At 60.5% G+C, this 42,407-nt stretch carries 47 protein-coding genes and 1 pseudogene (1 of these 48 cut by a window edge); 25 read left to right on the top strand and 23 right to left on the bottom strand.

The annotated features are described in order from the left end of the window. The 12 genes from ACOQFT_RS23115 to ACOQFT_RS23060 all read left to right on the top strand — a co-directional run. Window positions 1–1,172: strawberry notch C-terminal domain-containing protein (locus tag ACOQFT_RS23115; RefSeq protein ID WP_421600114.1), on the top strand; the 1,172-nt coding region annotated here is incomplete at its 5' end. Between the two features lie 14 nt (window positions 1,173–1,186). Further along, window positions 1,187–1,492, top strand: coding sequence for a hypothetical protein (locus tag ACOQFT_RS23110; RefSeq protein WP_055688068.1), 306 nt, complete (start codon window positions 1,187–1,189; stop codon window positions 1,490–1,492). Window positions 1,493–1,616: 124 nt separating this feature from the next. Next, window positions 1,617–2,345: a DUF736 family protein gene (locus ACOQFT_RS23105; protein ID WP_093362910.1), complete on the top strand. Its 729-nt coding sequence runs from the start codon at window positions 1,617–1,619 to the stop codon at window positions 2,343–2,345. 156 nt (window positions 2,346–2,501) lie between these two features. Next, window positions 2,502–3,038, top strand: coding sequence for a hypothetical protein (locus tag ACOQFT_RS23100; RefSeq protein ID WP_223228169.1), 537 nt, complete (start codon window positions 2,502–2,504; stop codon window positions 3,036–3,038). A 148-nt stretch (window positions 3,039–3,186) separates the two neighbouring features. Further along, window positions 3,187–3,768 carry a rhomboid family intramembrane serine protease gene (locus ACOQFT_RS23095; protein WP_058239131.1) on the top strand — a complete coding sequence of 194 codons (582 nt, stop codon included), beginning with the start codon at window positions 3,187–3,189 and terminating at the stop codon, window positions 3,766–3,768. 398 nt (window positions 3,769–4,166) lie between these two features. After that, window positions 4,167–6,620, top strand: coding sequence for an AAA family ATPase (locus tag ACOQFT_RS23090; protein WP_058239113.1), 2,454 nt, complete (start codon window positions 4,167–4,169; stop codon window positions 6,618–6,620). Window positions 6,621–7,339: 719 nt separating this feature from the next. Then, window positions 7,340–8,269 (top strand): DUF2493 domain-containing protein, encoded by a 930-nt coding sequence (locus ACOQFT_RS23085; RefSeq protein ID WP_421600113.1) that lies wholly within the window; start codon window positions 7,340–7,342, stop codon window positions 8,267–8,269. 133 nt (window positions 8,270–8,402) lie between these two features. Beyond that, a complete protein-coding gene (locus ACOQFT_RS23080; protein WP_421600112.1) occupies window positions 8,403–9,419 on the top strand; it encodes a GSU2403 family nucleotidyltransferase fold protein in 1,017 nt (338 codons plus the stop codon). A 541-nt stretch (window positions 9,420–9,960) separates the two neighbouring features. After that, window positions 9,961–10,167: a hypothetical protein gene (locus tag ACOQFT_RS23075; protein WP_007120662.1), complete on the top strand. Its 207-nt coding sequence runs from the start codon at window positions 9,961–9,963 to the stop codon at window positions 10,165–10,167. Window positions 10,168–10,728: 561 nt separating this feature from the next. Then, window positions 10,729–11,322 (top strand): transposase, encoded by a 594-nt coding sequence (locus ACOQFT_RS23070; protein WP_421600111.1) that lies wholly within the window; start codon window positions 10,729–10,731, stop codon window positions 11,320–11,322. Further along, window positions 11,309–13,642, top strand: coding sequence for a relaxase/mobilization nuclease domain-containing protein (locus ACOQFT_RS23065; RefSeq protein ID WP_421600110.1), 2,334 nt, complete (start codon window positions 11,309–11,311; stop codon window positions 13,640–13,642). Before ACOQFT_RS23070 ends, ACOQFT_RS23065 begins: the two co-directional genes overlap by 14 nt. Window positions 13,643–13,650: 8 nt before the next feature. Beyond that, window positions 13,651–15,651, top strand: a complete 2,001-nt coding sequence (locus tag ACOQFT_RS23060; protein ID WP_421600116.1) for a type IV secretory system conjugative DNA transfer family protein — start codon at window positions 13,651–13,653, stop codon at window positions 15,649–15,651. A gap of 106 nt (window positions 15,652–15,757) precedes the next feature. Here the strand turns inward: ACOQFT_RS23060 and ACOQFT_RS23055 are convergent, their stop codons facing one another. From ACOQFT_RS23055 to ACOQFT_RS22975, 17 genes are all read right to left on the bottom strand, one after another. Beyond that, window positions 15,758–16,291 (bottom strand): hypothetical protein, encoded by a 534-nt coding sequence (locus ACOQFT_RS23055; RefSeq protein WP_348393622.1) that lies wholly within the window; start codon window positions 16,289–16,291, stop codon window positions 15,758–15,760. 1 nt (window position 16,292) lies between these two features. Next, a complete protein-coding gene (locus ACOQFT_RS23050; protein WP_348393623.1) occupies window positions 16,293–17,228 on the bottom strand; it encodes a hypothetical protein in 936 nt (311 codons plus the stop codon). Between the two features lie 251 nt (window positions 17,229–17,479). Continuing rightward, a complete protein-coding gene (locus ACOQFT_RS23045) occupies window positions 17,480–18,556 on the bottom strand; it encodes a type IV secretion system protein (protein WP_379559943.1) in 1,077 nt (358 codons plus the stop codon). 12 nt (window positions 18,557–18,568) lie between these two features. Further along, entirely contained in the window at window positions 18,569–18,838 is a 270-nt protein-coding gene (locus ACOQFT_RS23040) for a hypothetical protein (protein WP_421600109.1), read from the bottom strand. Window positions 18,839–18,978: 140 nt separating this feature from the next. Then, entirely contained in the window at window positions 18,979–19,173 is a 195-nt protein-coding gene (locus ACOQFT_RS23035) for a DUF4177 domain-containing protein (RefSeq protein WP_085818105.1), read from the bottom strand. Beyond that, window positions 19,170–20,156: an ATPase, T2SS/T4P/T4SS family gene (locus tag ACOQFT_RS23030; RefSeq protein WP_379559939.1), complete on the bottom strand. Its 987-nt coding sequence runs from the start codon at window positions 20,154–20,156 to the stop codon at window positions 19,170–19,172. The genes ACOQFT_RS23035 and ACOQFT_RS23030 overlap by 4 nt, the downstream gene beginning before the upstream one ends. Window positions 20,157–20,160: 4 nt before the next feature. Then, entirely contained in the window at window positions 20,161–21,540 is a 1,380-nt protein-coding gene (locus ACOQFT_RS23025; RefSeq protein WP_110281121.1) for a TrbI/VirB10 family protein, read from the bottom strand. After that, entirely contained in the window at window positions 21,537–22,223 is a 687-nt protein-coding gene (locus ACOQFT_RS23020) for a TrbG/VirB9 family P-type conjugative transfer protein (protein ID WP_181417252.1), read from the bottom strand. Before ACOQFT_RS23020 ends, ACOQFT_RS23025 begins: the two co-directional genes overlap by 4 nt. Before the next feature lie 11 nt (window positions 22,224–22,234). Then, window positions 22,235–22,888: a virB8 family protein gene (locus ACOQFT_RS23015; RefSeq protein ID WP_043755065.1), complete on the bottom strand. Its 654-nt coding sequence runs from the start codon at window positions 22,886–22,888 to the stop codon at window positions 22,235–22,237. A 15-nt stretch (window positions 22,889–22,903) separates the two neighbouring features. Continuing rightward, on the bottom strand, window positions 22,904–23,713 hold the full coding sequence (locus ACOQFT_RS23010) for a type IV secretion system protein (protein ID WP_040884167.1): 810 nt from the start codon (window positions 23,711–23,713) through the stop codon (window positions 22,904–22,906). Continuing rightward, window positions 23,713–24,867, bottom strand: a complete 1,155-nt coding sequence (locus tag ACOQFT_RS23005; RefSeq protein ID WP_173585991.1) for a lytic transglycosylase domain-containing protein — start codon at window positions 24,865–24,867, stop codon at window positions 23,713–23,715. The genes ACOQFT_RS23010 and ACOQFT_RS23005 overlap by 1 nt, the downstream gene beginning before the upstream one ends. Further along, window positions 24,857–25,024, bottom strand: coding sequence for a hypothetical protein (locus ACOQFT_RS23000; protein ID WP_008327378.1), 168 nt, complete (start codon window positions 25,022–25,024; stop codon window positions 24,857–24,859). The genes ACOQFT_RS23005 and ACOQFT_RS23000 overlap by 11 nt, the downstream gene beginning before the upstream one ends. Then, window positions 25,021–27,396 carry a type IV secretion system DNA-binding domain-containing protein gene (locus ACOQFT_RS22995; protein ID WP_197922769.1) on the bottom strand — a complete coding sequence of 792 codons (2,376 nt, stop codon included), beginning with the start codon at window positions 27,394–27,396 and terminating at the stop codon, window positions 25,021–25,023. Before ACOQFT_RS22995 ends, ACOQFT_RS23000 begins: the two co-directional genes overlap by 4 nt. After that, window positions 27,386–27,664 carry a type IV secretion system protein VirB3 gene (locus tag ACOQFT_RS22990; RefSeq protein ID WP_008282962.1) on the bottom strand — a complete coding sequence of 93 codons (279 nt, stop codon included), beginning with the start codon at window positions 27,662–27,664 and terminating at the stop codon, window positions 27,386–27,388. The genes ACOQFT_RS22995 and ACOQFT_RS22990 overlap by 11 nt, the downstream gene beginning before the upstream one ends. Then, window positions 27,657–27,950: a TrbC/VirB2 family protein gene (locus ACOQFT_RS22985; RefSeq protein ID WP_009503803.1), complete on the bottom strand. Its 294-nt coding sequence runs from the start codon at window positions 27,948–27,950 to the stop codon at window positions 27,657–27,659. Before ACOQFT_RS22985 ends, ACOQFT_RS22990 begins: the two co-directional genes overlap by 8 nt. Continuing rightward, window positions 27,947–28,561: a lytic transglycosylase domain-containing protein gene (locus ACOQFT_RS22980; RefSeq protein ID WP_017469729.1), complete on the bottom strand. Its 615-nt coding sequence runs from the start codon at window positions 28,559–28,561 to the stop codon at window positions 27,947–27,949. The genes ACOQFT_RS22985 and ACOQFT_RS22980 overlap by 4 nt, the downstream gene beginning before the upstream one ends. A gap of 43 nt (window positions 28,562–28,604) precedes the next feature. Then, window positions 28,605–28,973, bottom strand: coding sequence for a hypothetical protein (locus ACOQFT_RS22975; RefSeq protein ID WP_008327368.1), 369 nt, complete (start codon window positions 28,971–28,973; stop codon window positions 28,605–28,607). A gap of 210 nt (window positions 28,974–29,183) precedes the next feature. On the opposite strand from ACOQFT_RS22975, the gene ACOQFT_RS22970 reads away from it, so the two are divergent. The 3 genes from ACOQFT_RS22970 (at window position 29,184) to ACOQFT_RS22960 (ending at window position 30,214) form a co-directional block, all read left to right on the top strand. Beyond that, the gene (locus tag ACOQFT_RS22970) at window positions 29,184–29,435 is read left to right on the top strand and encodes a hypothetical protein (RefSeq protein WP_008327366.1); all 252 of its coding nucleotides are present in this window, start codon (window positions 29,184–29,186) and stop codon (window positions 29,433–29,435) included. A gap of 124 nt (window positions 29,436–29,559) precedes the next feature. Beyond that, window positions 29,560–29,817 (top strand): helix-turn-helix domain-containing protein, encoded by a 258-nt coding sequence (locus tag ACOQFT_RS22965; RefSeq protein ID WP_017470289.1) that lies wholly within the window; start codon window positions 29,560–29,562, stop codon window positions 29,815–29,817. A gap of 169 nt (window positions 29,818–29,986) precedes the next feature. Next, complete coding sequence (locus tag ACOQFT_RS22960) at window positions 29,987–30,214, top strand: hypothetical protein (RefSeq protein ID WP_027238601.1); 228 nt, start codon at window positions 29,987–29,989, stop codon at window positions 30,212–30,214. Between the two features lie 63 nt (window positions 30,215–30,277). Here ACOQFT_RS22960 and ACOQFT_RS22955 read toward each other — a convergent pair whose 3' ends face one another. Beyond that, entirely contained in the window at window positions 30,278–30,865 is a 588-nt protein-coding gene (locus tag ACOQFT_RS22955; protein ID WP_054540554.1) for a recombinase family protein, read from the bottom strand. Window positions 30,866–31,028: 163 nt separating this feature from the next. On the opposite strand from ACOQFT_RS22955, the gene ACOQFT_RS22950 reads away from it, so the two are divergent. Next, complete coding sequence (locus ACOQFT_RS22950; RefSeq protein WP_421600108.1) at window positions 31,029–33,911, top strand: Tn3 family transposase; 2,883 nt, start codon at window positions 31,029–31,031, stop codon at window positions 33,909–33,911. 47 nt (window positions 33,912–33,958) lie between these two features. Here the strand turns inward: ACOQFT_RS22950 and ACOQFT_RS22945 are convergent. The 5 genes and pseudogenes from ACOQFT_RS22945 to ACOQFT_RS22925 all read right to left on the bottom strand — a co-directional run. Next, window positions 33,959–34,837, bottom strand: a pseudogene (locus ACOQFT_RS22945) (type IV secretion system protein B4); the annotation flags it as partial. Further along, on the bottom strand, window positions 34,827–35,105 hold the full coding sequence (locus ACOQFT_RS22940) for a type IV secretion system protein VirB3 (RefSeq protein WP_008327373.1): 279 nt from the start codon (window positions 35,103–35,105) through the stop codon (window positions 34,827–34,829). The pseudogene ACOQFT_RS22945 and the gene ACOQFT_RS22940, both read right to left, overlap by 11 nt. Next, a complete protein-coding gene (locus ACOQFT_RS22935) occupies window positions 35,098–35,391 on the bottom strand; it encodes a TrbC/VirB2 family protein (protein WP_421600107.1) in 294 nt (97 codons plus the stop codon). The genes ACOQFT_RS22940 and ACOQFT_RS22935 overlap by 8 nt, the downstream gene beginning before the upstream one ends. After that, complete coding sequence (locus ACOQFT_RS22930) at window positions 35,388–36,008, bottom strand: lytic transglycosylase domain-containing protein (RefSeq protein WP_421600106.1); 621 nt, start codon at window positions 36,006–36,008, stop codon at window positions 35,388–35,390. Before ACOQFT_RS22930 ends, ACOQFT_RS22935 begins: the two co-directional genes overlap by 4 nt. A 43-nt stretch (window positions 36,009–36,051) precedes the next feature. Continuing rightward, window positions 36,052–36,405 carry a hypothetical protein gene (locus ACOQFT_RS22925; protein ID WP_025054201.1) on the bottom strand — a complete coding sequence of 118 codons (354 nt, stop codon included), beginning with the start codon at window positions 36,403–36,405 and terminating at the stop codon, window positions 36,052–36,054. Between the two features lie 225 nt (window positions 36,406–36,630). On the opposite strand from ACOQFT_RS22925, the gene ACOQFT_RS22920 reads away from it, so the two are divergent. The 9 genes from ACOQFT_RS22920 to ACOQFT_RS22880 all read left to right on the top strand — a co-directional run. Beyond that, complete coding sequence (locus tag ACOQFT_RS22920; RefSeq protein WP_174416544.1) at window positions 36,631–36,870, top strand: hypothetical protein; 240 nt, start codon at window positions 36,631–36,633, stop codon at window positions 36,868–36,870. A 124-nt stretch (window positions 36,871–36,994) separates the two neighbouring features. Further along, window positions 36,995–37,252, top strand: a complete 258-nt coding sequence (locus ACOQFT_RS22915) for a helix-turn-helix domain-containing protein (protein WP_025054199.1) — start codon at window positions 36,995–36,997, stop codon at window positions 37,250–37,252. Between the two features lie 167 nt (window positions 37,253–37,419). After that, on the top strand, window positions 37,420–37,647 hold the full coding sequence (locus ACOQFT_RS22910) for a hypothetical protein (RefSeq protein WP_025054198.1): 228 nt from the start codon (window positions 37,420–37,422) through the stop codon (window positions 37,645–37,647). A gap of 399 nt (window positions 37,648–38,046) precedes the next feature. Beyond that, window positions 38,047–38,679 (top strand): tyrosine-type recombinase/integrase, encoded by a 633-nt coding sequence (locus tag ACOQFT_RS22905; protein WP_067547908.1) that lies wholly within the window; start codon window positions 38,047–38,049, stop codon window positions 38,677–38,679. A gap of 368 nt (window positions 38,680–39,047) precedes the next feature. Then, entirely contained in the window at window positions 39,048–39,926 is an 879-nt protein-coding gene (locus ACOQFT_RS22900) for a MurR/RpiR family transcriptional regulator (RefSeq protein ID WP_421600105.1), read from the top strand. Between the two features lie 31 nt (window positions 39,927–39,957). Further along, window positions 39,958–40,743 (top strand): ABC transporter substrate-binding protein, encoded by a 786-nt coding sequence (locus ACOQFT_RS22895; protein WP_421600104.1) that lies wholly within the window; start codon window positions 39,958–39,960, stop codon window positions 40,741–40,743. Window positions 40,744–40,776: 33 nt separating this feature from the next. Then, window positions 40,777–41,487 carry an ABC transporter permease gene (locus ACOQFT_RS22890; RefSeq protein WP_072704670.1) on the top strand — a complete coding sequence of 237 codons (711 nt, stop codon included), beginning with the start codon at window positions 40,777–40,779 and terminating at the stop codon, window positions 41,485–41,487. Then, window positions 41,487–42,221 (top strand): ABC transporter permease, encoded by a 735-nt coding sequence (locus ACOQFT_RS22885; protein WP_072704673.1) that lies wholly within the window; start codon window positions 41,487–41,489, stop codon window positions 42,219–42,221. Before ACOQFT_RS22890 ends, ACOQFT_RS22885 begins: the two co-directional genes overlap by 1 nt. After that, window positions 42,218–42,407, top strand: the 5' portion of a protein-coding gene (locus ACOQFT_RS22880) for an ABC transporter ATP-binding protein (RefSeq protein ID WP_067547897.1). 569 nt of this gene lie beyond the right edge of the window; the window shows 190 of its 759 coding nt (coding positions 1–190); the start codon lies at window positions 42,218–42,220; its stop codon lies off the right edge, out of view. Before ACOQFT_RS22885 ends, ACOQFT_RS22880 begins: the two co-directional genes overlap by 4 nt.

The following is a 42,407-nucleotide window of genomic DNA, read 5'->3' as shown; positions in this document are numbered from 1 at the left end:
GCTCGCAAGGCATGTTCCGCGAGGAGGACAATCTCGAAAGCCCGATCGCACGGGCGGCTCTGCGTGGGTATTTCGCCGATCTTGCCGCCGGGCGCGCTGAGGCGATGAGCTACGAGAGCTTCACCGACTGGACGGCCCTGCGGCTGATCGACAAGGATGGGGTGATCCTTGAGGAGCTTCCCCCGATCCAGCGGTTTCTCAACCGGGTGCTTGCCCTGCCCATCCACATGCAGAACGCACTCTTTGCCGAGTTCATGCGCCGGATTGCTGATCAGACGGAACGTGCGCGCGCGGCGGGCACGCTCGATCTCGGCGTGGAAACCCTGCGCGGCGAAAAGATCGAACAGGTCTCCACAGAGGATCTCTGGACCTGCCCGAAATCCGGCGCCGTGACGCGGATCATCGGGCTGGAGGTGACCGACCCGGTCCACGTCCTTGGGGCCGAAGAGGCCATGTCGCGCAATCCCGACAAGCTGCCGATGGTCAACCGAGCGTCTGGCCGCGCGGCGCTCATCTCGGCGCGGCCCATGCAGATGTATGACGAGGATATCGTCACGCTCATGCGCAAGGCGGTGCGGCCCAATGGCTCCAGCTACCTCGAAGAGACGCGCTTCGAGTCCTCGGCCTGGGAAGACATCGGAAGGCCCGAGTTTGCAGGACTTTGGGATGCCGAGGCCGCATCCCTGCCCAAGACCACCACGACCAAGCTCTACCTGTTGACAGGACTGCTGTTGCCGATCTGGAAGGACATCCCGACCACCAATGAACGCATCTACAGGGTCACGCCGGACGGGGCGACAGCGATGATCGGGCGCACGCTGAGCGAAGAAGGGGCGGCCGCGCTGCGCGCCCGCTTCCTCGTCTCAAACCCGCAAACACCGCAGGAGATGTTGACCGCTGCGCTCGGCACCACGGCGCCGGTCGATCTGGGCCAGGGTCTCACCCTGACCCGTCGCCGGGTCGCAGGCGAGATGCGTCTCGAGCTGGGCGGTGCGGATCGGGGCATGATTGAAGGTCTCAAGGCCATGGGGTGTTTCACGGAGATCATCGCCTTCCAGTTGCGGGTGTTCCTGCCGCATGGGGATGGGATCGACACATTGGGCATCCTCTCCCGGATTGTTGGAACCGGACCAGACGCCACGCGGGACGTAACTTCAGTGGCAGCAGAATAGGCGAGGGGACGATCATGACACTCGAAGAGATCAAAGCCGCCATCGATGCCGGTCGGACCGTGCATTGGGCCAACACCGGCTACCGCGTGCACAAGGACAGCCTCGGCCAATACCTGATTACGTTTGAGCCGAACGGCAGCACCATCGGGCTGACCGACCGGAGCGGGCAGCGGTTGAACGGGGAGGAAGCAGAGTTCTTTATCGCTGGACCGGAGGGTGGCGACGAGAAGAGCCAGGACAGCCAACTGAGAGCAGACGGGCAGGGGAGGGGCGTCGTACCCGGCGGGGAGGTGGCACAATCTCTCAGGCGACAGCGCTGAACTGAAGGTTGGGAAGAAAGGAAAGCGAGCTTTCTGGTTTGTGATCCCAGGAGGGGTCGAAAAAGCAATCCCGGATGCGCTGGCAAGGACGTCAGGCACCGGCCAATCCAAAAGGAAACATCCCATGTTCGCAGGAACCCTCACCCGCAATGTCGAGACCGCAGCCGCTCAGTACACCGGCATGATCCACTCGACGCGCTTTGACATCGCCATCCAGTTGGAGGCGCGGGCCAAGATGTCCGAACGCAGCCCGGATTTTGACGTGACGGCAGTCAACAAATCAGGCCGCAAGGTGCGCATCGGCACGGCCTGGAACGAGACCGGCAACACCAGCGGCAACCCCTACATCTCGATGCAGATCGATGTCGGCTTGGGCCCCTTCCGGGTCAACGCGGTGCAGACGAAAGAGGCGCGCGCGGCCCAAAGCGGCGAATTCGAGATCATCCCTCTGGTCTCGAACGGCCTGATGAAATCCGGCTCGATCTCGGGGGAGCTCACCGCCATGGACGCCGACAACGCCTTCACCGGCTACATCGCCAACATGATGTTCGATCTGGAGTTCATGCTGATCGAGAACAGCTACAAATCCGAGGAAACCCACCCCGATTACCGTATCGAGGTCAGCTCGCCCCGGGGCACACCGATCCGCGTCGGCTCGGCCTGGATGGCGAAAAGCAGCCGCACGGGCAATGACTACCTGTCGCTGCTGATCAACACGCCCGATGGCGACCTGCGCGTGAACGCCGTGCAGAACGAAGAGCAGCGCGGCGGTCAGGCCTTCTCCATCATCCCGTTCATCGACAGCGGTGAGCAGCCGCAGGACGCAGGCACGGGGCTGTCGTTGGTCGCCTAATTGGCACGCGAGGGCGAGACGATCTGAACCCAAAGGGGAGCCGTGGGATCACGGTTCCCCTTTTTCCATGTTTGGCTGCATGATGGGCACCATCTACTTGCGATCTGCTGAATATGATATACGATAATATATTATCGAATGGACGAAGGTAGGCGCATGGTGGCGAGACTGGGAAAAGCTCCGTGGTTCGAGAGCTTTGATGTAGAAGCAGAGGTTGCAGAGCTTCTTGCTCATATCGAGCGTTGCACCGGATTTGCGCTGCTTGACCGCAAGCGTGATGTCATCATGATCCATGCAAGGGCAAAGCTCGACAGGACAAGGCAGGCATTTCTGGAGGCCAAGGCGGCGGGAAAGCCGGTGTCCACATCGCGGCGTGCGTATCTGACCGAAGTTCAGGACACGATCTTCATGGCGATCCCGGAGGAGAACCTCGCGCGGATGCCGCTGCGCGAGCAGGTTCTCAACGACCCGTCATTTTACGCGGATGCCATGCACCGCGCCGCTGCGATTAGCGAGGATGAGCTTTTCATGGCGCTGTCCTCTTCGCTGAAAGACATGACAGTCCAAGACGCCCGGGCCTTCGTCTCGAAGCTTTGGCACAACACGATCGATGACAATGCGAGCAAATACGCCGAAGCCCTGAAGCGTCCCGAGCGTGAACCGCAGCCCTTTCGTCCGGGAAACACCGTGTAAGATCCGAGCCATTCTCTTGGCTTGAGCCGTACCGAGGTTGGCCGCCTCAAACCCCCTTTCCTGGAGGTGGCACCCTGTGCAGCGTGCGAAAGCCGTTGAAGGTGCTGTGGGGACGTCTACTGTCGCCAACATGATGAACCGGGATCACATGCGCGCCTTCTTCCGGCGCGCCGCGGCGCTTGTCGCTTTTGTCGCACTGCTCTGGGCGATTCACCTCCTCAATTGGATCATCGGTTACGGCTTGAACCCGGCCTTCGGCCTGATCCCCCGGCACGTCAGCGGATTGGATGGCGTCATCGCCATGCCCCTCCTGCATGGAAGTTTCGCACACCTGATGGCCAATACGCCGCCGCTCCTGGTGATGGGTGGGCTGCTGGTGGCCACGACCACGAGGGCCTTGCTGCCGGTGAACGCAGTGGTGATCGGCCTCGGCGGCGGACTCGTCTGGCTGTTCGGAAGCTCCGCCATCCATATCGGTGCGTCAGGGTTGGTCTTCGGCTGGTTTGGCTTCCTCGTCGCGCGCGGCTTCGTGGATCGCTCATTGATCACGCTGGGCGCGGCACTGGTGGTCGGTGTCCTCTATGGCTCAATTCTCTGGGGCGTTCTTCCGGGCCAACCCGGCGTCTCGTGGGAGGCGCATCTCTTCAGCGCCATCGCGGGCGCGGCCGCTGCAGCCCTTGTCCGGACGCATGTCCATGTGCCGCGCCTCGGCGGTGTCGATCTGGACTGAAGCCGTACGCCCGACGTGGTCGACCCGGTGCTGTCATTCGTAAACGCCGAGATGCTGCAGTGCAGTTTCCTCAAAGCGGCCATTGCATATGTCCCAGCTCCTAACCCCCAAAAATCGGCGCTGGTTGAACCTTCGGCAGTAATCCCTCACCTTCCTGCAAGAGACCTCTTTCCGCAGGGCGGTGCTCAGCCTAAAGTGGAACCAGTTATTTAGATATGGTGCAAAATGGCGTCGCTTCAGGATTCAGTCGCAAACAAATTCCTCGAGACACTTTCGAATGATGAAAATTTTGATGCATCCAAAACACAAAAGCTTGAAGCGCTCTTGAAAGAAGGTCGGAAAATTAAGGCCGACGATCTAGCCGAGATTTTCACTCTTCCAGACGGAGGGGAAGTTCTGTGATCAAGATCATTTCAGCGCACATCGAGGAATTTCGTGGAATTCGTAAGTTGGACATCAACTTGGCTGAGAAGACCTTCGCGATATCCGGTCCGAACGGCTCGGGAAAAAGTGGGGTCATTGACGCCATCGAATTTGCACTAACTGGTCAAATTGGCAGATTGACCGGAACCGGAACCAAAGGGCTCTCACTAGCAGATCATGGTCCACATGTAGATCACATCAAATTCCCAGATGCCGCATTTGTAGAGCTGGAAGTATCCTTCCCGACGCTTGGCAAAAAAGCCAAGCTCACTCGCAAAGTCTCTGCCCCCAAGAAGCCAAGTATCGAACCGAACGATCCGGACATCGTGGAGATTCTGGACGAAGTTTCTCAGCATCCCGAAATCACTTTGGCGAGAAGAGAAATTCTGAAATTCATCTTGGTCGAACCAACGAAGCGATCTGCACAGATTCAAGAGATTCTAAAGATCGATGAGTTGGGTCAGACCCGTTCGGCACTGAACACAGCATACGGCAAGCTCAACCGGGCAGCGATTGCGGCGGAAAAGGATACGCAGGACAAAAGAAATACACTGTTGCAGCACCTAGGCATCACGTCGTTGTCTGCAGCTGAGATGCTCAAAGCCGTCAATGCAAAGCGCCAGCTGCTAGGACTAGAAATCCACGACACCATAACAGCTGATACAATCATCGACAAAGGCTTGGCAGAGCCTGCTGGTGAACAATCGCTCAATAAATCCGCAGCACTGATCGAACTGGACAAGCTTAACAAAAAGCTCGTCGAGCTTGGACAATCTCCGTCGCCGGATGCAGAAGCTCTTGTCGATCAGATAGAGCAACTTGAAAACGACGCACAGCTCCTTGTTTCGTTGCAACAACGCGATTTGGTGGAAAGTGGATTAAAGCTGGTGGACGGCCCGTCATGTCCGATGTGCGATCATGAATGGCCGGATGAAGCACATCTTCTTTCGCATTTACACGCCAAGCAGCGGAAATCGCAAGCGGCAGGAGAGCTCAAGCAAAAGCTCGTTGAACATGCATCATCGCTTTCGAATGAAGTGGGGAACTTGAAGGCGCTGCTGCTCGAAACTCACCGTATTGCCAAGATTGAGAACGCAGTTGAAATGCTGTCCAGCGTCGTCGCATGGGGCAAAGACTTGGCGTTTTTTCAGGAACAACTAAAGTCTTTCGCAACAATCTTGGAGTTGAAGGATCGCTTGGCCAATGGATGGCCAGCCATACCGGAAGGCTTTCGGGCCAAACTGGCGGACTTTGTGAGCGCTATTCGCGCGAAGCCTGATCAATCAGCTTCGTTGGCCGCACAGAGCTATCTGATCAATGCTGAACAGCGGTTCAAGGACTACAAAGCAGCACGTCTTACCGAGACAGCTTCCCAAAAGGCACGAGACGCCAGCAAAGTCGCATATGACGCTTGGTGCGCAGCGATGGAGTCGGAACTTGACGAGCTTTACGAGGCCGTCGAAGATGATTTCAGCAAGTTTTATCGGCTTTTAAATGACGGCGATGAGCAAAAATTTGTCGCGCGCTTTAAAGCAACTGAAGGGCGTCTCGATTTTGATGTGAATTTCTACGAGCGGGGACTTTTCCCACCAGGTGCTTTTCATAGCGAAGGTCATCAAGATGGCATGGGTGTATGCCTATACCTAGCATTGATGAAGCGGCTATTGGGTGACCGTTTTACCGTTGCGCTGCTCGATGATGTTGTGATGTCTGTCGATGCAGACCATCGCTACCAATTTTGCAAACTTTTGATGGCAGAATTCCCAAACACGCAGTTCGTAATTGCCACCCATGACAAAGTTTGGGCAGAGCAGATGCGTTCGGCAAATCTAGTGACCCGAAAAACATCTATGGCTTTTGATAGTTGGTCTGTGGACACTGGTCCGTTGGTGGAATCAAATCCAGAGATTTGGGCAGAAATTGATGCAGCTTTGACTAAGGGTAAGGTCGAAGTTGCGGCTCCGATTTTGCGGCGTCACATGGAGTTTGTAGCGCGACTACTTGCGGATCAACTGGGGGCGCAAACGGTCTTCAGGGCGGATAACAGCTACGATCTAGGGGGGCTATTACCGAGCGCCTTTTCTAGATTGTCAGATCTCCTAGGAAAAGCCGTCGACTCGGCGCAATCCTGGGGCAACGAGGACCAAAAGTCCAAAGCGCAGGCTCGCAGGCAACGTCTCAAGGAAGCCAATACTCACAAGGGCGAAGAAGACTGGACCGTCAATAAGGCCGTACATTTCAACGAGTGGGCCAATTTTAGTCCCAACGACTTTATGCCTATTGTAAATGCGTTTAAGGATTTGCTGGCATGCGCACAATGCGATGACTGTGGATCATGGCTGTACATTACTCCCAAAGGCACTTCTCCCGAAGGACTTCGGTGTTCATGCAATTCTGTGAACCTAAACCTCAAGAAAAAGCCTAAGTAGCCGCATTTGGGACTTTTATCTCGTTAGCGCGGTGAAGCGAGGTCTGCTTAAGAGGAAACTACCAAGTCATCTGGCACTTGGAGCAAAAGCCCGCGTTCCGCCCATCACGTCGAATGCTGGAGTAGATACTTTGTATAGCTGGCGGCGTGGTCGCCTGCACGTCAACCTTGGGCTAGGCCTTGCGGCCTCCCCTGCTCGGCTTCGCGTGTCGCAGGGGAGAACGGCCCTTCGGTCCGTCGCGCATTCGGCCATGCGGCCTCACCGCGGCGTCGCGCCTGGCATCCCGGTTTGCCCGCCTCGCGAGCACGTCCCTCTCCGGCCGCTCCGCCGGATTGCGCTCTGGTCTGTTTTGGCCCGAGGCCAAAACGATCCCGCCGCTCCATCCGTCTTTCGCGTCCGGTCGGGCCGTTTGCCTGCTCGGGTCGGGCAAACCTACCGTCAAAACACACACACATGAGTGCGGAAGCATATCCTCCGGATGGCCCCCAAATCAGCCCGCGTCAAGGATCGCAAAACTTTTCGGCGAGGGCGGGGCCGGTGGCTTGGGGTGAACCCGTGCGTGAGCGCGCGCATGTGTCGGGTGCCGCGCGCAGAAAACTTTTGCGCCCGGCAAGCCGGCGGCTGCGCCGTCCCTGACCCGGGCAGATTCGGAAACCAGGCATTCGGCCATGCCCCCACACTCACGTGGTGGCCTTGGAACCGAACACTGGAGACCAGACATGGCTTACGACACCGCAAACACCTACGAGACCATCGAGCTTTTCGGGCTGACCGAGAAGGACGCGCAGCTGCCGATCCCGGAAGATCACATCCTGACCGACCGCATCATCCGCGAGAGTTTCGAGGCATTGCTCGGTCCGCTGCGCGGGACCGGCCTTGAGGCAGAAATCGAATCGCTGGCCCATGGGCTCGCGACGATCCTGCAGCGGCGCAAAGTGGCACTTGGCAAGGAGATCGACCGCACCGCCGACAAAATCGGCGCGCTGGCAAAATCCCACGACGGATCGGAAATCGCCGAGACTGCGCTCGAGGAGGCGCAGGCGCGCTTTCTGCAGCTGCGCGAGATCGTCGGCGCCATCGAGGTGATGAGCGAGGCGGCGGCGGAATGCTACGAGATCGAGACCGGCCACGCCTTCATCCCGGCAGCCGGGTCGCGCGCAAGCGTCCGGGCGCAAGAGACCGGGGCGGTCTTCGAGGCGCGGCAGCTGCTGGAGCAGCACGACCGGGAGACAGCCGCGAAGTCGAAAGTCGAGGGAGTTCCCCTGATCGTCTCCGGCGCCACTGACTGGACCGATATCGACGTCATCTTCAACACGCTCGACAAGGTTCGGGAACGCATCAAGCAGAACCGCAATCAGGAGATCTTCCTCTGCCACAAGGGCGGCAAGCACGGAGCCGAGATGATCGCGGCCCGGTGGGCCCGGGCACGCGGGGTCGCGCAGGCGCGCTTCGATCCGCGCTGGTCCGCGCACGGGCGGGCGGCACCGTTCAAGTGCAACGACGAGATGCTGGACGACAAGTTCGCGGCGACGGGAGTTGTGCTCTTCGGCGGCAACGGGGTCGCGCTGAACCTCGGGCAGAAAGCGGAAGCGAAAGGCCTGACGGTCATGCGGGTTGCGGACCCGGCGAAGAAGGCGTCGCAGGATTGAAGAGAGAGGGTCGCCTTCGGGCGGCCCTTTCGTCGTTTCTCAGCGATGTGTAGGTGCCCTCAGTTTCTTTTGCCTAGCAATTTTATGTTTTGATAGGTATATGCGTGCCAAGCAAAACTTGGAAATGATAGGCATGACCCCCCTCAGCAGCATCGCGATGAGCGCCTATACCGACCTGGTGCGTCTTCTGAAGGACGACGCCTTGTCCGGTGTCGAAGGCAAGCCCACGCTCAAGGAGCGTGGGGATAAGGCCTATTGGTATGCCGCGCGCCGTGTCGGGACGGAGATGCGGTTCATCTATATCGGCGAAGACAGCGACGAGACACGTGCGCGCATCGACCGGATCGAAGAGCTGCGCGCGACCGCCAAGGAGCGGCAGGCAGAGCGGTCGCGGCTCGTTCGACTTCTGCGGGCCGAAGGCATGACACCGACCGACCGGGCGACCGGTTCCATCCTGTCGGCCATGGCCGCAGCCGGAACCTTCCGGTTGGGTGGCACCATCGTCGGAACCAATGCATTTCGCCTCTATGAAGGCGAGCTTGGTGTTCGCCTTCCGCTAGGCGGGATGGCCAATACCGGCGACATCGACATCGCGCAGTTCGAGAAGCTCAGCGTTGCGTTGCAGGATCAGGTCGACCCGGGTCTTGCCGAGACGTTCTCGGCGCTCAAATTCGATCCTCTGCCATCTCTTGACCAAGGTCGGACATGGCGATGGGCCCAGGGTGGCAGCGGCCAGTTGGTCGAGTTTCTCACACCGGCGTTCGGAGATGAGACCATCCGTGATCTGCCAGCATTGGGCGTGAACGCCCAAGGTTTGAACTATCTCAACTTCCTGATCGCTGAGCCGATCCACGCGGCGGCGATCTATAGATCCGGCGTTCTGGTGCAGGTGCCCCGCCCGGAGCGTTATGCAGTCCACAAACTGATCATTGCCGACCGGCGCCGCGATGGGGCAGGGAGCCTGAAATCCGCGAAGGACCGCGAGCAGGCGGCTTTCCTTATCGAAGCGATGGCCGAGGACCGGCCCGATGATCTGGCTCGGGCCTATGCCACCGCAATGGAGGTTGGGCCGCGCTGGCGGGAACACATCGGCAACTCGCTGAAGCGAATGCCTGATACCAGGGGGATGCTCGACAGCTTGGGCGCGTGATGGCCATAACCGGGTCGCCTTCGGGCGGTCCTTTCGTCATATCTCATGGCGCGTGCGATCGGTCACACTTGATCTGCATCTCACGGCGTCCAGCACCGTCATCCCTCTACCCAGTCCGTCAGAGTTCGGCCCATCCGCATCGGTACGGGCTGGGGATGGTGCGCACCTAGCACATCGTCAGCAGCGCAAGACGCGAGGGGTCGAGACGTCGCACTTGAGGCTGAAGCCCTGCTCGACCCTCGGGTGGTGTCGCGGAACATCGCATCCACGCGGGCGGGCGTCATCAGCACCCCGGCCAGGTTCGGCAGGACGTGGACGCGGATGGTGGCGACTGCGTGATGGCACAGGTCAATCGGGTCCCTCCTTTTTGGCTCATGCATGTGGATCGCACGGGGTCGGCCCGTTCGTGCCCTCAGCTCACGCTTCGGCAAGCACAAATACGGCTTCCACGGCGGGGCCGCGGACCCTCCGCATTTGCGCTTGCGACCGGTCCTCTTGCCCCCGTGCTGGGTGATCCTCATCGCAATAAGGAGTAACCCAAATGACCAACCACTACGTCGCCACCGTTCCCGTCAAGTTCACCGATACCGATGGCCAGGAGCGCACCCGATTCCAACGCGTGGGCGCCATGTTCCGCAACACCCGCAACGGGGACGGCTCGGAGTTCTTCAGCCTCAAGCTCGACTTCCCGGTCGCGGTCTCGGAGCTGGTGATGTTCCCACCGAGCGCGAAAGATCCCCAGGACTAAATCCTCTGGCGAGGATGGGCCGCCCCAGGACGATCTTGGGGCGGCCCGATCCCTGTTCCAGGGATGCCGTGTCCGGCGGTCAGTTCGCCCGAGGTGACCTCCTCTTGGTGCCGGTCGCTGCGCGCGCAACGGACGATCGCCGCTCGGAATGATCAGGCCGCGACAGACCGGCCAGTCAGCCTCAAGGGGGCCATCCACAAAAACCTATCGGCCAAGGCCTCCCGGTTTTTGCGGCAGAGATTTGGCGGAGCCAAATCTGGCCCTCCTTGACCCTGCCTGTCCGCCCTGTCGGTGGGGTTTGCGCCCGCCCGCGGTTCCGTCCGAACACTTGGTGTTCGGCCAGACCTGCGGGCGGTGCTGGGGAAGGGGGCCTATTGGACAGGTGGGTCGCCCGGTGGCGAGGGGGCAGGCCCGCGTCCCTGCGGTCTGCGGGGGAAGCGGACACCAAGGCTGCCTGAGCCCGAATGCAACGTAAGTATATAATTGACAGCGCGGTATATTATCGTAAGGTGGGGGCAGCCTTGGTGGAAGGTGGCAGGAAATAGGGGGTCTTTCTTCCGCATGTCCCGAACAAAACGCCTGACAGAGATCGAGAAGATGCAGATCGTCCGCGAGGCCGCGGAGGGTGTGTCGACGTCCGAGCTGGCTGAGCGTTTCGAGGTCACATCGCGGGCCGTGCGCTACGTTCTGAAAGCCGATGCCGAGCGCCAGACGGATGCCGCAATTCCGGTCTCCGCTGTCAGTGTGAAGGTGACGACCGCGGAGCTGGCAGCCCTCGACGCGGTGCTGGCCGCGGCCGGGATCGAGAGCCGGGCCGAGGGTCTGCGGCGGCTCATTCAGGCGGCAGGCGGGGTGTTCGTTCCGGACGCGCAGATGGCGGCCGAAATGGCGCGTTACCGCGCCTCTCTGCACGAGGTCGGCAATGGGGTCGCGCAGATCGCCAAGCAGATGACGCGTGCCAACCGGATGGGGCAGGGGGCCGTGGGGGACGCGAGTGCCGAGTTCACCGAATTGCGCCTCGCGCAGATACGCGGGCTGGCGCGGTTCATTCTGGATTCCGCTGACGAGATCGACCTGCTCCTGCGGCGCCGTCGGGACGCGATGCAGCTCGAGGCCACGGCCGCGCTGAGGGAGTTTGCCCATGCGGCTGAATGATGCTGTCGATGCGGTCACGGGCGAGGTCTTCCGGGACGGCTGGAGCCGCATCCGGGGCTCGATGCAGGGGCTGCACGTGGCCAAGCAGAGCCAGCTTGTGCGCGCGGCAGCTGGGCACCGCCCGGCGGTCTTCAAGGCGATCCGGGGCGGGGGGACGCACAACAAATCGCAGCTGATGAACCAGCTCGATTACCTCACCACCAAGTCCACCCATATCGTCGACTCGAGCGGGTTCCTGGATGGCAAGTCCAAGCTCGAGGCGGGTGACATCAAGGATCTGACCGCGCGCTTTGCCAAGCGGTGGGATGCGGGCTTCAAGCCTAAGCTGGGCCAGACGACCCATATGCTCATGTCCTTCCCCATCGGCACGCGGGGAGAGGATGTGCGCGACATCGCGACGGATGTGGCCGAGCGGTTCTTCCAGACCGATGCGGGGCATTTCGACTACATCATCGCGGTGCATGAGGACCGCGATCACCCGCATGCGCATCTGGTGCTGAACCGCCGCTCGCAGGAAGGCGAGTTCTTCTTTCTGGGGCGCAACCATCGCTTCAACTATGACGACTTCCGCCTCGCCATGGTCGAAGAGGCGGAGAAGTATGGTGTGCGCCTGGAGGCCACACGGCGGGTGGAGCGCGGCGTCGTGCATTACCCAGCCCGCACCAGCGAGGTTTATGCGGCGAAAGAAGAGGGCCGCGCGCCCCGCGAGCGCGAACGCGTGGGGCAGGACCTGACCCGGACGCTCGCGGAGATCGCCAATACCAGAACCGTCTATCACTCGCTTGCCGCAGAGGCCTCGCGGGAGGCCCGGGAAGACATCGCCGCAGCGCTCTTCCGCGCTGGCGAGGTGCTGGCGCGCGGCGGGCAGGTGGATCGAACAGGAGATGTCTATATGGCCGAGGATCAAAGCTTCGAGGATCTGAGAAGCCTCTATGCGGAGAAGCTGGCGCGGGTGCAGGGCATGATCGCCGAGAAGTCCGATACGGAACGTCCCATGCTGGAAAAACGCCTTATCGAGATCCAGACGCATGTCCAGCACATGCAACCTCTCGGATTGCGATCATCCACGCTGTCAGAGACCCCCTCGGAGGGCGGGATCTATTCTGAGGCCAATATCGACGCGAGCCGGCTGGACCGTCTGGCCGAGCCGGACTTGCGGTCGCGCATAGACACCGCGCTGCGCGGAACCGGGATCAGCACATCGGAAGTGGTGGCCCGGATCGAGACCGGTGCTTCGAACGCCGCGCTGGAGCATCAATGGATCGCCGATGATCTCTCCAAGGTGGCCGAGGCGCGCGATCTGAACCTCGAGCGCCGTGCCGATCTGGAACAGGCGCGCGACATCCTGAACGATGTGCATGTCGCGCTTGGCACGCTTCTGGAACGGGAAAACGTGCTGCGCCGGGATGGTGTCATGGAAGCGGAAGCGGTGAGCGAGCGGTTCCATTATCACCGGGACGCGGTTCGGGCGATGGAAGGGACAATCCGTCAGGAGATGCGCGCAGACGGCCTGACAGCGCAGCAGATCGAGGACCGGGATTGGCAGGTCGTCTCGCGGGCGGAGCGCCGGATCGCGGCGGAGCAACGCGCGTATCTCGAGGCACATCCGGAGCTGCTCGCATGCCCAGCCGATGTGATCGACCGGTCTGAGCCCTACAGGGAGACCATCACCGATGCGGCCCGCGCCAGCGAGATCACCCGCGAAGTCGATCGGATCATGGCGGGACGCGATGTCCGCACGCCTGTTGCAGATGCTGTCACGGATGACGTCTCGGAGCGCTATCCGGATATGCCCTCCCACCTCGCCTGCGGGCTCGGCGCGACCTATGCAGCCGTCGTCGAGATACGCGACACGGAGGCCATCAATCAGGTTCGCCGCGACAACGAGTTGCGCGAGGGGCTTGGGGTTGGCACGCGCGGCCAACCTCTCGAAACGCGCGATGAAACTGCTCCGCAGTCTGACCGTACCGACCGTGTCGCGGACGAGATTGCGCGTGTCCTGGAACATGAACGGGCAGGGGAGCTGTCCGCGCCCTTCGAGAGCGAGGCGGAGCGGGACGCCTTCCGGGCGGAGATCGCGCGGGTGCTGGATGACCGCCAATTGGGCCGCCTCACATCAGGCGATGCCGATGCACTGGACAAGGTTCTCGAGGACCGCCTCGACCGGCTCTATGTCGCCAAGGTCTACCTGCAATCGGATGCCGCGACGGCCAACACGGAAGCCTTGCGCCAGGTGGTCGATGAACTCGCCGACGCCGAATATGAAAAACACCGCGCCGCGGACGTGGATGGCGAGACCGAGAGGGGTCAGGTCCATTGAGCGCCGCCATGGGAAAGACGCGGATCGCGACCGGTGTGCTTCTCGTCACGTTGGTGACTGCCGCCATGGGCTATACCATTGCCTCGGCGGTGCTGACCTACCAGGATCTCGGCTTCGGGGCCGAGATCGACTTTGCCTATATCGCGCAGAACTATCTGGCGATCCTCGATCGCCGCCCGGAGGATGCGCAACTCATCCACCTGATCATCGGCAGCTTCGCCGCTGCCGGCCTCATGCTGAGCCTCGCCCTGTCGGGGTCCGCCCTGACACGCTTTGGCCAGACCCATTGGCAGACCGCGCGCGAGATGAAGGCCAATGGGTTTTTCGGAGCACCCGGGACCGGGTTCATCCTCGGCAAGCTCGGGCCGCCGGGCTCCCGCGCCAATTACATTTGCTCGAAAGTCTTCCCGCACGCGCTGATCGTGGCGCCCACGGGCCGCGGCAAGACCACGGGCTTTGTCATTCCGAACTTGCTGACCTGGCAAGGCTCTGCCGTGACACTCGATGTGAAGGGCGAGTGTTTCGAGGCCACGGCCCGCCACCGCGCGGCCCAGGGCGACAAGGTCTATCGCTTTGCCCCCACCGATTGGGAGGGCAGGCGCACGCATCGCTACAACCCGCTCCTGCGCATCTTTGAACTGAAAGACCCCGCGCGCCAGCAAATGGAATTGCAGCTTCTGGCGACGCTCTTCCTGCAAAGCGACAATGACCGGGTGCAGGGCCTACTCAAGGGCGGGATTGATCTCTTTGTGGCGGCCGGGCTTTTGGCGTTCCAGCGCAAACGTCCGACCCTGGGCGAGATCTATCGCATCGCCGCCTCGGGCGGGAACAAGCAGAAGGAATACTTCGCGCGCGGCCACGAGGTCGACAACAGGGCCGCCAAGCTGATCTTCACCCGGCTGGCCTCGACCAATAATGACACGCTGACCTCTTACGTCTCGCTCCTGATGACCTCGGGGCTGGACCAGTGGCAGAACCCGGCGATTGATGAGGCGACTGCGGTCTCGGATTTTGATTTCCGGACGATCCGGAGAAAGCCCTTTTCGGTCTACCTCGTGGTCCAGCCGCTGATGGTGAAGCCGCTTGCGCCGCTGATCCGCCTCTTCTTCTCCGATCTTCTCTCGGCCATGCAGGAAAAGGACCCCGGACCGGATGAACCTTGGCCCGTGATGATCATGCTCGATGAATTCAATCGCCTTGGCAAAATGCCGATCGTAGTCGAGAGCATCGAAACCCTGCGGACCTATCGTGGCCATCTGGCCGTAGTGACACAAACCATCCCCGCCCTTGATGAAATCTATGGCGAGAACACCCGCCGCGCCCTGCAGGGCAACGCCGGCGTGAAGCTGTACCTGACGCCCTCGGATGAGAAGACAGTCGAGGAGCTGAGCAAGGCGGTCGGCAAGACCACGAAAACCGTCGTCACGCGATCCCAATCCATCGGCAAGAACCCCTTTGAGGGCCGTAGCCAATCCACACGGACCGAAGAAAGCTCCCTGCTCCCCGAAGACGAGGCGCGCCGCCTGCCACTTGACGAGATCGTCATGGTGATCGATGCCCAAATGCCGGTCCGTGCGAAGCGCATCCAGTATTTTGACGACCGGCTGTTCAAGGCGATCCACGCGGCGCAATCAGGCGAATTGCCGTTTCCGGAGCCGGGGGGAGGGGGGGCGCAAGGAAACCTCCCGTTGAGTATGCGCGCCATGCCGATGACACCGCCGCCGGACGGGTCAGGCGGATCCGAAGCCGATGTGGTGGCCGCACGCCAGGCTGCTGATGGCCAATCGTCAGAGCAAACCGATGTCGGCCCAAAGAAGACTGCGCCCGTCGTTCAAGCCGCTATCGCCGAGGAACAGCGCCAGATGGAGATGGACTTTGGGGCCCAGGTCGCGGATGCCGAGGCAGTGGGCGAAGGCGATGAGGCGCAGTTGCGCTCCGCTGTCGATGGCTTGGACGATATGGAAGCGATGCTGCGAGAGGGGGATGTCGAAAAGCTGGTTGCTCGATAGGGAGGCGGGGATTGCTTGCCTGTCGGGCAGCGGGGAGGATGCGGACTTTCAGGTGCTGCATACGTCATCGATCGCTTGGAACAATCAAGCTACGGTGGGGCTGTAACTACCGATTTCGCTTCTTTACTTGCTCTGCCGCCTTCTTGGCGTCGGCTACGACCTTGGGTCGTGAGTCCTGTAGAACGGCTTCGTAGCGTTCCATCTGAATTTTCATCAGCGAACCGGGCAGTGAAAACGACGCAAGAAAAACAAATGTGGCAAGCCCCAGAAATACGGTTTGTAGCCACTTGAGCAGCTCCAGCATGGTTGGAGGTGTGAGAAACATTGCCAGAGCAATTCCGAGTGTCAGCAGGTAGAGGAAGAACAGCAGTTTTTGGCGGATCAATTTTCGCCGGACCGTGTCCTTCATCCGCTGCAATTCATCCCAAGTCCGGGCCTGTTGTAGTGTCGGCTCCGCGATGAATGTTATCACGGCGATTAGAAAGCCCGCGAGGATTGAAAATATCGTGACGACCGTGTTCACGGCGTTGGGGTTGTTCGCAACCATCGGCTGGAAGCGATAGCCAATGAAGCCTGACACGGCGATAGCCACAACCAGTTGTGTCAGCCTCCACCAGTCCGTTCGCTTCAATGTTTCCACCCTACGCCTCTAGCTGCCCATTTTCATTCAGCTCGCCCATGTAGGTTTCCATCGCGTCCCACGCTTGAAAGACGCTCACGGAGTTGGCGGCCGTTTCTAGCTTGACCTGTTTCCGAACAGAAACCTCGTTCGGTTTAATAGTGGCCCCGTCCCGTAGGTGGATCACAAAGGCATCTGAATCTTCATCTTCAACTACTTCCTCGGCAAAGTCATCTAGTCCGTGTTTTGCTGCCTCAAGGTCCCCCTTGGGCACATTGATCGAAACCTTCACGGTGCCGCGTTCAGCGCGACGCAATTGCTCTACCGACTCATCACGTGCCGTCACGGCCGCAAATGCCCCACCAAAGTTCTGTTTGATGGACTGCCACATGCCGCCACCACCGTCGCCTTCGATCACCTCAAACGCGGTGGCCTCGGAGATGTCCACCTCAAGATCAATGCTCTTGACGCCTACAGCCTCGATGATGGCGAGTTTGTCGGGGCTACCAATACGGACAAGCTCAAATTGACGAGATTCGTCAGGCAGGCCAGCCTTTCGGAAAAGCTGTTGCAGATAAATTCGTAGTGAGCCCGCATTGCGGCCGCAGTTCATGCAGATGACGTGGTTGCCGGAGATGAGAGCCATTAGGTCCGAGTTGAGGAAGTTCTCACCCGGCTCTGGCGGACGCTCACCTACTTCAACCTCAGGCGCGGGGACTGTTGGAATTGTCCCAACACCCTGACCATCGGTGTAACGTCCGCAATGAATAGCAAACCCGTTTCCGTTGCAGTCCCGAGCCCTAAGGCCACAGCTTGATCTGTCATCACTGAATGTGATTGTTCGCTCAGCCTGCGTGGCAAACTGGCCCCATGCCTGCCGCACCAGTCCCTCTAGGTTCTGCCCGTCGTCTAAGAAACGCGCACGCCTGTATTCTAGTGTCTTTGACTGCTTTGCCAAATTGAATTGCTCCTCGTGAATCAACGGCTTTCTTGCTTCATGTCGGTAAATATAGCGGTTGGTTGGCTGCACACAACAATGGGTTGAGTATTGAGGTGAGCGCTACTGTATGAAAAACATTAATTTGCAATCGCCTCGCAGGCCAATGGTGCGCTGTTTCTCAGGCAGAGGGATGGCAAAGGACGCTCCCGGCGGCGGGCGTGCGCTTCAATACAGCTTCAGACCGAAAGGCGAAGTTCCGCAAAGGGCCGTCACCGTCGTCCAAGTCGACCCAGTCTCGCCAGCTGCGCCAGCATTTTTGCCCCCGAGTCTGCGGATCCTGTGCCTCCTGCGGAACCCGTCTGCCCCATGCCTTGCCTCACGGGCATCTGCTGCACGCCGAAGAACTGCCGCGCCCTGAGGGCGGCGTATTCTGCGCCACTTGCCCCGCCGATCAGATAGCGATTGTAGGCCTGCTGGCTGCCCATTGCGGCGCGGGCAAAGCTGTAGCCACCGCCGAGACCACCGGAGAGGGCGGGCATCATGATGTTTCCGGAGATCGCGCGGACGATGAAGGGCGTGGCAATGATGAAGCCCTTGGCCATGAGGACCATCATGAAGAAGGGGATGAGCGCGCCTATGTTTGAAGCCCCTTCCGGGTCGCCAAGCTCACCGATCAGAGCGGAAGAGACGCCAGTGATCGTTGCGAACACCCCTGCGACGACGATTGGGTAGAGTGCGAAGGAAACCAGTGCCGACAGCCAGCGTGCGAAGTAATCTTTAGTCACCTCGAAGAGGGTGAGGAAGATCATCACCGGCGCGATCCCGATTAGAAGTGCGATCATCAGGCGGGATGCCACAAGGATGAAGGCGGCCAGCCCGCCGAGTATCGAGAGCAAGAGGACCCCGACAATGTCGAGCATGGCGCCGGCCATCCAGTTCAACTCTGAACCTGCGGCATTCAAGTAGTCCCCCAACTCGGCGATCAAACGGTCGAATTCTTCGGCGAAAGTTCCAGAAGGGCCAGGAGTTCCACCGCCGACCGAAGCCACGAGCGCCCCCGCAATGCTGTCGATCCCGGCCAAGATGGCGGAGGAGAGGGCGTTGAACTGCACCCAGTTGGTTGCAAATATCCCGATGAGCCCGATCTTGACCGCGAGCCAAAAGGCCGTGCGCCCGTCCATCGCCTTATACTGGTAGATCATGTTCAGGAAGACGAGGATCACCACGAGTGTTGTTCCCAGCACCAGAAGTGTGCCCACCGTTGCCGCAACCGATCCGAACTGGGTTTCGGCGGCGGTGTCGAGATAGCCCTGGGAGGTTTCAACGAAATAAGTGACGACGCTCATAACGGGACTACTCTACCAATTGCCTGCAGCTTCGCAGATGGCTTTGGCGGCAGGGCGGACGGCGCTGGCGCGGCGGTTGTAGGCGTCCGAGGCCTGCAGCATTTCCCAGCGTTCGTCACTGGCGTGGTGCTCACGAAACGCCCCCTCGGCATCGTCCCAGGACGGGAACCGGATCTCGCAAGCGCAGCTGCCAGTCTCTACGATGCGTTCAAGATTTTGGGCTCGGTAGATGTCTTGAACCAGCACGCGCTGATAGGCTTGGCGCAGGGGGATCTCCTGCATCCACACGGGTTCAGCGGGCCGTTCTGGACAGACGTCGAAACTGCGCTCGAGGGTCGGCACGAGATTGCGCTCAGCGAAGCCGGGTGCCGATGTCAGGCCCAGGACCAGCGCAGTCAGTACGAGGGTACAGCCCGCCTGCCTCATGCCGTGGCTCTGGCGGGTGTGGTCTCGCGCTTCAGGAAGACAGTGTGTCCCACATTGGCGAATTCCGAGGAGCTGATCGACACGACCTCCCAGCCTTCGGCCCCCTTCGCGTTCAGGCTGGCCTGCATGTCGGTGAGACTGGTTTTTCGGGTCATGGGAAAGGACAGGATGTCGTATTCAAATGTCTTCATCGGGAAGTTCCAATCTCAGTTGCGCCCGGGAGGTAAAATTCGGTGATGCCGCGCCGGCCATCGTGGCGACCGGCCTGGATGATCACATCGATGGAGTTCTCGATGTATTGGATCATGTCGGCATAGGTCATCGGGATCTCGGTCTTGAGTGCGGCGATGGCCAGACGCTGCACGGCAAGTTGCGGGGTTTCTGCGTGCAGCGTGGTCATGGACCCGCCATGGCCAGTGTTGATCGCCTCGAGGAAGGTCATGGCCTCCTTGCCGCGCACCTCGCCCAGGATGATCCGGTCGGGGCGCATGCGCAACGTTGCGGTGAGCAGCACATCGGCGGTCTGGAACTCCGCATCGCGATTGGCGATGAGGGTCACGGCATTAGGCTGGGTCGGCAGAAGCTCGGCGGCTTCCTCGATGGTGACGATGCGTTCCTCGGATGGCACGTGCGAGAGGATCTTGCGCGCAGCCACGGTCTTGCCGGTGGAGGTGCCGCCAGAGACGATCATGTTGAGCTTGTTGTAGACGCAAAAGGCCAGCGCATCGTCGATCACGCCTGCGGCCACCACTGCGCGCAGTTCGTGGGTTTTCTCGAGGCGGAGTTCTTCGAGTTTGCGCTCCTTGCCAAAAAGGAAATCAAGCGCAATCCCGTCAAGCGGCAGGCTTGAGAAGAACCGAAGGCTGATCGACATCGCCGTTAACACAGCAGGCGGGGTGATGACCTGTGCGCGGATCGGGCGCCCCTTGTAGGTGATCGAGACAGAGACGATCGGGCGGTCCTTGCTCAACGTTGTGTTGGCGGAGGAGGCGATCTGGTTGCCGAGGTCCTTCACGTCCGTCGCGGTCAGCGCCTGGTCCAGCTTGCGCATGAAATGATCGCCCTGGAATTCGCCCCAGCAGGAGCCGTCGGGGTTGATGCAGATCTCGATGACATCGTCGCGGGCCGCGGCTTCGATCCGGTCGAGGGAGGTTTCGAGATAGCTCAGCGACATGGGCTCAGAATATCTCCAGATCGCGGTCGACCATCACCGTGACGCGCGCGCCCTGGTCGACATAGATGACGGGGCCGATGGAGAGATAGTCGCCAATCACGCTGTCCGTGGCATCCGCTAGATCATCGCCCACGTCTTCGAGCACGTCCGCGGCTGTTTCGTCCTGGACATTTGCGGCGGCGGCGCTTGGTGCGGCGGAGATCAGTGAAATCAGCGCTGCCGAGCCAAAGCGCTCATCAAAGCGCGTATCGACAAAGCCGGTCACACCTGAGCGACCCAACTCATCACCCCCGAAGGAGCTGATTTGGACGGTCTGATTATCGGGCAGGATGATCCGGTCCCATGCGATGGTGACGCGGCGCTGCGCGATATCAACGCCCGAACGATACCGCCCGATGAGGCGGGATCCACGCGGGATCAAGAGCCGAGAACCGTCGAAACTGAACACATCTTCGGAGACCACGGCACGGGTCTGGCCGGGCAGGGAGCTGTCGAGGGCGGTTTCCATGACGGCCTGGATCATCGTGCCCTGGATGATCGTGTTGGAGGGATTGGCGATGACCTCGGCTTGCGTCACGGACGTGGGCAGCGCGCCGTTCAACACGAAATCCGTAACCTCGCCAAAAGTCCGTTCGGTCAGCGCCGTCTCATTTGCGCCCGAGGTGCCGCCAAAAGCGATGGTGGGTGAGGTGATGCGGCGCTCCTGGAAGGCGCGTTCCTCGGCCGCGCGGCGTTCAAGTTCCGCGAGTCGCCGTGCTTCCTCCTCGCGGCGGAGCCGTTCTTCTTCCCGCGCGCGCAACTCGTCCTCGGTGGGCCCGATGGGTGCGGGGAGCGGGCGGTTGGCCTCGAGTTGGGCCAGTTCCAGATCCATGCGGAGTTGCTCAAGGCTGCGATCCCGCGCCGTCAGTTCGTCCTGGAATCGTTGCTGTGCGGCTTCCGAGGCGGCTTGGAGCGCAGCGATCTGAGCGGTCAGCGCGTCGATCGCCTCTGCGGCGGCGGTGTCTTCCTCGACGACCGGCTCGGGGGCGTTGCGCAATTCCTCGATCTGAGCCTGCAGCGCGGTGATCTGCGCCAAAAGCTCAGCATTGGGCTCGACCGGATCGGGTGCGACGAACACAACCTCGGGCTCGGGCGGGGGCAAGGTCTCGATGGCGCCGAACCCGTCGCCTTCGTTCTGGAACACGTCCGGCGTGGCCGTGGGAAGGGCTTCCTCTTCCTCGGGTTGGGACATGAGATAGAGCAACGCACCGCCCGCGCCGATCACGAGGACGACGACCAAAGCGAGCAGCGGTGAGCGCCGTGGGGCAGGGGGCGAACCAGCGCCCTTGCCTTGTTCGAGAGCAGCGAGGCGTTTCTCGAGGTCTGCGTTTCCAGTATCGCTCATGAGCCTACCCCCGCAGGTGGTGTGGCCTCGATGCAGACCACCTCCTCTCCGATCCGCAGCACCCATTGTCGGTTGACGCCTGAAACCCGGATCACGCCGTCCTCGGTGGCTTGCGTGTTGACCGTGCGCTCACGGCCATTGGCGTAGCGGAAGATCGCAGGCACCGGCGCGTTCCGCGGAAATTCGAAATACGTAAACGTCCCGTCATCCCAGACACGGGTAGGGGTGAACTCGGTCCGCGCGCTGGCACCGTAATTATAGTTCGGCGCTTGGGTCGCGATGGCACGTGTGGGCCGCGTATTGTCTTCGGGGTAGCGGAACTGGACCACGTAAAAGGTCGGACTGCGGGTCTCCTGGACGTTGAAGTAATAACTGCGCCTGTTCGTGTAGACGGTCACATTGGTATGCACCCCGCGCGCCACCGGCTTGATCGCGAAGGCCTGACCGCCGGGTACGCCGTCGATCTCGAAGCCTTCCGTGTCGCCCGCAATGATCGAGCGGATGCTCTCGCCTTCCCCGAACTCGACCGTGGTCACATGGGTGAGCGACACGCTGAGACGGTAGACCTGACCCTCCTGGTAGGTGGCCAAGCGCACTCGGCTGTCGTTGGGACCGCCACGCGGGATGGTTTCGGCAGAGGCGAGGCCGGGCAACAGGGCAATGACAAAAATAAGCGATCTCATATACAACAACGTCAGTTCTCCAATCTGTCGGAGCGGATGGAATATTCGCGCACGGTGAAGCCGAAGGGGTTGGTCCAGACCTCGTCGATGGAGCGGCGGGTCTCCGGGCGGAACTCGAAGAGAAGCGTCGCAGTGAAGAGGCCGGTCTGGGTGCCGTTAATGGACGTCAGGCGCTTGCGCAGGCGGACCGTCGCGCGGTTGGTTCCGATCCGGTTGATGCTGAGGATTTCCACGTCGAGCCTGGCGTTGGGGCCATAGACGGTCGGCGGGTAATTCTCGTTGGCGCTGTTCCAGATCTGGCGCAACCCGCTCTCGGCAGCTCCGTCCGAGCGGCGCAGGACGCTGCGGATGCGCAGGTCGTTGTCGAGCTGGTTATAGACCTCGCGGTCGGTCACGTAGCGGAAGACCTCCGCCTCGATGATCGCCTGGTTGGCTGTGACAGACGTCGCGCCCACCGAAGCCTCGGGCAGGGCAAAGCCGGTGGCGGGATCATAGGGCACGACCACAGGCGGCGGATCGACATCGAGGATCGCGACAGCCGCCGCGCTCAGGCATCCGAGAATGCCGAAGATGAGCCCGATGAGCCCAAGGCGCTGCCAGAGGCGTTCACGGCGCAGAGCACCATAGACCAGCTCTTCTTCGATGATTTCCTGTTCACTCGCCACGCGTCATGCCTCAAATCAGTCTGCGCGCAGGTCCGGCAGCGTAAAGTCCATGAAGCGCTGCTCTTCGGCGATGGTGGCGGCATCGATCACGCCGCCTGTGCCATCGCCCACGGTCTGCACCGCTTCGAGCTGCCACATGGCGACCAGCGCGATGGCCAGTTCCGCCGTGACGCGGGTGTTGAGATCGACGCTTTCCTTCAGCTCATCCATGTCGTCGATGAGCCCGACAAGGCGGTCCACCCGCTCGAGCGATTGGCCGGCATCCTCATAGCTGTTCTGGGCGGCGGCCGAGACAAGGGCACCGGTGGTGGCCTGCGTCGCCACGCGGTTGGCCCCGGGATTGCCGCTGGTGGCCATTTCCGAGAGGGTGTCATCGTCAAATCCGAGATCGGCCAGCACCCGGTCCATCTGTGTTTCGATCTCGCCTGCGCCAGAACCGGACAGGCCGGAGAAATCCCCAGTCTTGATCGCCTCAATCGTGGCGAGGATGTCGCCGAACTCCTGGTCGAGCAGACCATTCAACTCGTCTTCCATTTCCGTCCGGATGATCTCCGGCAGTTCGGCGAGGCGGGTGAGGGCCTCGTAGGTTCTTTGCAGCTCCGCGAGTTGGTCCGTGAGAAGGCCGAGCTGTTCGCGGAGCTGCGTCAGCTGCTCGTTTTGCAAGATCTCGTCCTCGATCATCTGCCGCAGCTGCTGGATGTTTTGCGCGATGTTCTGGGTATCGACGACGGGCACGCCTTGCGCGAGGACGGGGGATAGGGCGCCAAGATGCAGACCAACCCCAAGTGTCGTGGCCAAAGCTGTCCTCAAGAGCAGATGTCCCATCATTCAATCTCCCTGATCGTAAAATCCATGAACGCGCCTTCGGCCATGCGGGCGCTGGCCTGGGCCAGCTCTTCGGCGGAGAGCACGCGGGTGCGTGCCGCCTGAAGCCGGATGCGTGCAGCGACGAGGCGCACGAGTTCGGCGCGGGCATAAGTGTTGAGCGCAACGCTCTCCTGCACATCCTCGGTCTCGGAAATCCGTTCGACGATATCCGCAATACGTAGGGCGGCTTGCCTGATCGCGGCGGGTGAGTTGTTGCCATAGAAGGCCGCGCCGTGCCCAGTGAGCGAGAGGTTGGCATTGGCCAGAAGCGCGGGGTCGATCGTGCCAAGCGCTTCGATCCCGCCGATACGGGTCAAATAGAGGTTATAGCGTTCGGGGATCACCTGGACGTAGTGCTGGGTCTCGCGAAAGGGTGGCACGCCGCCATACTCGAAAACCCGGCCGGGTCCCGCGTTATAGGCCGCGAGCGCATTGATGATATTGCCGTCGAAGGTGTTGAGCTGTGTCGCGAGATAGCGTGCACCGCCATGCACCTGCAGGTAGGGGCTGTCATAGTATTCCGGATTGATGCCCAGATCGCTGGCGGTACCGGGCATGATCTGGGTGAGGCCAAAGGCGCCGACGGGAGAGCGTGCACCGATGGTGAAACGGCTTTCCTGCCAGATCAGCGCCTGTAGGAGTGCGCGCCATTGGACCGGGGAGAGGCCCGCGCGGCCAACGCCGGCAAAGCCGCTGGTCTCCTGAGCCACGCGGATAATGAGCTGCTCGATGTTTTCCGCCGCATCCCCGAACATCTGCGCACCGCCGGGATTGGGGTCGATGTCGGCATTGCCATAGACCGCCTCGACTGACCGGGCCGGATCCCCGCTGCCGCTTTCCAGCCCCGAGACCATAGCCGGCAAGCCCTGACCGCCGAAGCTGGTCTGGGCATCGAGGATGCGTTGCAGGGTTTCCAGCTGCTCCCGTTCGATCTCGGCAATGAGTTCGCGCACGGCAAGCTTGTCGGCCTGAACGGCCAAGTCAGCCTCGCGATCGCCAGTCTCGACGATGTCACGCGCGGTCAGCCCACTGTCATTGGTCGGCACGCCTTGAGACAAAGCGAGACCGGGCAGCAGGCAAAGGGCCAGGATATGAGGCAGGCTAGACTTCAATGTCGCCCTCCGGTGCGCCAAGGGGCGTGAAGGTGCAATCAGGCGAGATGGCTGTCGTGGAGGCGAGGAAGGTGAAGCAATTGGCCTGCGGTTCCTGGTACTGGGCACAGGAGGCCAACGCACCGAGCGCGGCAACGAACATCAAAATACGGGTCATGAAAGCCTCCAGAAATCAGGGCGGTCGCGGTAATCGGCGCCGACAAGCGCTTCGCCCTTTTCCATGCCGCCAAGGATGGTGAGATTGGGTCCAAGCGCGCTCAGATCGGCATCGACGACGATCGAGCCCTGATCGTCGCGGATCAGCGCCAAGCGGCTGTTGCTGCCCGTGTTGAGAAGGACATCGAGCTCCTTCTCCGTGAGGTTCAGCATGGCGTAGTCCGCTGGCTGCGCGCGGATATTGGGGAGCAGGATCTGCGTCGGCACCGCCTCGATGATGGTCTTGCCGGTCCGGGTGCGCTCGAGCTGGCTTGCGTATTGCGTCATCATCACCGCGACCGTGTTCTGTTTGCGCGCTGTCACCAGCCAGTTCGACAGCCGCTCGGCGAAATACGCGTTATCGAGGGCCTTCCAGGCCTCGTCGATCACGATGATGGTGGGGCGGCGGTCCTCGATTTCGCGCTCGACCCGGCGGAAGAGATAGGACAGGACCGCCATCCGTTCCTTGTCGGCCTCGCTGTCGAGAATGCCGGTCAGATCGAAGCCCACCACATCGCCCTTGAGCGAGAACGTGTCCTCGAGGCTCTGCCCGAAGATCCAGCCATAGCGGCCGTCCTCGGTCCATTCGAGCAGGCGCTGGTGCAGATCGCCGCCATCGTCGGTGGACACAAAAAGCGATGCGAAATCCCGCCAGTTCCGCAGGGCCGGGTTTGTGGCCTGCGCGTTCTGGCGCACGACTTCCTGGATGCGATTGGTCTGGGCAGGAGTGAGCGGCTTGTCGGCGCGGTAGAGCAGGGTGGCAAGCCAGTCCGAGAGCCAGGCGGTGCCGCGCGCATCGGTCTCGGTCCAGAGCGGGTTGAGGCCCGTGGGCTGACCGGCGTTCAGGGACGCGTAGCGCCCGCCATTGGCGCGGACCGCCATCTCCATACCAAGACGGTAATCGAAGACGAAGATCCGCGCGCCTGCGCGACGGGCTTGCGTCATCAGAAAGGCGGACAGCACCGATTTGCCCGACCCGGGCCGACCCATGATCAGGGTATGCCCGCTGGTCGGTTCTTTGTCCGGGCTGCCCTGCTCGTGGTAGGAAAACCGGTAGGCGCTCTGCTCCGGCGTGGGCAAATAAGTGACGACCCGGCCCCAAGGGGTAAGTGCTGCGGGTTTGCCGAGCTGCGTCCGGTGGAAGGCCGCAAAATCCGCGAAGTTGCGATTGGTGACGGCGCTCGCGCGGACACGCTTGGGCTGGTTGCCGGGGTGCTGGCTGAGGTAATGGGCCTTTGCGGCGACCCGCTCGCCGATCATTTTCACGCCCTCGGTCGCGGCGGCATTCACGATCTCGGCGCTGAGCGTCTGCAGCTCTTCGAGCGTTTCGCAGAAGATCGTCACGACCATGTGGTGCTCACCGAAGCTCTGGCGTTTGGCCTCCAGATCATCGGCGGCGATGTCGAGCGCTTCCATAAGCGATAGGGCGGCGTCCTGGCTCGCCTGCATCTGGCGCTTTTGCCGCTTGATGCGGCCCGCCATGAGGTTCGAATTGATCGGCGTGAAGGAGTGCGTCACGATCATGTCGACTGGCAGGTTCAGCATGTCGAACATGGTGCAGGAGGTGCCTTCCGAGTATTCTCCGATGGTGAAGCTCTTGCCGTAGCGGTGGCCCACGACGCCCTCGGAGAGCTCGAAATGGTCGCCGTGAAACGTCACGCGGGTATTGGCGACGTTGAAGGACAGAAAGCCGTAGGTGTTGGCCGGGTAGAGCGGCAGCTCGGTGCCCGTGTTCAGCGCGCCCAAAAATCCCACCAACTCTCCCGATCCTGCTGACAGCAGGCGCGGCTTGAGCTCGGTAAGCCCCGAGAGGAAGACGTTCACGGCCTCACCGAGGCGCTGCAGGCGTTTGCGGGTCTCCTCCTTCAGTCGGTCCGGCGCGCTGCGGCTCAGGAACGGCAGGAGGCTTTTCGGGGGCGGACGGTGAATGACGGTGAGCGTCAGCGTCTTGTCGCGCAGCCCGCTGGTCTCGAGTTTTGCGCGCCAGCGCCGGTCCACCTCGCCTGCGAAGCTGTCCTCACGGATCGGGTCGAGATCAGGTTTGATGGCCTTGGAGACCTTGTGGACGTAATAGCTGAATTCCGGCCCGAGCTGCGCGACGATGCGGGCAAAAAGCGCCGTCACCTTGTCGAGATAGGCATCGTCGGTCGTGTAGCTGTTGATCCCCTCGAGCCGAATGCAGCGGAAGAGTTCGTTCACCCGGGTCCGCACGGTCTGGTCGTCGACGAGGCTTACATAGGGCAGCATATGCGCGAGGCGGGTCTCGCGCGCATACCAGTCTGGCGTCATTGTGCGGGCATCGAGCGCAGCACCACGGGCGTCATCACGGGGCATAGCTGTCCCCGCCATGGATGGACCTGTTGCGCGTGGGCGGTGTCTCCTGCAGGGCCGTCATCATCACGTCGATGAAACGCGGGTCCCAATCTGCGGCCTTCCACAGCACCGGATAGAGCAGGGCGGCGAAACCCAGCACCGCGATGTGCTGGACCCAGACGAACAAGAGCACAGAGCCGAAGAGCCAGACCATCGCGTACATGATGGGCAGGCCCAGAAGCTTCGGCGGGCGCACGAGGCCCAGAAAGAGGGGCGAGCGTTCAGCCACCGGCGAAGACCGCGGCAACAATGGTGGGAGCGGCGGCAACACCAGCGATGCCCACGAGGACCCAAAGCGCTTGGCGCAGGTCGATGATGTTGAAGAACCAGCTCAAGAAAACGCCGAGGACCGCGAGTGTGGCGATGACCACACCAAGAGGGCCGGTCAGCGCATCGACAATGCCCTGCAACAAGCTCTGGATCGGGGAGAGATCGATGCTCTGTGCAAGGGCGGGCTCGGCAATCAGCAGGAATAGCGCCAGCGAGGCGACAAAGAGGTTTGAAATCTGTTTCACGAATTTGATCCTTCCAATCGGGCCACGACGGCCATGACACGGGCCACGTGGTTCTGGGTTTCTCGGTAAGGGGGAATGCCACCGTGTTGGCGCACGGCGTCGGGACCGGCGTTGTAGGCCGCCAGCGCCAGATGCGGATCGCCGAAGCGCTCCAGCATCATCGCGAGGTAGCGGGCAGAGCCGTCGAGGTTCTGTTGAGGGTCACGCGGGTCGACGCCCAGATCACGCGCCGTCGCTGGCATCAATTGACCAAGGCCAATGGCACCTGCACTTGAAATCGCATCCTGCCGGTAGGCGCTCTCAACCTCGATATTGGCTCGATAGAGAGCTAGCCAATCCGTCACGGAAAGCCCCGCGCGACGCAGGCCGGGATGGCCGGCATAGCGCAAGGCCGTGGTCTGAATCCCGGAGAGGACATCGGCGCGGGGCAGGGGAGTCGGGCGGGCAAGGGCCGCGACTTGGACGCCCTCTTGCTCGGCCTCTACCTCGCCGAAGATCGCGATCCCATCGGAGGCCGAACTCTGACCAATCCCTTCATTGTAGTTTCGAGCAAAGCTGCTCTGAGAGCGGGACGGGGTCAGGGAGCCGTCGCTCTCCATGACCAGGACCATTTGCGCTGAGGCAGGTGCTGCGACCAGCCAGAGACAGACGAGGTTAGCTGCCAGCGCCCTTGTCTGATGGGGCTTTGTCTGGCGGCGCAAATTTGTGCGTACGGCTTGTCCCCGCCTCAAGCGGCAGGTCGACATGCGCAAAACCAAGGCCAATGAAGAAAGACACCACGCCGGAGATCGTCTTGAACTCGCGGATCTTGATATCGTTGTAGGTCGTCCGCGTGCGGGCGGTGACGAGGAGCTTTTCCACCCCGTCATCAGAGACAACACGCATGATCCAGACCCCGTAATAGCTGGGGCCTTTCTTGTGTGCCGACTCTTGGCACAGGATTTCTGCGCTATAGCCGCTTTCCACGAGTTCGCGGAACCTGGCTTCCGTAACCACATTTGGTGCTTCGATGTCCCAGTTCATGGCCCGGCTCACGCTTTCTCCAATGGCGCGACCCCAGGCATTCCTACTTGAAGCCCAGAGTTACGATAGTATATTATCAACCGCAAGATGTAATATCGTGCTTTGGCTGTAGTTTGGTTACGCAAACACTAGTCACGGCCAGTGTCCGCGATCAAGGAGATAACAGGTTTGAGAAACCCAAGGTTGACATGCCTGCTCCCATTGCAAGCTATGGCCCTTCTGATCTGCGTTCCTGGGCCGGTTTTGGCGGAATCCTGCTTTGCGCCATCCCGTCCTTTCCTGCCAAGCGATTCGCAGGCCGCGCGGGACTATGCGGATATCATCCGCGGCGACTTCGAAGATTACATTCAGGATATCCAGAGCTACTTCCGTTGCCTCGACGGTGAACGGGCCCGCGCCTTCGAGGAAGCGCGCGAAGTCAGCGAGGAATATGGCCGGTTCCTGCAATTGGTAGGGGATTGATGGGCAACCTCGGGAGCATCAGACTTGCAGCCCATGGAAACCAGACGCCGATAACACCCTCATATATCTACTTTTTAGATAACAGATTTCATCCGCTAGCGACGTCACAAAAGGTATGTGACGCGTGGCAAAGACAATCAGAAGCAAGGGACAAGTGGCACTCTGTCAGGCGTTGGTCGACGCCCGTGTCAAAGCGGGCCTTGGTCAGAAAGACCTGGCAGACAGGCTCAGATGCCACCAGTCCCTTATTGCCCGCCTTGAGAGCGGCCAGCGCCGGGTCGACGTTGTCGAGCTGGTCGTCTTGGCGCGCGCCATCGGCTTTGACCCGTTCGAGGTTCTGGCGATCGTTGAAGCCGCCACGGAGCCCGACCACAGGATTTGAAGCCAATGAATTGTTGAGAACACGGGAACCCACTTTCCCGGTCTGATGATCATTTCCTCATCGAGGACCAGTTAGCCAACATCAAAGAAGCCCGGCGCGCGGTCGTAGTGAACGCTCTGCAACCCCACGCCGCAATTCGCAGCGCCGCAGTGCAGGAAGCCAGTAAACAGTGAACGAAGATAAGGGTGAGGGCGTCGCGATCGCCAATCTGATCGGGACCGATGGGTGCAGTGTTGTTGGTTGGGTTTATCGCTGGAGGACAGGCTCACATGCGGTGATGTGGGACGTCCAAGGGCCCCAGCCGGTATCGGAAACCCGGCCGGATATAAGTGACGAACAGAAGCAAGAAATCGACTTCGATGCGCTGACGAGGATCGGAAGAAGCGACGACGGGTGAACAGAGCGAACCCGCGGTGTTTGCCTAAACGGGATCTGATGCCGGAGGGGGCAGAATAGTACGCTAAGGGCTGATTTTGGCCCCTGTGCGGTGCAGGGTTCTGTAAATCGTTGGCCTGGAGACCGCGAACAGCTCAGCCAGATCACTGATAGAATACTCGCCGGTTGCATGCATGCGGGCGAGTTCTTTCTGTTGTTTTTCAGAGAGTTTTGGCTGTTTTCCACGGAGTTTGCCCTTTGCACGGGCGATGGCCATGCCTTCTCTCGTGCGCAACCGGATCAGATCGGCCTCAAACTCGGCAAAGGTAGCGAGAATGTTGAAGAACATTTTGCCCATGGGATCTGTCGGGTCGTAGATAGACATCCCCAAGGCGAGCTTGACGCCCTTTTTTTCCAACTGTTCTGCGATAGCGCGTGCATCGGGGACGGACCGGGCAAGGCGATCCAGTTTTGGCACGACCAGCACATCGCCTTCGCGCACGGCTGCCAGTGCCTGGTCGAGACCGGGGCGGGCGCGATTGGTGCCCGTCAGCCCGTGGTCGGTATAGATGAGATCCTCCGATACCCCCAAGTCGCATAAGACCTGCCGCTGTGCGGTCAGATCCTGTTTGTCGGTCGAACAGCGGGCATAGCCAATCTTGGTCACAGTCATGCTCAAATTGTACGATTAAGGGGCCACATGTGCGAATCAAATCGTACCAGCTATACGAGATATGTTGGGGCGTGGTTTCTCTGCCCTTGCCAACCCTTGTGACACATGTCCGCTGATCGATCCTCTTACGGACACCCATGTTCATGATTTTGGAAGGAACCACATGCCTCGCCGGAGAATGCTGACCGACCGCCAGCGGGCGGCGCTGCTTGACATGCCAACTGAAGAAGCGTCGATGCTGCGCCACTACACCTTGGCGGACGACGATCTGGAAATTATCCGCGCCCGTCGCCGCCCCCACAATCGTTTCGGCTTCGCCCTGCAGCTTTGCGCGCTGCGATACCCAGGTCGGGTGCTGGCGCCCGGTGAGGTCATTCCTGCGGCAGTGACGCGCTTCTTGGCGGCGCAACTCGGGCTGAGACCCGATGATCTGGCAGACTATGCAACGAGGGAGGAAACCCGCCGTGACCACTTGGCCACCCTGCGCAATCTTTACGGCTACAAGATGTTTACTGGTCGAGGGGCGCGCGACCTGAAGACCTGGCTGGAGAGCGAAGCCGAAACCGCCCGGTCGAACGAGGATCTGGCCCGGCGCTTTGCAGAGAAGTGCCGGGCGACCCAAACCATTCTACCTGGGATCACGGTTATCGAACGTCTTTGCGCGGATGCACTTGTCGCTGCCGAGCGACGGATCGACACCCGGATTGCCGACCGGCTGAATGATGAATTGCGCGGCCAGCTTGATGCACTGCTGACTGAAAGCGCGGACAGCTCTGTCACCCGCTTTGTCTGGCTGCGCCAATTCGAGGTTGGCCGAAACTCGGCCGATATGAACCGCCTGCTCGACCGGCTTGAATTCTTGCAGGGCACAGCGTTGGATCAATCCATCCTGTCCGATGTTCCGCCTCACCGCATTGCTCGCCTCCGACGGCAAGGGGAACGGTATTTCGCCGGCGATCTGCGGGATATTTCAGGCGACCGCCGCCTTGCCATCGTCGCGGTCTGCGCTTTGGAATGGCGCAGTGCCATTGCCGATGCTGTGGTCGAAACCCATGACCGGATCGTCGGGAAGACATGGCGCGAGGCGAAACGCGCGTGCGATGCCCAGGCGAATGACGCAAAGGCGGCTCTGAAGGACACCTTGCAGGGGTTCTCAAACCTCGGATCAGCGCTGCTGGAAGCGTATGAAGATCAGGCGCCCCTGATTGAGGCCGTTCAAAACGCGGGAGGCTGGGCATCGCTCAGGGGGCTTGTCGCCACCGCTGCCCAACTCACCGACACATTGGCTGCCGATCCGCTCGCGCACGTTGTTCACGGGTATCATCGCTTCCGACGATATGCGCCCCGCATGTTGCGGGCACTCGATATTCAGGCCGCACCGGTAGCCGAACCGTTACTCTCCGCCACCGCTATCGTCGCAGGAACGGAAACCACCGCCGACCGGCCCGTGACCTTTCTGCGCCGAACCTCGAAATGGCATCGGCACCTGAATAACGATGATGGGTACCGACTGTGGGACGTGGCGGTCCTGTGCCATCTGCGCGATGCCTTCCGTTCCGGTGATATCTGGCTCGCACATTCCCGCAGGTATGGGGATCTAAAGGACGCGCTGGTCCCAGCCGAAGTCGCCCGGGTCACGCCAAAGTTGGCCATACCGTTCGAACCGGATGCCTGGCTGGAGGATCGGAAGTCTCGCCTGGCCGCGGGCCTACAGCGATTGGCCCGCGCCGCCAGGGCCGGTGTCATTCCGGGCGGGTCCATCGAAGACGGCGCCCTCAAAATAGACCGGCTGACGGCTGCTGTCCCCGAAGAGGCCGATGCCATGGTGCTTGATCTTTATAGCCGCCTGCCGGAAATCAGGATCACCGACCTCCTGCTCGAAGTGGACGACGAGCTCGGCTTTACGGAAGCATTCACCCATCTGCGCACGGGCGCCCCGTGCAAAGACAGGGTCGGCATGCTGAATGTGCTGCTGGCAGAAGGACTGAACCTTGGCCTCAGCAAAATGGCCGGGGCCACCAATACCCATGATTATTTCCAACTTTCGCGCCTGTCGCGGTGGCATGTCGAAAGCGAGGCAATGGCACGCGCCCTGGCCACAGTTATCGAAGGCCAATCTGCCTTGCCGATGGCCCGGTTCTGGGGCAGCGGTGTCACCGCGTCCAGTGACGGGCAGTTCTTCCCCACAACGCGCCAAGGCGAGGCGATGAATCTGATCAACGCCAAGTATGGCCATGAACCCGGATTGAAAGCCTACACCCATGTCTCCGACCAGTTCGGCCCCTTCGCCACCCAGACTATCCCGGCCACGGTGAACGAAGCGCCCTACATTCTGGATGGCCTGTTGATGACCGACGCCGGGCGAAAGGTCACAGAGCAGTACGCCGATACTGGCGGCTTCACCGACCACGTCTTCGCCGTCACCGCTCTGCTGGGCTTCCAGTTCATACCCCGCATCCGTGATCTGCCATCCAAGCGCCTCTACCTCTTCGATCCAACATCCTGCCCAAAAGAGCTGAAAGGTTTGATCGGTGGCAAGATCAGGGAACCCGTCATCAGTTCGAACTGGCCCGACATTCTGCGCAGCGCGGCCACCATGGTGGCGGGCGCAATGCCTCCAAGTCAACTGTTGCGAAAATTCGCCGCCTATCCTCGGCAGCATGAGCTTGCGGTGGCACTACGGGAAATAGGACGGGTTGAACGGACGCTGTTCATCATCGATTGGCTGCTTGACGCCGACATGCAACGCCGGGCTCAGATCGGCCTGAACAAGGGCGAAGCGCACCATGCCCTCAAGAATGCCCTACGCATCGGGCGCCAAGGCGAAATCCGAGATCGAACAACTGAGGGGCAGCATTTCCGGATGGCCGGGCTGAACCTGCTCGCCGCCACCATCATCTATTGGAACACCAAGCATCTTGGCAAAGCTGTGGCTGGACGTCGTCGGTCGGAACTGGATTGCTCTCCTGACCTTTTGGCGCACATCTCGCCCCTCGGATGGGCCCACATCCTCCTCACCGGCGAATACAGGTGGTCCAAAAGGTAAGCAAAGCCCCTTAACGTACTATTCTGCCCCCTCCGGCATCAGACCCCCTTTTGCCGCTTGATGCGACCCGCCATGAGGTTCGAATTGATCGGCGTGAAGGAATGGGTGACGATCATGTCGACGGGCAGGTTCAGCATGTCGAACATGGTGCAGGACGTGCCTTCCGAGTATTCCCCGATGGTGAAACTCTTGCCGTAGCGGTGTCCCACGACGCCTTCGGAGAGCTCGAAGTGATCGCCTTGAAACGTCACTCGCGTGTTGGCGGCGTTGAAGGACAGGAAGCCATAGGTGTTCGCCGGATAGAGCGGCAGTTCCTGGCCGGTGTTCAGCGCGCCCAGAAAGCCGATCAACTCGCCGCTCTCAGAAGTCAGCACCCGCGGGTTCAGCTCCGTCAGGCCCGACAGGAAGACGCTCACGGCCTCGCCCAACCGACGCAATCGTTTCTGCGTGGCCTCTTTCAGCCGGTCCGGCGCGCTGCGGTTCAGGAACGGCAGGACACTTTTGGGAGGCGGGCGATGAATGACCGTGAGGGTCAGGGTTTTGTCGCGCAGCCCGCTTGTTTCGAGTTTCTCGCGCCAGACACGGTCAACTTTCCCCGCAAAGCTGTCCTCGCGCACGGGCTCGAGGTCCGGTGTGATCGCCTTGGAGACCTTGTGGACGTAGTAACTGAACTCCGGCCCCAGCTGCGCGATGATCCGGGCGAAGAGTGCGGTCACCTTATCGAGATAGGCATCATCGGTCGTATAGCTGTTGACCCCGTCGAGACGGATGCACTGGAAAAGCTCGTTGACCCGCGTCCGCACGGTGCGGTCATTGACCAGGCTGACATAAGGCAGCATATGCGCGAGGCGGGTTTCGCGGGCATACCAGTTCGGCGTCATGGTGCGGGGATCGAGCGTTTCGCCCATGGCAGTATTAGGGCGCATAACTGTCCCCGCCATGAATAGAGCGGTTGCGCGTCGGTGGGGTTTCCTGCAGCGCCGTCATCATCACATCTATGAAGCGCGGGTCCCAATCTGCAGCCTTCCAAAGCACAGGGTAGAGCAGGGCGGCCACGCCCAGCACCGCGATGTGCTGGACCCAGACGAACAGGAGCACCGAGCCAAATAGCCAGACCATCGCATACATGATGGGCAGACCCAGAAGCTTCGGCGGCCGCACGAGGCCCAGAAAGAGAGGCGAGCGCTCAGCCACCGGCAAAGACCGCGGCAACGATGGTGGGGGCGGCGGCAACACCGGCGATGCCGACAAGCACCCAGAGCGCCTGGCGCAGATCGATGATGTTGAAGAACCAGCTCAGGAAAACGCCCAGAACGGCGAGCGTCGCGATCACGACGCCAAGCGGGCCGGTCAGCGCATCGACGATGCCTTGCAACAGGCTCTGAATCGGCGAGAGATCGATGCTTTGCGCAAGGGCGGGTTCGGCAATGAGCAGGCAGATCGCCAGCGCGGCGACGAATAGGTTTGAAATCTGTTTCATGAATTTGATCCTTCCAATCGGGCCACGACGGCCATGACGCGCGCGACGTGGTTTTGGGTTTCTCGGTAGGGTGGAATGCCGCCATACTGGCGGACCGCATCCGGTCCGGCGTTGTAGGCTGCGAGGGCGAGCCGCGGATCACCAAACGTCTCCAGCATCATTGCAAGATAGCGGGCGGACCCGTCGAGGTTCTGAAGGGGATCGCGCGGGTCGACACCAAGGTCGCGCGCCGTCGCGGGCATCAATTGACCGAGGCCAATGGCGCCAGCACTCGAGACCGCATCCTGCCGGTAGGCGCTCTCGACTTCGATATTGGCGCGGTAGAGGGTTAACCAGTCGCGAACCGAGAGCTCCGTGCGGCGCAATCCGGGATGACCCGCGTAACGAAGCGCGGTGGCCTCGATGGCCGCCAGAACATCGGCGCGGGGCAGGGGTGCCGGACGGGTGAGTGCTGCAAAACGCAACGCGTCATGTTCAATAGCTGGTTCATCTTCTCCGAGGATTGCCAACTCATCAGCAGCAGACCCCTGGCCGATGCCGTCGTTGTAGTTGCGCGCAAATCTGTCCTGAGAGCGAGACGGGGTCAGAGAGCCATCGCTCTCCATGACCAGCACCATCTGCGCAGTTGCGGGACCCGCGAGATACCAGACAAGGAGAAGGCTACTTGCTGCTGCCTTTGTCGGTCGCAGCCAGCGTGTGCGTTGTCCGCTGGCCTTCTTCGAGCGGGACATCGGCGTGGGAGAAACCGATCCCGATGAGGAAGGAGACCACGCCCGTGATGGTTTTGAACTCGCGGATCTTGATGTCGTTATAGGTCGTCCGGGTGCGGGCCGTGACCAGTAGCTTCTCCACGCCCTCGTCAGAGACGACACGCATGATCCAGACCCCGTAATAACTCGGGCCCTTCTTGTGTGCCGACTCCTGGCACAGGATTTCAGCGCTATAGCCGCTTTCCACGAGTTCGCGGAAACGTGCTTCCGTAACCACATTTGGTGCTTCGATGTCCCAGTTCATGGCCCGGCTCACGCTTTCTTCAAACACGCAACGCCCGGGCATTCCTACTTGAAGCCCAGTGTTACGATAGTATACTATTAACTGCAATGATATATTACAGCAGATACGGCTGTATCTCGGTTACTCAAACTCTAGGCACGGCCATTGGCATCTATCAAGGAAAATAGGGGTTTCAGAAACCTGCGGTTGAGCCGATGGGTGAAGATTCAGGCTGTGGCCTTGCTGATGCTCGCTCCGGTCGCAAGCCAGGCCGGGTCCTGCCTCGCCCCGGTCCGACCGTTCGTTCCAAGCGATTCGCAGGCCGCCCGGGACTATGCTGACATCATCCGGCAGGACTTCGAGGTCTACATCACGGACATTCAGGACTACTTTCGCTGCCTGGAGCAGGAGCGTGCGCGTGCCTTCGAAGAAGCCCGTGAAGTCAGTCAGGACTACGGCCGGTTTCTCGAACTGGTGGGGGATTGATGGGCGATCGGGTGTGCATCAGGCTTGCACCCAACGGAAACCAGACGCCGATAACACCCTCAAATATCTACTTTTTAGATAACAGATTTCATCCGCTAGCGACGTCACAAAAGGTATGTGACGCGTGGCAAAAACAATCAGAACAAATGGCCAGTTGGCGCTCGTCCGTGCGTTGGTTGATGCACGTCAGAATGCGGGTCTCAGCCAGCAGCAGTTGGCGGCCAAGCTCAAACGCCACCAGTCGTTTGTGGCGCGTCTCGAAAGCGGCGAGCGCCGAATCGACGTCGTGGAGTTTACAGTTCTGGCGAGGGTCATTGGCTTTGACAAAGAAGAAGTCTTGTCGATTGTCGAAGCCGCCACGGAGCCCGACCACAGGATTTGACAGCAAAGAATTTTTGGGACGCCTAGCTTCGTGCGTCCTCATGTGAAGTGAGTTCTTTCAGGAAGAGCAATCAGCCAACATCCACCAAGTGCGGCATGCGGTGCAAGCAAGCACCAAAGCACGTCACGCCGCAAAAGAAGAGCCAAAGTGCAGGAAGTCAGTAAACAGTGAACGATGATAAAGGTGAGGGCGTCGCGATCGCCAATCTGATCGGGACCGATGGGTGCAACACTGTTGGTTGGGTTTATCGCTGGAGTACAGGCGGGCATGCGGTGATGTGGGACGTCCACGGGCCCCAGCCGGTGTCGGAAATCCGGCCGGCTCTCACTGCGGAACAGAAGCAGGAAATCGACTTCGACGGATTGAGACGGATCGGAAGAGACGAGGGCGGATAGGCTCCTCAGCTAGCCGCCAGTTCATCTTTGATGGATAGGGTCCGCCGGCATACCGGGCACTGGGCCCGCACGCGGCGAATGGCTGTAAAGAGCCCACAGCCGACATGCCGATTTCTCGCTGCGTGCGCTCGCAGCGGAGAGTATTCTGCAATTGCACAGAATTCCATGACGCAGCGCGGCGGTGGTTCCGGTCATTCGTGCATAGTGTGAAAATTCTGGAGGGGTGAATCTACAGGACTCGCAACTTAGCTGACCTCAGAAATGTGCACCCATGCCCGGATTCAAGGCGCGCTTTGCGCGCCGCCGGTCAGCGCCCGACCGCCCCGATGGCAGGGCGCTTCTGCAACGTATCCGCATTGAACAACCACCCGATGTGGCGGAAAGATTGGAGAGCAAACCATGCCAAGCGTCCAACTTCCCGCTCTCGCCACGAAACGAAGAGCCTGGAACAAGGGGCGGATCATCGGCCAGAAACGGCCTCTGTTACCAAAACAGGTCTGGGCGATCCGCGCGCGGCTCGAACTGGCACGCAACCTGCGCGATCTTGCTCTGTTCAACGTGGCGATTGATAGTAAGATTCACGAATGCGATCTGGTGAAACTGGCCGTCAATGACCTGGTGAGGGACTATTGCATTCGCAAAAGGGTCTCCGTGTTTCGGAGTGAAACACAGCGGCCCGTTCAGTTCGAACTCTCTGAAAACACGCGGGATACCATTGCCGCGTGGATCATGTCGCCTGAAATGCTCGGCTGCCGTATCATGTTTCCCAGCCGGTTTCATGACCGCCCACATATCTCAATGCGCCAAAATGGCCGGCTTGTACGGGATTGGGTGGCCGCTATCGGCCTGAAACCCAGCGGATACGGCACACATTCGCAACGCCGGACCAAGGCGGCGGAGATCTGCCGCAAGACCGGAGATCTCAGAGCTGTTCAACTGCTGCTCGGACACACTAGTTTTGACAGCCCTGTCAGATACCTTGCCGTCGAACATGAAGATGCGCTGAGCATCGCCGGGCAAACCGACATTTGAACCACGATGGCGGGCGGCGCTTGCCGTTCGCCAACCGGACCGGGCCTGAGTTCGCGCCGCAGCGGTAGTTCTGATCGACCCCAAAGCACCGAATGCTGCACTGTTGACACGATTTGACGATCGCCTGTACCGGTCATTGGGCATTGTCGAGACTTTGGAATGGAGGGAACAGACCGGCCGTTCCTTGCGCCTCGCAAGAACGGTGGTTTCGCGCCAGGCACGGATTTTAAAATGGGCGACATGATCTGCTTGTTTGCGAAAGCCAGAATAACAAAATCAAAATGACAGAACTATAAAATTGTTGACTATATGAAATATATCTTTCATTCCTTATGCTACTTATCCACTTGATTCCGAAAGGCCCGCCTTTGTCACTTCCAATAAAGACCCGCCTGTCCAATGCCCTGAAGGAGGGGACGAAAGCGGATAAGGCGATTGCCAGCTACATGAGCGGCGCCTTGGCGGATTTGCCATTCGAAACAGCCGCAAGCATCGCGAAAAAGGTCGGGGTCAGCGAGGCGACAGTCGGGCGGTTCTGCCGCTCCATCGGGTATACAAGCTTCAAGAACCTCAAGGATCACCTGAAAAGTGATATCGCGGACTATCCCTGGCTCATGAGCGACCGGCTGAAGGAATTACAGAAAAGCGCCGCGGCGGGTGACGCGCATCTGACACGTGGGATGGAGTTGGAAATCGCGGCAGTGGTGAGCGTCTATGAATGCGCCCGCATGCCCGAATGGCCTCGGGTGGTCAAACGGCTTGCCAGCGCGAATAACATCCATGTGGCAGGCTTTCAGACAGAACGAGGTATTGCCCAGTACTTCGCGAACCAGATGCAATATGTGCGCGACGGGGTGTCACTGGTCGACCTGGCGGGCGGTAATTTTGCCGAGGTTCTGGCCTCTGGCAAGGACTCTTGCCTCTTGATTTTCGAAGCGCGCCGGTATTCCCGGCTCGCCAAGGTTCTGGCCCAGGAAGCGCAGGCAACCGGTATTCCCGTGACCCTTGTCACCGATCCATTCTGCGATTGGGGCCATGACGTCGCGGACGAAGTTTTCGCTGTGCCGACCCAGTTCAACCAGTTCTGGGATTCCACGGCGCAGATGGCGAGCCTCTGCAATCTGCTGATCAACAGCGTGTTCATGGAGCTTGGAAGTGACGTCGAAGATCGACTGAGCAGATTCGCCGAGCTTTATGGGCGCTTTACCGGCCATGTGGGCGACCCTGTCGCGCAAGTGGCGAAATAACTACAATCAAGAACCAAGAGGAGGAAACTAGATGAAACTCAAGAACAAACTGGCCGCGGTGCTGGCGACGACCGCCATTGCCGCCTCGATGGCGACTTCGGCGTGGGCGCAGTCGCTGCGGCTCGGGACAGAGGGCGCCTACCCCCCGTTCAACTATATCGAAGCGGACGGAAAAATCGCCGGTTTCGACGTGGAAATCGGGCTTGAGCTGTGCAAGCGTATGGAAGTGGAATGCGAGGTTGTCGCGCAGGACTGGGACGGGATCATTCCCGGCCTTCTGGCGAACAAATACGACTTCATCATCGCGTCGATGTTCATCACCGAAGCGCGCCAGAAACAGGTGGACTTCACCGATCCCTATTACCTCGCGGCCATGACCCACGTTGTGCCCGTCGGGTCGGACATCACCGAATTCAGCAACGAGGCGCTGAGCGGCAAGGTCATCGGTGCCCAATCCGGCACCACTCAGGCCGATTTCATTGAAGCCACCTATCCAGACGCCGACATTCGCCTTTACCCGACCCAGGACGAGGTGAACCTCGACATGGCCAGTGGCCGGATCGACATGCAGGTGGGCGACATGCTTCCGATGCTCGATTGGACGACCAAGTCCGATGATGGTGCTTGTTGTGAACTTGCGGGTGACCCGATCACCGACCCGGCATTTGTCGGCGACGGCGTCGGCATCGCGGTGCGTCAGGAAGACGACGAACTGCGCGAAAAACTGAACGCTGCACTGATGGAAATCCGCGCGGATGGCACCTATCAGGCCATCAACGACAAGTATTTCGATATCGACGTCTACACGATGCAATGACGCGATACGTTCCCCCGACCGAAAGACTGACCCATGTTTGAACTCTTCTCATATGGCGATACCGGCTGGGGGGACGAAATCCTGCGGGGGTTGGCGATCACGGTGCAACTCGCGATCGTCACGCTTCCCGTGGGCCTGTTACTTGGATTTCTGGCGGCGTTCGCGTCGATGTCTCGCCTTGGCCCCCTGCGGTTCCTGGGTTTCGGCTACACCACCATCATGCGCGGCCTGCCCGAGATCCTGACGCTCTTCGTTGTCTACAACGGCGTGGGGTTGCTTTTGAACATGGCGCTGCGCTGGTGGAACCCCGAACGCGGGGCGACGGATTTCAGCCCCTTCGCCGCCGGTGTCATTGCGCTTGGCATGGTGTTCGGCGCATTCGCGGGCGAAGTGCTGCGCGGCGCGTTCCAGTCGCTCGACAAGGGCCAGACCGAGGCCGGGCGCGCCATCGGCATGACCCAGGGCCAGATTTTCCGCCGTATCCAGTTGCCGCAGCTTTGGCGGTTCGCGCTGCCGGGGTTGGGCAACCTCTGGATCAACATGCTGAAGGACACTGCTCTTGTTTCAGTTATCGCGCTTGATGACCTGATGCGCATGACCAAGGTCGCCGTCGGCGTCACCAAGCAACCTTTCACGTTCTATCTGCTGGCCTGCCTGATCTACTGGGTCATGTGCGTCTTGTCCGAGCTGGTGCTGTATTGGATGGAACGTCGCGCCAATCGCGGCATCCGGAGGGCCGTGTGATGAACCCGATCGAGATCATCGCCCAATACTGGCCCCGGTTGCTCGACGGCACGCTGATGACGATCAAGCTGACCTTCCTCGGCGCGCTTATTGCCGCGCTCGTATCACCAGGCTTCGCACTGATCCGCACCCATGCCGCGCCACTGGCTCAGGCCCCACTCAGGCTTTACATCTCGTTCATGCGCGGCACGCCGATCCTCGCGCAGCTGTTTCTGATATTCTACGGCTCGGGCCAGTTTCGACCCATCTTGCAGGACTGGGGGCTGTGGACCTTCTTCCGCGACCCGTTCAACTGTGCGCTGCTGGCTTTTGCGCTCAACTCCACCGCCTATCAGACCGAGATCCTGCGCGGCGGCATCATGGGTGTGCCACAAGGTGAAATCGAGGCCGCCAAAGCCATCGGCATGACTCGTTTCAAGACGCTCCGCCGCGTTGTCTTCCCGCACGCCTATCGTATCGCGTGGCCTGCGCTCGGCAACGAGGTGATCCTGTTGATGAAAGCCAGCGCGCTGGCAAGCGTCGTCACCGTTTTCGACATCATGGGCCGAACACGCCAGATCTTTTCGCGCACCTTCGATTTCTCGATCTACCTGTGGGCTGCCCTGATCTATCTCTGCATTACCGCGATCTTCGTCCTGATCTGGCGGCAGGCCGAACGCCGCCTTAGCCGGCACATCGAAGCCCATCACAAACCGCGCGTCGCTGCACAGCCCGCAAAGGAACCCCAGGCATGAGCCAGACGGAAATCATCTTGAAGGCCGAAGGCATCCACAAGTCGTTCGGCAGTGTCGAAGTCCTGAAGGGCATCTCGCTTGAAGCGCGGAAACACGACGTGATCTCGATCCTGGGCTCGTCGGGGTCCGGCAAGTCGACCTTCCTGCGCTGTCTCAACTTCCTTGAAACACCGACATCGGGCAAGG

Origin of the sequence: Ruegeria sp. MALMAid1280 (genome assembly GCF_049195285.1) — a bacterium.
GTDB lineage: Bacteria > Pseudomonadota > Alphaproteobacteria > Rhodobacterales > Rhodobacteraceae > Ruegeria.
The sequence above is the reverse complement of the archived record's forward strand: the minus strand, read 5'-3'. Positions and strand labels throughout refer to the sequence as shown.

Coding starts and splice junctions, on each gene's coding strand:
- ACOQFT_RS23030 (WP_379559939.1), bottom strand. CDS start 20,156: ATGTCGCTGAGCTATCTCGAAACCTCCCTCGACCGGATCGAAGCCGCG.
- ACOQFT_RS23035 (WP_085818105.1), bottom strand. CDS start 19,173: ATGAAGACATTTGAATACGACATCCTGTCCTTTCCCATGACCCGAAAA.
- ACOQFT_RS22895 (WP_421600104.1), top strand. CDS start 39,958: ATGAAACTCAAGAACAAACTGGCCGCGGTGCTGGCGACGACCGCCATT.
- ACOQFT_RS23080 (WP_421600112.1), top strand. CDS start 8,403: ATGACCCCCCTCAGCAGCATCGCGATGAGCGCCTATACCGACCTGGTG.
- ACOQFT_RS23010 (WP_040884167.1), bottom strand. CDS start 23,713: ATGGGACATCTGCTCTTGAGGACAGCTTTGGCCACGACACTTGGGGTT.
- ACOQFT_RS22950 (WP_421600108.1), top strand. CDS start 31,029: ATGCCTCGCCGGAGAATGCTGACCGACCGCCAGCGGGCGGCGCTGCTT.
- ACOQFT_RS22905 (WP_067547908.1), top strand. CDS start 38,047: ATGCCAAGCGTCCAACTTCCCGCTCTCGCCACGAAACGAAGAGCCTGG.
- ACOQFT_RS22930 (WP_421600106.1), bottom strand. CDS start 36,008: ATGGTGCTGGTCATGGAGAGCGATGGCTCTCTGACCCCGTCTCGCTCT.
- ACOQFT_RS23045 (WP_379559943.1), bottom strand. CDS start 18,556: ATGAGCGTCGTCACTTATTTCGTTGAAACCTCCCAGGGCTATCTCGAC.
- ACOQFT_RS23075 (WP_007120662.1), top strand. CDS start 9,961: ATGACCAACCACTACGTCGCCACCGTTCCCGTCAAGTTCACCGATACC.
- ACOQFT_RS23020 (WP_181417252.1), bottom strand. CDS start 22,223: ATGAGATCGCTTATTTTTGTCATTGCCCTGTTGCCCGGCCTCGCCTCT.
- ACOQFT_RS22890 (WP_072704670.1), top strand. CDS start 40,777: ATGTTTGAACTCTTCTCATATGGCGATACCGGCTGGGGGGACGAAATC.
- ACOQFT_RS23065 (WP_421600110.1), top strand. CDS start 11,309: ATGCGGCTGAATGATGCTGTCGATGCGGTCACGGGCGAGGTCTTCCGG.
- ACOQFT_RS23025 (WP_110281121.1), bottom strand. CDS start 21,540: ATGAGCGATACTGGAAACGCAGACCTCGAGAAACGCCTCGCTGCTCTC.
- ACOQFT_RS23110 (WP_055688068.1), top strand. CDS start 1,187: ATGACACTCGAAGAGATCAAAGCCGCCATCGATGCCGGTCGGACCGTG.
- ACOQFT_RS23070 (WP_421600111.1), top strand. CDS start 10,729: ATGTCCCGAACAAAACGCCTGACAGAGATCGAGAAGATGCAGATCGTC.
- ACOQFT_RS23085 (WP_421600113.1), top strand. CDS start 7,340: ATGGCTTACGACACCGCAAACACCTACGAGACCATCGAGCTTTTCGGG.
- ACOQFT_RS22935 (WP_421600107.1), bottom strand. CDS start 35,391: ATGAAACAGATTTCAAACCTATTCGTCGCCGCGCTGGCGATCTGCCTG.
- ACOQFT_RS23095 (WP_058239131.1), top strand. CDS start 3,187: ATGCGCGCCTTCTTCCGGCGCGCCGCGGCGCTTGTCGCTTTTGTCGCA.
- ACOQFT_RS22955 (WP_054540554.1), bottom strand. CDS start 30,865: ATGACTGTGACCAAGATTGGCTATGCCCGCTGTTCGACCGACAAACAG.
- ACOQFT_RS22995 (WP_197922769.1), bottom strand. CDS start 27,396: ATGCCCCGTGATGACGCCCGTGGTGCTGCGCTCGATGCCCGCACAATG.
- ACOQFT_RS23060 (WP_421600116.1), top strand. CDS start 13,651: ATGGGAAAGACGCGGATCGCGACCGGTGTGCTTCTCGTCACGTTGGTG.
- ACOQFT_RS23000 (WP_008327378.1), bottom strand. CDS start 25,024: ATGACCCGTATTTTGATGTTCGTTGCCGCGCTCGGTGCGTTGGCCTCC.
- ACOQFT_RS22920 (WP_174416544.1), top strand. CDS start 36,631: ATGCTCGCTCCGGTCGCAAGCCAGGCCGGGTCCTGCCTCGCCCCGGTC.
- ACOQFT_RS23105 (WP_093362910.1), top strand. CDS start 1,617: ATGTTCGCAGGAACCCTCACCCGCAATGTCGAGACCGCAGCCGCTCAG.
- ACOQFT_RS22925 (WP_025054201.1), bottom strand. CDS start 36,405: ATGAACTGGGACATCGAAGCACCAAATGTGGTTACGGAAGCACGTTTC.
- ACOQFT_RS22885 (WP_072704673.1), top strand. CDS start 41,487: ATGAACCCGATCGAGATCATCGCCCAATACTGGCCCCGGTTGCTCGAC.
- ACOQFT_RS23100 (WP_223228169.1), top strand. CDS start 2,502: ATGGTGGCGAGACTGGGAAAAGCTCCGTGGTTCGAGAGCTTTGATGTA.
- ACOQFT_RS22970 (WP_008327366.1), top strand. CDS start 29,184: ATGGCCCTTCTGATCTGCGTTCCTGGGCCGGTTTTGGCGGAATCCTGC.
- ACOQFT_RS23040 (WP_421600109.1), bottom strand. CDS start 18,838: ATGCAGGAGATCCCCCTGCGCCAAGCCTATCAGCGCGTGCTGGTTCAA.
- ACOQFT_RS22980 (WP_017469729.1), bottom strand. CDS start 28,561: ATGGTCCTGGTCATGGAGAGCGACGGCTCCCTGACCCCGTCCCGCTCT.
- ACOQFT_RS22975 (WP_008327368.1), bottom strand. CDS start 28,973: ATGAACTGGGACATCGAAGCACCAAATGTGGTTACGGAAGCCAGGTTC.